Below are 45,688 nucleotides of genomic sequence, written 5' to 3'. Positions count from 1 at the left end.
AGCCTGCGGGGGCTGGTTCACCGTAGGACCATCCCTGGACCCAGGGATGGTGGCGGGCTTGCCAGGTGACCGCACGTCAGCAAGTGTATCAGTTGTTGCCTGTCGGGGAACCTTGCCGGATGTGCGGTGTGGATCCTGGCCCCCGGGGAATTAACCGGGGCGACAGAATTCCCTGCCATGGTCTCCGGATGAGATGTTTCATAATTCGACTGTCGGGAATTCTTGCCGTTTTCCCTGTGCGGGTTGGACGGGGTGCGGTCCCGGGTGGCCTTGCAGCGGCCCGGGACCGGGGCATCAGAGGTCGATCATGAGCCGCAGGTAGGTGCGGATCTCGTCGGCTTCCTTGTCGGTGACGGTTCCGAGCGGCCTGGCGCCGAGGAGTCGTTGCTCGGAGATGGTGCGCACGTCGTCGGTGCGGGCCCAGCTGGGGCGGTCGAGGCCGGAGCGGCGGGAGGTGACGGGGACGTGGTGGGGCAGGCCGCGGTCGGCGGTGGTGAGGGGGACCACGATGGCCATGGCGGTGGGGAAGGCGGCGAACAGGGGGCTGGAGACGACCACGACGGGGCGTCGGCCTGCCTGCTCGGAGCCGATGACCGGGGACAGGTCGGCCATCCAGACCTGCCAGGGGGCGGACTTGCGGCTCACGCCTCACCGCCCAGGCCGTCGCCGGCCGCGCCGTCCCACTGGTCCAGCTCGTTCTGGTAGTCGGCCCAGGCGGTCTCGTCGGCCTCCAGGCGGGCGTAGGCGGCGAGGATCTGGTTCTTGCGGTGCTCGGTCAGCAGGTGTTCCAGGGCGGCGTTCAGCGTGACTCCGCCGAGGTCGTCGGCCGCCAGGCGCGCGAGCTCGTCGCGCACCCCGGCCTGCACCTTTATGGTCGTCATCGTCATACCGTCGAGGATACCCAGAGGTATACCGTCTGGCATCCCAGCAGAGGCGCCTCTGGGGGCCCGGGCAGGCCGCCGGGAGGCCGGCCCTCCCGGGTATGCGCAGAGAATGGGTCTTCCTGGGCGCTTCTGTTTCCCTGCTGGAGACGGGTAATTCCGCCACAGAAAGCGCTTCGGCCGCCATATCTGGAATCGACATAGCGGCCAAAGAATGAACATTTCTTCAATGCGCCTTTCCTGAAGCCCTACGGAATGGACCGTCCATACGGAATCTGAGTCATGCTGTAGGGGGTTTCTCCGTTGCTTCTGGCCTGCTTCGGCCAGCGTTTTGCGTGGAGGAGACGCACCTGCCACCAGGGGTCGTCCCCGGGCGGGCTGTTCTTCTCGGCGCGGCGGAGGGCGCGGGGGGTGGGCAGCTCCAGGATGATCGGCCGTCCCTTGGTGGTGCGGCGCTGGCGGTCGCAGGACGGGCACTCCAGGCGGTCCGGGTCGGCGTTCCCGTCCAGCTCGCCTGGGGAGTCGTGGGCGCCGCCGAGCGGGCCCTTGCAGGTGTGGCACGGGTGCAGGGCGTCGTTGTGGGCGCGGGCGGCGAGCAGCCGGGCGCGGTGCCTGGCGTCTGCGGCGTCCTGCTCGGCCTTGGCGGCCCGCTGTTCCTCGGCTTTCTCCTGGTCCTCGCGTTCTTGGCGGCGCTGGTCGATCAGGTCCCAGTCGGGTTCGTCGTTGAGGGCGTCGGTGAGGGAGTGCCAGCCGGGCCGGCCGAAGCGCCACCAGGTGGGTCCTTGCCAGCCGTGTTCGCGCAGGCGCTCGACGGTGGTGCCGAGCACGGGGATCTTGCCGTGGAAGGTGGCGTACGTGACGCCTTCCTGCTCGCCCGCCCAGCCCTGCCAGTGCTCGCTGGTGGCGTTGCGCAGGTCTTTCAGGCGCTGTTCCAGGGCCTCGGGGCTGTAGCGGGGGCGGCTGCCCCTGGTGCCCTGGTCCAGGACGAACAGGACAGGCGGGCGGACGGTGCGGCGGTGGCTGTAGCCGTACTCGGGCTCGGGTGCGTTGTAGCGGACCTCGACCTCCAGGCGCTCCTGGCCGCCGTCCTGGACGGTGCGGTCGAAGTAGCGCTTGTAGTTGTCGAGCTTGCCGGCGACCTTGCGCACGTCGGTCATGGTGCCCCGGTCGAGCTCCAGGAAGGCCACCGGGATGCCGATCTCGGGCAGGCGGACGACGGCGTCGGGGATGACGTTGAACTTGCCGGTGATGGTGTGGGGTGTCTCGGTGGCCCAGGCTTCGATGCCGCCGGGCAGTGGGCCGGTGGGCAGGGGGCGGCGCGGGGGTGCCTGGCGGTTGTCGGTGCGGGGTGGGGCGCCGTGGGTGGTGGTGCCGGTGACGGCGGTGATGATGAGCTCGTTGACGAGCATGGCGTGCGGGGCGCCGGTGAGGCCGGCGCCGCGGGCGTGGCCGCCCATGTCGCGGTCGTCGCCGAGTGCTTCGGCGGCGGCGGCCAGGCCGAGCGGGGTGAGGCCGACGATCTTCTCCGCACCCGGCCCGCCCGGCTTCGGCTTGGCGCCCGTTCCCTCGGCCGGGGTGGTCTTGGGTGCGGGTCGGCGGCCCGGCGGCGAGGTGGCGCCGCGTACGTCGACCAGCTTGTGCTTCTCCAGGTCCCGGACCGCTTCGGCCACGTGCTCGACGCGGTGGTGGGCGCGGTACTCGTCGGCGGCGATCAGGGCGTGCAGCTGCTTGTAGGTGGCGATCTTCAGCACGCCCAGCGCCGCGAGGACGTCGGCGCGCAGCGGGGCGGTCGAGCCGTTGGGGTTGCGGGCGGAGCGGCGGAAGTGCACCCGACCGGGGCGGCTCGGGCCACCGGGCTGCTGCTCGTCCTGGTCGTCGTGGTCGTCCATGCTGCTCCCCGTGGTGATGATCGTCCTGCCTCTCTACCTCACACCACCGACATCGCCCGGCCGCCGCCCGTCCCCGCCAACGCCGCCCGCTCCCGCTACGCGCCGACCACCGGGAGGCGCCCGGCCGCCCCGGCCGGGAAGGGGGAGAGCCACAGCGGCTCTGGAGCGGGGTAGGGCAGCACTGGACCCGGCGGTGAACCCGAGCCCGCCCTACCCAACTGCACCACCAACCACCAACAGCTCAAAGAAGGGAAGGGAAGGGGTTGTCGGCAGCACCGGGTAGGCCAGAATCTTGGGGATGACCTGGGCTGATGTCGAAACCTTGGTGAGGGGAGCCCCCCGGGGCAACACCCGGGGACGGCCCCGGGGAGACACCCGGGGATCTGTGGCCGGCTCTTTCGCCTCGCTGGCCCGTGCGCGCGCCGTGACGGCGCTTCGGGTAGCACGCCGGACGTTACCCGGGGCGGGCTGTGGGCGGTACCTCGTACGGCTGGCTCGACGCGGGCCGCGGTCGGCCGGTCTTGCGCTGCGGGTTTGGCGGCCGGGGTGACGAAGGCGGGTCCGGCGGCGTTGGAGCGGGGGTGAGCAGTACTTCTTCGTCCCGTGTGCGGCGCGGTCTTGGGCTGGGGCCGGGTGCCGGCCGGGCTTTGGCCGCTGTGGGTGTCCAGTCGTCGCGGTCGCCGTTGCCGTGGGCCCGGGAGTCGGTCGAGGCGGATCTGCAGCGTGTGCTGGCGGAGCATCGGCGGCTGGTGGCCGAGCGGTGGGCGGAGGTGTTCGAGGACTTGGACGAGGACGTCCTCGGCGAGGCCGGCCAGGAGGCCCGGCAGGACGGGCGGGACCCGGGCCGGGCCGTCGATGTCCTGGTGCGGGGTCTGGTCCGGCAGCTGGAGGAGTGGAAGAAGGCCGGCACCGGGCTGGAGGAGTCGCTGGGGGCGGCGGCGCTGGGGCGGCCGTTGCCGGTGTGGGCGGCCGATGCCCTGGCCGCCGAGCAGGGCCGGCTGTGGGGGGCGCGGCAGGCGCTGCTGGAGGCGATCGCCCGGCACCACCACGGCGGCCCCGCGCCCTGGTGAGGGCCGGTCAGCGGGCGGGAGTCGGCCCGGTGGGCCGGTGGGCGCGCAGGATGGCGTCGAGTGCAAGGTCGGAGCTGGGGTGGGTCTTGGGGCGGGAGAAGTGGTCGACGAGGAGCCTGGCGGTGCCGCGCGGCTGGTGGAGGAGGGCGATCCAGCCGGCCTGGCCCCACGGTCCGTCGGGCAGGGGCGCGGTCCATCCGACCGGCCTGCTGTGGTGGCGCAGCTGGAGGACGCCCTTGGCGTCGGGGGTAAGCCAGGAGCCGAGTTCCCAGCCGGGGCCGAAGGTGGGCTCCAGGTCGTCCAGGAGGTCGGGGAAGTCGAAGCGGGTCTCGGGGTCGGTGCAGGCGGTACGCCGGGCCTGCTCGGCGATGTCGGCCGCCGATTGCCAGGCCGGTGCCTCCTTGGGGGCCGGCTCGGTTGTGGGGGTCGGCTCGGTCGCGGGGGCGGTCGCAGCGGGGGCCGGAGTTTCGCCCCGCGGGGCGTTTGTCTCCTCCGGGGCGGCGCCGTCGTCGTCCGGGCCGTCGAGGCCCCAGTGGTCGATCCGCTCGCGGGAGCGGGCGACGACGCGCTCGTGCGCGCTCAGGTGAGGCCAGCGGGCCTTGTCCCGGATGTCCTGTGCGGCCATGTAGGCGCGGGTGCCGTAGGCGGGCAGCACCTTCGCCAGGTCCGCGAACGCGTCGGCCGGATCACCGGCGGCGGTCTCCTCCAGGAAGCGGGTCAGGCGGCGGCGCAGCGCGTCGGCGATGCCGAGGAGGTGCTGGCCGTCCCGGCCCAAGTGGGCGAGGTCGTCGTCGGCCTCGGCCTCGGTTGCTGTTGCGGGGGTGGCGGGTGCGGCGCTGTGTGGTGCTGCGGTGGGGCTGGGTGGGGTGTCCTCGGCTGCCGCTGCGCGGGTCTTGGCCTTGAGGCGGTCGATCTTGCTTCGGCACGAGCGCGAGCAGTACTGCTTCGGGCGTCCGGTGGGGCCCTTCGGCGCCGGGTTGGGGCAGTCGGGGCGGGCGCACCGCGGGGCTTGGCCCGCGTCGTCGGCCGGCTGGTCGGTGGCGGCGGTCGGCGGGGCGCTGTCCATTCCGGGATCGTAGCCGCCGAGGTCGGCGTGCCGGGCGGGTTTCGCCTCGCATCCGGTGGCGGGGCGATAGTCCGGGCCCGGTGGGCGGGGACAAGGGGGTCTGCGGCACGGCCCCGCCGGGTTGTCCCGGGGCCGTGCCGTACTTCGGTGGCGGCGGCGAAGCGGGTGCGGCACGGTCGTGGGGCGGGGGTGTACCGGTGCGCTGACCTGCGGTGGGGAGTTCGGCGGGGCGAAACTCCCCGGGTGTGCGGGGCGGAACTCACCGGGCCGTTCGGTGCTCTGTTGGCCGGTCACTGTGACTTCGACGGATACCTTGCGAATCCGAACCGCATCTTGCGAGTCGCAGGTGACCGCTCGCCCGCTCCGCGCTGACCTGCGACTTCGCCGGAGCGGCCGGGTCGACCACGTCCTAGCCTCGCAAACTATCGGTCGGAACGACTCGCAGACTTCGCCTCGGAACTTGGCCGTGGCCTGCGGCGACTCGGGGGAGCCTCGCAAACTATCGGTCGCAGTCACAGTCACCGGGTGCGGTGGTGTCCGGCGTCGGCGGAGGGTGGGGTGGTGGGCGTTCTCGTGGTGATCGAGCAGCCGCAGCAGCCGGACCTCCTGGTCGTGCACGCCGCCGGCTCCGACCCGGACGTGCCCGGTGACCCGCTGCCGGTGACGGCCTGCGGGATCGAGACCGCGAGCATGGTCGTCGACCCGTGGCGGCCGTCCGGTCCGGGCTCGCGCTGGTACCCGCCCCGGTACGCCGGGCACGTCTGCCCGCGCTGCGAGCGGGCCGTCCGATCGATGTGAGCGCCGGCTCCTGGGCGGTCGGCCTGATGCGGGTCGGCCTCGGTCAGGCCGGGGCCTGGGCGGCGAGGCCGCCGGGGCCAAGGCGTCGCCGGCTGCTTTGCGGGAGGGCCTGGCCGGACTCGGCCTCGGAGGCGGTCGGGGCGGAGAACGGCGAGCTGAGACGCTCGGCCGGGAGCAGCCGTTCGGCGAGCGGTTCGTCGGCAGCGTCGCCCGCGTGCGAGAACGGCTGGGCCAACGGGCGCCGGGGCGGATGGCCGTTTTGATCACTCATGGCTGACAGTCTGTCACCCCGGGCTCGGCTACGGACGGGATGGGTACGAGGCCGAGCCCGCCCTGGCCCACCGACCCGAGCGAGGAAAGGCGGGTCGGGTTCGCCGGGGTCGGTGCCGAGCTGTACGCCCACCCGTTCTGGGCGACGGACCCGGCGGGCCTGGGCGAGGCGGCCTCGGCCGGCGGGCCGCCGCTCAGGCAGTCGCCGCTTCGGCCTCGCTGATGCGCTTGTGCACTGCGGTCAGGAGCTTCGGGTACTGGCCGTCGGCCCTGGCCTGGACGAAGGCCGGATGCTCGCCCGCCTTCGTCCAGGCGGTGCCGGCTGCCTCTCGCAGCTGCCGGAGCCGCTCGGTGAGATCCGGCGGCCAGAACGAGGCGGCCGGCCCGTCCTGCAAGGCGCCCGCCGGCGGATCGGCCGGCCAGCACAGGCGCTCCAGCCACTGCTCCGGAGCGGGGAATCTTGTACGGGCCTCCGCCGCGATCTCGGCGGTGAACTCCTCGACCGCGCGCTGCGCGGCCCGGGCCGCCAGCTGCAGAGCGATCAGGTCGTCGGGAACAGAGATGTCATCAGGCACAGGAGAGGAGCCTACGGGGCAGGAAGCCCCGCCGGAGTGGACTGCGGCAGTGCCGTGGTCCACACCCACCCGATCGCCCAGCACCGGATCGGCGCGCTCCCCCTGGCCGCCTGCGCCGCCCTCCACCAGGTCGAGGAGATCGGCAGCACCGCCGAGCAGCTGCTCGCTTGCCGCCGCTACGCGCTGACCGACGACGCGCGGGCCGTCGAGCGGTTCTGAGACCGCAGGTCAGGCCTGGGGAGGCTTCCGACAGATCCCTCGACCGGATGTCGGGAAGGCGGCACCCGCCGGTGATGGCCCGTGAGTGCGCGTCTCGGGTCCGGCGGGCGCCGTTGGCAGCGTAGCCGGGCGCGATGGCCGGACCGCGGCCGCCGAGCCGATGGGCCGGCGGAAAAGCTCAAGAACCGCTTGCCGCGCCGCATGCTCTCCCATCGGGCTCCGCCCGATCCTGCAGGCTGTGGTGCCCGGGCCTGGGCAGCAGCTCTACCGTCGAGCCTCCGGCGGGTTTGCCGCCCGTGCCACTGCCGCTGCCCGGGCCCGGCGTCGTAGCCGACCTGCTGACCGTTGCAGCTGGGCTGTACGGCGCCGATCACGGAAGTCCGGCTGCCGCCGGACCCGGGCCTTGACGGCCCTTTCCGCGCTCATCCAACCGATAGCCGGCTTCCGTGCCCTACCGGTACGCGATGGCGGCGCAGGATCATGGGCGCGGGTCGCGACGGGCGGCCCTGCCGCCGCTGCGGTCGTCGTGGATGGTGGTGCGGCTCGTTCTCGTCCAGGTGGGTTGTGGCGGTTGGGCTTCAGGGCCGGCGCGCAGGCTGGTGGGTGGGCAGGCCGGTGCGGCAGGGGCCTTGGCCCCGTACAGGTACCCGCCAACCCGTCGACGGCAACTACCCAGGGAGCGCCGTCCTCGGCGCGAGCGGTGCGGCGACGGGCCGACGGCTGGGCCGGCCACGGCCCGGACGGCGGATCCGGCGGCGCAGGGTAGGCGGCAGCGAAGGATGGTCCAGCGCATCCGGGCGCTGGCCAGGGTGCGGTAGCGGAGCGCGCCGCGGCCGACCGTCCCGGTCGGGATCGACCGCAACGGCGTCGTGGTTGTTGCCCGGGCCCGGTCCGGGCAACAGGGCAAACGGGCTACGTTCCGCAATGGGGAGAGTGAGGGGAGGCCCCTGGCGCCATGCCGCTGATCGGCTCTCCGCACGCGCCCGCCCTCCGACCGGGCGAGAGTGAAGGAAACCGGAGGCACTACGGGAGGCAACGGTGGGCGAAGCCAGAACCGACAAGCCGGACGAGGCACACCGTCGGCCGGCGGGGGTGAACGACGCGACCGTCGAAGCCCTGGGGGTGCTGTCGAAGGCGCTGGAGTACACGGTGCGGGCACGCGGTCACCTGGTGGCCTTCCACCAGATGACCGGCGGCGCGGACAAGATGCTCGCCGAAGCAGCCCGCCTGCTGCGCGAGGCCGGCCACCAGGAGCAGGCCGACCTCGTCGAACACCGGCTGGTGGGCCGCGACGTCCTGCCGGGCATGTGGACCTACCAGGTCGTCGAGGCCTACGACGACACCTACTACCGCATCCTGGAACAGGCCGAGGACCAGGTCCGCCGCGAGCTCGCCGCCGGACGCCGGCACCTGTGGGAGGCCGAGATGCAGCAGGCCGCCCGCTCCCGACGACCGTCCTGACCGACGGACCCGGCGGGGCGCAGCGTGGCCGGGTCCCGGGGAGACAGGGGGGTGGTCCGCGGGACCCGGCCGGTGGGAGGCCAGCAGCGCCGGGTGGCATGGCGCGGCTGCTCTGCTCGGCGGCCCGGTGGTGCTGTGGTGGGGCCGCCGTGGCGGGAATGCTAGACCCGCTGGTCGGCGGGTGGCCAGGGCTTTGACCTCGGTTTTTTCGGCCGCGAACATGCCATCGGCGGCGGCTACGGAGTCCCCGGCGTGCCCTGACCGGTCGGAGGGGCGTTGACCCGGTCATGAATGATCACACGCCGTACCCCACCCTGCCGTCGCCCGCTGCGTCCTGGTGGCACGCCGGTGCCCCGGCCGGTCCGGCCCCGACCGCGTATGCGAGGAAGTGCGCCATCCCGGGACTGGCGTCCTGGGCGCAGCGGGCGACGGCGGCGGGTGTGGAGGTGGGGATCGCGGGCGGGTTGATGACGGCGTATCTGGCCGGGTTGTCGGTGTTGTCGCCGGCGTTCGCGGCGTTGCAGGTGGTTGCGTTGTTCGCGGGCGAGGACATCCGGGGTGTGTTGGCGGGCGGGTACTGGGTGGTCGGCGGCGGGTGGCTGCTTGTGCAGTGGGCCGAGCGCGGGCGTACCGGTCAGGGGCTTGGTGGGCGGCTGGTGGGGATCGTGCTGGTGGACGAGGACACCGGTGCGCCGATCGGGGCGGCGCGGGCTCTGGTGCGCGGTGTTCTGCACGTTCTGGACGCTCTGCCGGGGTTCGCGGGGTTCGTCCGTCCGGTGACCCAGGTGCGGCGTCAGACCTGGGCCGACAGCATCAGCCGCAGTGTCGTCGTGCGCCAGGACGTGATCGATCGGATCGCCCTGCCCCGCCAGGGGCAGTAGTCGGCGACGGCTCGCCCGTGCCGCGGCGCGGGCGCCGGGGCGGGCGGCGCACGGGCGTGGCGGTGTCAGCGGTGGGGGCCGATGAGCAGCACGGTGAGCACCGCGTCGTCCTGGCCGTCGCGCTCGGGGCGGCCGGTCTCGTCCTGGCCCCAGGTCCAGTAGATCCGCCAGGCGCCGGCGCCGTTCTCCACGTAGGAGTCGAAGACGCGGCGGCCGGTGTGGCCGGGCAGGGCGTGGTAGCGGTGGGTGCGGAGGCCGGGGTGGCGGGGGTCGGCGGCGAGCTGGTCGAGCGCGCGGCGCACCCGGCGCAGCTTCGCCGCACCGGTGCGGCGGCGTTCCAGGCAGCGCAGGGTGCGGGCGGCGGCGGGGGCGTAGTGGAGCGTCGGCATCGGCATCTCCTTCGTCGGGGCATGCAAAAGGGCCCGCCTCCCCGGTGGTGGGGAGACGGGCCCGTGGTGCGGTGAGTGGGCGGACGCGTTGTTCGTCGGACCGGACGGCGTCCGGGCGCGGGTGTGGTCAGCCGGCCGGGTGGGCGTGGCCTGCGGTGGCGATGCACTCGACGTCCAGCTGGTCGGCGAGATCGGCCAGCACCGCGCTGAGCCCGGTGGTGGTCACCGGGTCCATGCCGGGCACGTCCTGGTGCGCCCACTCCTGCCAGGTGGCGGCGATGCCGCGCAGCAGGCCGGTGACGAAGTCGGCCGGGACCACCAGCGCCCCGTCCTGGTCGCGGTGCACCGGCAGCCGGAACTGCTGCTCATGGAATTCCATGGATTTCCTCCGGATGTATTTCGCTCGGTCGGTCAAAGAAAAAACCCCGGCCGATTTTTCGGCGGCCGGGGCTGGCCTATTTCGGCGACACGATGGCCACTGAAGGGGTACTACAGCTCGACGTCCATCCAGGCGATGTCGTTGAGTTCGACGTCGAGGCTGCGGGCGCGGTGGCCGCCGTCCTTGAAGTACTCGTCGCGCAGGGTCTCGGCGAGGGTCTGCTCCTGCTGGGCCTGGCTGGCTCCGGCGTCGCGGGCCCCTTCGACGGGATCCTCGTCCGTTCAAAGGGTGGTGATCCTCAGGAGGTGGCCGGTGGGAAGGATGCCGTCGCCTCGGGATCCGAAGCGGCGGTGCTCAAGCCGGGCGGGCAGACCGGCAGCGACGGCCTCGGCGGCGGTGCGTCGGACGTGATTGGCGCCGGTCCCACCGATCGTGATCTCCACGCTGTGGTCGGTGCCGTGGTCGGCGAGCCGCAGGGTGCAGATCTCGCTGGTCGGCAACCCACTCGCCCATGGCGCCAGGGCGCGCAACAGGGCGGCGGTCCGGGCGGTCGTGGTGGTGCGCGGCGCCGGGGGCGCCGTTGGGAGGTCGGGGTGCGGAGTGAGGACGAGCAGGCCGACGGTGGAACCGCTGGGCAGTGCGGTGTAGGCCTGGTAGCAGTACGTACCGTCGGCAACCGGCTTGAGCTCGCCCTTCGCTCCAAGGATGTCACCGAGGTGGTCGAAGGCAGAGCGCACTTTGGCGATCGGGGCGCCGAACGGCCCGGTGACCTGGATGTCGGGCATCGCGGCCAGCTGCAGGTTGATGGCGACGTTAAGGGGCTGGTCCAGGTTGCCGGCTCGCTCCAGGAGGTCGGCGGCTTCGGCCATCAGGCGAACCAGGTTGGTGCTGGTGCTGGTCACGGCTGGATTCCTCTCAATCAGGTGAATGAGCAGCGCCCACTCGGGCTGGAGAGACGGCCAGGGTGTGGGTGTGTGGGCAGGACGGTCTGTTCGGCGTTACAGCCCCTCCAGGTCCATCCAGGCGACGTCGTTGAGCTCGACGTCGAGGCCGGAGGCGCGGCGGCCGCCGTCCTTGAAGTACTGCTCGCGCAGGGCCTCGGCAATGATCTGCTCCTGCTGGGCCTGGGTGGCTCCGGCGTCGCGGGCCTCGTAGAGCCGGCGGGCGACGTCGCCGGGCATCTTCTGCGTGATCATGCGCTCGCGCGGGTCGTCGGTCGAGCCGCCGGCCGCCGAGTAGCCGAAGGTCGCCTGGATGTGCAGCATGAAGCCGTTCTTCTCGGCGTCACGGCGCACCCGCTTCTTCACCCGCGGCTGCCAGCCGGCGCGGACCTTGGTCTCGATGGCCTTGGCGGCGGCGGGCTTCGGGGTGCCCTGGCCCTTGAGCCAGCGCTGCACGGTGCGCTGGCTGACGCCGAGGTCCTGGGCGAGCTTCCTGGTGGAGCCCTTGGCGCCCTTGAGCAGGAACCGCATCCGGGCGGCGGTGGACTGCGGGATCGGGCGGGTGCGCTCCGCGCGCTCCAGGCCCTCGTCGATCTCCCCCATCGGGCTGTCCTTCCTCGGGGTCGTGATGGTGGTGAGGACCGCCCGGTGCCGGGCGGTCGGGTTCAGCGGGTCCAGCCGATGAGGGTGAGGCGGTGGCCGCGGTCTTCGAGGTCGCGGCGGGAGACGACTTCCTCGCGGGCGGTCACCAGCGGCAGCGCCAGGTCGTCGTCGCCGTCGCTGGTCGGGACGTCGTTCCACACGCCGCCCTGGTCGTCCAGCCACAGGGCGGTGTGGTCCTCGCTCGGCGCGGCGGGCGGCGCGATGATGCCCGCGGCCTGTGCGGCGCGCAGCCAGGTGTCGGCCTGCTCGGTCAGCTCGGCCCGGATCTCCGGCTTGAGGCGGATCCAGGCGGCCGAACCCGTCCGGGTGTGGTTCCAGTAGGCGGCGGCGAGCTGTTCGGCGCGCGGGTCGTGCTGCATGGGTCCCTCCCTGTTCCGGGCCGCCGGTCCTGGCGGCCCGCTGCTGATGGGTCGTGCGGTGCGGGCGCCGGCCGGGCCCGGGTGGTGCGCGCCCGGCCGGGGCGCCGGCTACTCGTCGGCGGAGACGACGCCGGTCTTGATGTGTCGGGCGGGGTTCGCGTCGTCGGCGAGCAGCTCGGCGATCTCCGGCATCGGCCTGCTGCCCTCGAACTTGACCATCCCGGGGCTGACGCCGAGGCGCAGCGAGGTGGTGAGGGTGCCGTCCGGCTTGGTGAGGATGTCGAGGGCGCCGGGGCCGGGTGAGGCGAACACCGCGCAGTCGGAGAGCACCGCGAAGCAGCGCAGGCCGGTGTCGCCGGCCATCTTGCGGAGTTTGCGGTGGAGGTTGACGGTGGCGGTGTCGATGACCAGGGCGCGCATCAGCGGGTCCCAGGTCGACCGCTCCAGGGCGGCCCAGCGCTCGCCGGGCTTGTAGCCGTGGCCGCGGGGGCGTTCGCGCATCTTGCCGATGGTGCCCTTGGCGGTCTGCTTGATGGCGGTGAGGATGGCGCTGAGGATGGCGAGCTCGGCCGGGTCGCCCTGCTTGACGGCGGCCATGGCGTTCAGGAACGCCACCGGGTCGTCGGCGGTGAGCGGGACGCCGAGGGCGGCCATCGTGTCCAGGTACGCCTGCCGCAGCCGCTTGTGCCACGGGTCGAGGTAGGGGCCGTGCTCGTAGCGCAGGTACGCCTCGGTGGGCTGTACCTGGGCGCCGAGTTCCATGGCGTAGGCGACCTTCACCGTGGAGTACCAGGCCGGCCCGGTCGGGCGGGAGCCGTCCGCGGTGAACGGGCTGGGGAGCAGCGGGTTGGTGTCGACGGCGGACAGGTCGACCAGCCAGCTGCCGGGGGTCTTGGGGTCGAAGGCGGGGTTGAGCTCGTGCACCGGGCCGGACAGCGGCAGCGTCAGGCGGCCGGCGGCGGCGAGGAAGGCCATGTTCACATCGAGGCCGACCGCGAACGGCGCCGCCTGCTCGGCGTCGGTGAGGGGGCGGTGCCAGTCCCACGCCTCGGTCACCAGCTCGCCGCCCGCCTCGCGGTCCTGGGCGAGCGGGTGGACGTCCGGGACCTCCGGCGGCGCCGGGTCGAACGCGTCCTTCGGGCGGGAGCCCTCCACCGGCCCGGACATCCAGCCCGTTTCGGTGCGCACCGCCCGGGTGGGCGGGCGCAGCGCGGTGACGAGTTCGAGGCCGGAGACGGCGGTGGAGCCGCGCGGGGTGAGGACGCGCTTCGCGTAGGTGCCGAGCAGGCGGGCCAGGTCGGCCGGGCCGAGGCCGTCGGGGATCTGCCAGCCACCGGACGCGAGCGCGCCCCAGGCGGGGATGCACAGCTGCACGCAGACCCGCTTGCCGTCCTCCGGAGTGCGGTAGATGCGGGCCCAGGGGCCCAGGCCGCGCTGGGTCAGCAGCCAGCCCGCCTTCTCCACCTGCTTAACGGCCTTGTGCGTCTTCGGCAGCTGACCCAGGCGCTGCACGAACTCGCGCTTCTCATCCCGGCCCATCGGCGGCAGGCCGATCTCCGCGAGCGCGGCGTCGGTGAGGACGACCAGGGCGTCGCCGTCCTTGCCGTGCCGATGCAACCGCGGCGAACCGAGCTTCACCTCCAGCGCCCACTCCACGACGTCGGCGAGCGTGCGCCCGGTCGGCGCGGTCGGCGCCTGGGTGCCGTCGGCGAGGTAGGCGACCAGCGCCCGGCCGGACGGGGCGACGTCCAGCACCGCGAGCGGACCGGCCGGGAAGCGGGCCGATGCGGCCTGCTCCCAGTCGGCCGGGCCCTCGGCCGCGGCCGGCTTCTTCGCCGGGGCCTTGCGCGCCCGCGACGACGCCGCTGGACGCGACGACCCGGGACGGCGCGGCGCAGCCGCAGGGGCGGCCCCGGGCGCGGCCTGGCGGGGCGCAGCGACCGGAGCGACCGAGGCAGCCGGCTCCGGCGCCACTGCGGCGGCCGGGGCGACGGGGGTGGGCTGCTGCTGGACGACCGGAGCGGCGGCGGGGCGGCAGAACCCGCCCAGGTGCATCGGGTGGCCCTGGGCGCGGTAGACCGACGGCTGCCCGCACTGCACACACGGCGCGGGCTCCGCCATCAGCAGCGAGCCGTCCGGGTTCTGGTCCAGCATCACCAGCTGCGCCGCCGGGGCCGGCTGCTCGGCCACCGGGGCGGCAGCGAACGCCTCCGGCACCACGGCCGCCACCGGCGACTGGGGCGCGGGGAAGCGGGCGGCCAGGCCGCGCAGCAGCCGGGCGTAGTCACCGCGCTGCGGCGGCCGCGGGTCGCTGCGCCCGGTCTCCCAGGCCCAGATCGTCTCCTCCCTCACCCCGACCCGCTCGGCCACCCGGCCCCGGGTCAGCTTCGCCGCCAGGCGCAGCCGCTTGCGCTCAGCCGGCGGCGGGAGCTCCTCTTCGTCGATCTCCGCGAGCAGCGCGTCGATCGGGTCGATCCCCTCGGTCATGACGTACCTCCTGCCGTCCATCGTAGTGCAGTTTCTAATGCTGGATCTAATGCTTTGCTAACCCGTGAGGGTGATTCCGGACAGTGCCGAATGTGACGGAGCAGGACAGTCTGCGAGTGGAGCACCGTAGGTTGCGATGCGAGCCCGGCGCGGCCAGCGCCCGTAAGGCGTTGACCTGGGATTCTTGAGCTGGCTGCCCCGGCTGCTGCTGCCCGGCTCGCAAGATAGGGCGCTCCGCCCTCGCAAACTGCGGTGCACCGCTACGCCGCCGACCAGCAGGTCCTAAACGATCACTCGCGAACTACGGTGCTCCGTCACACCGAAGAGGGCGTGGTCATCGGGCCGGGGCACCCTGGCGAGGAGCCCTACCGGTGGCGACGCCACCGGCATCGCCCCCGCTTCCTGACCGGCCGCCGCCCCGACTTCCCGCCTCCGCGCCCGGTCCGACGGCCCCGATCCCGCGCACGGCGACGCCGCCGGGTATCACCCCCTGGGAGGCCGTTCGCGTCCGGCCGGTTTCCGGGAACAGGCCCCGGACGGGCGGCGGCTCTGGCATGCTCACCCGAATGGCGGCAGGCACCGCGTAGCCGGGGCCTCACGCGGAGTCAAACTGAAGGCCGGGGTGGGCAGTGCAGATCAGCGCGACGGTGTTCCTCGCGATCGTCATCGTCGTCCGCCTGCGGCGCATCACCCACGCCCGCAGCCGCGTCGACGAGGCGTTCACCGTCTTCACCGCCGTCGTCTTCGGCGTCCTGATCGCCGCCACGTCCTGGGGCCGCGCCATCCTCCAGCTCGTCGGCGTCGCCGTCAATGCCACCCACTGACACCACCCGGGCACCGGGGATCACCCGCGGGTGATCCCCGCACGACGTGGGACGGGGCGATCGAGCGCGCCAGCTGCGCGCCAGCTACACCGTGATCACTGTCTGGGTGCCGCCGACGAGGGCGCGGCGCTTGTCCGGCAGCAGCTTCAGCGCGTGGGTCGGGCCGACCACGAGGTCGACCACGGCGATGCCGTAGTGCGCCGAGAGCCGGTCGAGGTCGGCCACCGCCCAGCCGTGCCGGCCGCCCAGTTTCCGGCTGACCTGCGCCTGGCTGAGCCCGAGCCCGAGCGCCAGGTCGGCCTGCGACCCGCCCGTGGCACGGAGCAGCGCCGCAATCGTGTCCCGCAGCAGGCCCTCTGACGTGCCCATATACGCCTCCTCCCGCATGGGTCATGCGTTGCACGTATAAGTGCCTGTTTCTGAACCCCCGGCCGGGGCTGGCTCGCTAGCCTGATACCAGGTGGACCGGAGACCAAGGTCGCCATGGCGACCTTGAGAACGATCAAGGAGCGCGATGCCTGGAACGCAGCGGCCGCGGCCTGCTCGGTGAGGGCGTAGGCGCGCCGGTCGCCGGTCGCCGGTGCGGGAGGCCGGGACGGCGGCCAGGTGGATCAGCAGCACTCCGGCCGGGATGGTCCGGGGCGCGGGTCCGGCCCAGGTCCTCCGGCCGCCGCGCCCGCCGCTCTTCTCCGGCGGCGCCGACGACGACGGCCGGGCCCGCGGAGTCCGGCAGACGGTCGAACATCTCCGCCTCGGTCTCATTGGACTGCGGTCAGGAGTCCGGGATCTGACGTGTGGCATCGAGCTCCAGCAACCCGAGAAGGATTGAGTCCCGCGACGCACGCTCAGCACGTTCCTTGGTAAGAGCGACAAAGCGTGCGACGACCGCGGCCTCGGACTCGCTGAACAGGCTCCGGGTCTCTTCCGCAGCTGTGGCGACTGCCTGTGCCCGCTCGTACGCCCGCCGGGCCTCCACGAACTCGGGGTTCAAAACCTCGATGTACCCAGCATCCGCGAGACGTCGCAGCCCTGCCTGTGTCTCATCGGCCGGCAGATCGAATTCGTTGATGAACCACTCGACATCACCGATGTCACCGCAGACCTCGTTCAGCCACCGGCATCGCATGTAGAGCCCCAAGTCCGCGAGTGCCAGGCTCCTGTCGGTAACGGGTTTGTGCGCAACGACGAGGTAGTAGTCCTGACCTCCAAAGTCAGAGTTGATGGCGGTGATCGGCGGAACCTTTTCCATGCTGATCCAATCGGTGGGTGGCGTCGGCACCACGTGGATTGTCCTCTCGCTTGTAGGCCCGCCCGACTGGATCGCTAGATCGTCTTCTGCGGGGCGATCATGGCCCCGCCCGATCCTGCGGACGCGGGCGGGGCCGCAGGCGCACTGAGGGGCGCTCAGGGACCTTCTCGCGCCACCTACAGTCCGAGGTCCGACGCCATGTTCGGGCTGGGGGTCCATCCGGCGCCGGCGTAGGCGTCGGCGGCCGGGCTGGCTTCCATGTCGCGGGTCATGTCGACGATGCGGCTGTAGTGGCCCTGGAACGCGGCTGTGATCACGGCCTGCGGGCCTCCGCGGTGTTTGGCGACGTTGAGCTCGACCTCACCGGCGCGCGGGGAGTCCTTCTCGTGCAGGTCCTCGCGGTGGAGCAGGATCACGATGTCGGCGTCCTGTTCGATCGAGCCGGACTCGCGCAGGTCGGAGACCATCGGCCGCTTGTCCTGGCGCTGCTCGGGGCCGCGGTTGAGCTGGGACAGCGCCACGACCGGGCACCCCAGCTCCTTGGCCATCAGCTTGAGGCTGCGGGAGATGTCGCTGATCTCCTGCTGCCGGTTCTCGAACCGCCTGCTGCCGCCGGACTGCATCAGCTGGAGGTAGTCGACGACGACCAGGTCGAGGCCGCCGTGCTGCTGGGCGATACGCCGGGCCCGGGAGCGGATCTCCATCAGCGTGAGGTCCTGGGAGTCGTCGATCACCAACGGCGCGTCCATGATGGCCTGCGTCCGGCGGGCCATCCGCTGGACGTCGTCGTCGACGAACGTGCCGGCCTTGATGTGGTGCAGCGCCACCTTCGCCTCGGCGGAGAACAACCGCTGGACGATCTCCTTGCGACCCATCTCCAGGGAGAAGAACACGCAGGTCCTCAGCTGGTGAACGGCGCAGGCGCGGGCGAAGTCCAGGGCGAGGGTGGACTTGCCGACGCCCGGCCGGGCGCCGATCACGATGAGCTGGCCGGGCAGCAGGCCGCTGGTGAGCCGGTCCAGGTCGGCGAACCCGGTGGACAGCCCGGCCAACTCCTTGCGGGTCTTGGCCGCGTCCAGGTCGTCGAAGAACTGCTCGACGTCGTCGCGCACCGGCGCGTACGGCGTGCTGACGGTGCGGGCGGTGACCGCCTGGTAGAGCTCGGCCTGCGCGGCCTGGACGATCTCGTCGACCTCGCCCTCGGCCGCGTAGCTCATCGCGGCGATCTTCGTGCCCGCCTTCGCCAGGCGCTTGAGCACCGCGCGCTCGTGCACGATCTTGGCGTAGTAGTCGGCGTTCGCGGCGGTGGGGACCGTGTTCACCAGGGTGTGCAGGTAGCCACGGCCGCCGACGCGCTGGAGCTCGCCGCGCTTGGCCAGCTCGTCGGCGACGGTGATCGGGTCGGCCGGCTCGCCCCGCCCGTACAGATCCAGGATCGCCAGATGGATCAGCTCGTGCGCGGGCCGGTAGTAGTCCGCCGGCTGCATGACCTCGACGACCTCGCCGATCGCCTCCTTGGACAGCAGCATGCCGCCCAGCACCGACTGCTCGGCGGGGATGTCCTGCGGCGGAACCCGCTCCAGGCCGCCCCCGGTGGGCTTGTTCCCACCCTTGGCCGGCCCGCCCCACCGGGGCGCGGGCAGCTGCTCGACGTACGGGTCCTCGGCCGGAACGTAGTCGTCCTCCGGCACGTCCTCCGGCACGTCGTCGGGCTCCAAGCCAGGGTCGCCGGGCAGTACGCTCATGGGGAATCTCCTGTTCGAGGGATGGTTCGATCCGGCGGCCGGGGGTGCAGACCCCGGCCGCCGCTTGCTGTCCGAGACGGGTTTCGAGACGGGTCAGGCGTGGGCCTTCGGCAGCCACGGCAGGCCCTCGGCCGCCAGAATCTCCGCGACCGACCGCCCCTCCGCCCTGCCCTCCCGCCGCTGCTCCGCCTCGATCACGCAGGCCGGACAGTCCAGCGGGAGCGCCGGGTGCCGCGAGCACTTGCCCGGATCCAGTCGGCGGGGCGCAGCCGGCTTGGCGGGGGCACCGGCGTACTGGGCCGTGGTGGCCTCCGCCAAACCGACCCAGGTCGGCTGGGTGGTGCCCATCCAGGCCGCCACCGAGATCAACCACTCCACCGAGGCGCCCGCTGCGACGAGGGCCCGGGCCGAATCGGTGAACTCGGCCACCGCGGTGCGGCGCCGGTGCGGTCCGAAGCCGGCGCTGTTCCTGGCGTCGGACCAGGCCGCCACGATCCGCAGCACCTGCGGGTCGTCGGCAGCCGGTGTCGTATCCGACCGCTGGCCGGGCACCGACGGCGCAGCCCTCTCGCTGTTTTCCTTCTCGATCTTCTCACTCTCCGTTACCTCGGAGGCTCCTGGGACGGTCGCGTTCGACGCGACGTCCGGGAGAGAGAAGGGGACAGAGTTAAAGGACAGATTTGGGGTGCTTGAAGCACCCCCTCCCGGTGCTTCAAGCACCCGGGTGCTTGAAGCACCCGGGGCAAAATCGGGCGAATCAGCTGAAATTTCAAGGGGGGTGCTTGAAGCACCCGGGGTGCTTGAAGCACCCCCCTCCTCACTCGCAGTGCCCTTCGGGGCGTCCTTCGCGTCCTTCTTCGGGCGCTTCGTCCCCTTGTCCGCGCGGGCCTTCTTCTCCGGCGCGGGACCCAGGTTCGGGCGGTCCTCCGGGCGCAGCGGGGCCAAGCCGCGGTCGACACGCTCCTGGTTGACCTTCTCCATCTGGTCAGTGCTGTAGAAGGAGTACGGGATCAGCACGTCGTAGACCTTCGGGCGGACGTGCTCCGGGATCCGGAACGCCGCCCGCTGGTCGCCCTCGCGGATCAGGCCGCGCCGCTCGAGCTCGTTCAGCCGCCGGGTGACCGTCGACTTGTCGCACAGGCCGGACTTGGCGAGCGTGTTGCGCGACGGGTAGGAGTCGGTCCCGTCGCTGTTCGCGCGGCGCGCCAGCGCGATCAGAAGCAGGCGCTCATAGGGGTCCGACACGGGCGAGTGCTCGGCGGCCCACTCAACAGGCAGAAAGCTCATCGGGTCACCTCCGATCCGGTGGCGAGCACCAGGAGTGGCCCGACCTGGACGGCCGGACGGTGGGAGGGGCGGATCTGGACATGGGTGTGGTTCTGCATGCCCATAGAGGCCGGAAAACCGGGCACGGTGTGACCCGGGCTGACATGACGTGCGTCACGAATGAGCGGCGCGGCCGGGACGACACGGCAACGCTGAGTGACGGGGCGGTGCAAGGGGGCGCTACCTCTCTAAGGGGCGCCGCCACCGGCCGGGCTCCAGGGGTAGCCCGAGCGGGCGAGAGACGGGTGTCTCTCGCCGAAGCCGGGGTACCCCTGGTACCGTCGGGGCGACGAATGTAGACAGCGGAGCAGCCCCACAGACGCCAATCTTGGGCTGCTTTTGCTGTTTCTGGACTTGGTGGCACCCGCAAGCGTGGGCACCGGGCAGAGCCTAGTCCTGCTGAGTCGAGGTCCCCCTCTGTCAAGCACCGCTGGCGTGTCCGGCAGCAGGGGGCGGTCTCAGCTGCGCGTGATCCAGGCGTGAAGCGCTTCCGCGCGCTCCCTCATGACGTTCATCCGGGCTTCCCACTCCTCGCCGGTCGAGTGGTGAGGGTGACGGGTGATCTGGTGCTCGTGCAAGCGGTACATCATGCCGACCTCCGGGATGAACCACCCGTTGCTCAGAGCGTCCAAGCCGAGCAGGAGGCCGGTGTCGCCGGAGGCCGGCAGAGCGAGCCAGCCGCCGAGCAGCGCCACCAGTTCGCGGCGGGCGCAGAGGCTAGCGGGGTGGACCTGGGCGCGACGGTGCTGCTTCCAGTGCTCCAAGACGGAGCCGCTGGTAAGTACGCCCTCGGGCGGGTCCATGTCGAAGCCACGGGTGCTGCCATCCTCCAGGAGATCGAGGACTCGGGAGGTGGTCCAGCCGACTTCCGGGTGCTCCGTCAGGACCGTGATGTCGCGGTGCAGAGTGCCCGCCGGGAGCAGGTCGTCAGCGTCGGCAACCTTGATCAGAGAGCCGCGTGAGCGACCGAAGGCCATGGTGCGAGCAACCTGCGGTCCGCCCCTCCGCGAGGTCGAGACCCGAATTCGCGGGTCGTCGGCCGGCAGGTAGCCAGATGCTCCGACGTTGTCGCCGTCTTCTTGGACGAGCCACTCCCAGGTCCAGCCGTCGGGCAGGTCCTGGTCGAGCAGCGACTTGTACGCCTCCGGAAGGAACCTGGCGCTCGGTCCGTAGACGGGGGTGACGATGGAGATCAGACGCTCGGTCACAGGCATACCTTCGGTTCGGTGGTGGGGGTCCAGCGCCAGCCGGAGCGGCGCAGGACATCGAGTCGGGTGAGTAGGACGGCCGCGAGCGCGTCGCGCTCGGCCTTCTGCCAGTGCGCGGCCTGGGCGGTTACCTGGCCGTTGTGCTTGCGGTAGATCTCACCCGGTTCGGCGATCATCCAGCCGGGGGCAACAGCCTCCAGCAGCACGAGCAAGGCCGCGTCCTCAGAGGCCGGGACGGCGGGCCAGCCGCCGACGGCGTGCAGCAGATCGGTGTGGACGGTCAACGTCGTGCCCATCACGGCGAACTGGCCGGCCCGGTAGCTATCAGCGAGCAGCCCGGGGGGCAAAGGGCCAGCCGGTGGGTCGATGGTTGACCCGCGCAGGGAGCCGTCGGGCAGCAGATCAAGCGCCGACGAGACGACCCAGCCGATTTCAGGGTGCTCGGTTAGGGATTCGATGCTCCGGCGCAGCGCACCAGCGGGAAGCATGTCGTCGGCGTCGAGCGCACGCACCAGCGAGCCCGTCACCCGAGCCAGCGCCATGGTGCGCGCCATTGCCGCGCCGCCGCGACGGCCCGTGCCGTACGAGATCCGCGGGTCACCAGGCAGGGCAGCGCCCGGCAGCCCGGTCTCCCCGTCCTCCTGGACGACCCACTGCCAGGTCCACCCTTCGGGCAGATCCTGTGCGGTCAGCGAGTCGTACGCTTCGCTGAGGAAGCGGTGGCCGCCGTCGTAGACGGGGGTGATCACGCTGATGACCGTCACTGCGACCACCTCGGCAGGGCGGTGCGGAACACCATCTCGACGCGGTCGCCGGGCAGTGGGATGAAGGCTGCCTCCACCGGTCGGCCGGTCGTGTCGTACGTGACCTTCTTGATGTGGATCAAGGGCACACCCGGCGGGATGTCGTAGTCGCGGGCCTCTTCAGCCGTTGGCATGGCGACGGTGACGTGGTCCACGATCTCTCCGACCTCGATCCCGACGGTCCAGAGCTCGTTCATCAGGCCGCCGGGCCAGCGGGCTAGCAAGGCAGGGTTGAGCAGGTCAGGGTTGTCCTTGATCAGCTCGTATGGCACGTAGGCGGTCGACCGGCTCAGGCCGGCCTTCTCCTGGTGGCGGCGCTCGTAGATAACCCGCCGCACCTTTTCGCCCGGGACGAGATCCAGGGCAGAGGCGATGTCCTCGGGAGGCATCACTACGTCGACCTTGACACCGTTGTGGTGCAGTGCGTCGACCGTGATGCCGGTGTCGTACTCGCTCACACCCAGCGCGCCGCGCTCGCCTGCGTCTGCCAGTTTCGCGCGTCCTTTCTCGTCCAGGTAGCGCTTGGTGTCGCGCTTCGACATGACGGGCGGGACACGGACCCACGTCTTGCCGCCAGCGGCTCCGGAGAGGAGTCCGCCGGCCTTCAATGCCTGGATCACCTTGCTGGCGGTCTGAGGGCTGACACCGTGCTGGGCAGCAAAAGTGCTGGTCGTAGGGAACTGGTCGCCCGGCCGCAGGCCCGGTTGGTCGCCGCGGGAGATTGCCTCCGTCAGCTCGGCGATCAACCCCTGCGTAGGCCGGGGGTCTCGTGTGCTCATGGTTGAACCTTTTCACCTCGGAGCAACGAAGGCAAGACCTTTCATGAAAGGTGCTTGCGCGTCGGTCGACGGTGTGTCAGTCTTCTTCCCGCAGCAACCTTTCGAGAAAGGTCGGAGGCAACTCTGATCCTTCAAGAAAGGAAGCAGCCCTGACGAGCTTGCGGCGGTCAGGGCTGCTCCTCGGACCGACTCGTCAAGGGAGTGATCCGTATGACCAGCATTGCGCACCAGGGCCCGATTGGGAGCACCGGGGCCACCCTGATGCTCCACCCTCAGGCGCTCAGCGCCTACAGCATCGTGGACGCCATCGCCGCCCACCGCAGCGCCCCGCTGCAGATCCAGTACGAGGGCCGGGTCCGGTCCCTCATCGCCCGTGACCTCGCGGCCGTCGCCCCGACCGCCGACGAGACCACGGTGTCGGCGCTCGTCGCCGACGTCTGGCGGCAGGCCGAGGAGCACCTCGCCAAGGCCGGCCGTACCGGCTGGGCCCACCTCAGCTGGTTCGTCCAGAACGCCATCGCCCGGCTCGTCAGCGGCGCGCGGCCGCAGATGGCGGGGTGCTGACGATGTCGCAGCCCGACGCGGCGCAGGCTGCCGCCCTGGACGCGCTGAACGCGGAGCGCCTGCGCGCCGCGCAGGAGGCCATGGCGGCCGCGGAGCGGGCCCGCCAGGAGGCGGACCGGCTGCGCGAGCAGACGCCGCAGCCGCCGGCGGAGCCGAAGGCGGGGGGCCGGTCCTGATGGCCCTGTTCTCCCGCCGCTCCTCCGAGTCCCGGCCCGCCACCCGTACGGACACGCCCGACCACGTCGCCGCCGACGGCCGCGTGTGGGCCGGTTCGGACTACGACGAGGCCCGCGCCAATGGCCGACCGGTCCTCGCTCCCCGAACCGTGACCAGCGCCGACGGGTTCGGCCGGTCCTGCGACCTGCACGACGACGGGGGTGCGCGGTGACGATCGTCCCCCTCTGCCGCAGCTACGCCGGCGGCGGTACCCCCACCCCGCCGAAGACCCCGCCCGCCGCCCCGAAGGGAGGGATCCGGTGATCACCGTCCTCTCCAACCAGGCCGACGAGGCCCTGCGCCGGATGCGCGAGGACCAGGCCCGCCGCGACGCGGCGAAGGCCGGCGGTTCCGGCTCCGGCAAGTAGCCGCCCCCTCCTCTCTCCCCTCTCTATGCAGCACGGCATCCCGCCGCCTGCCTCTCGGAACCGTCCTGGCATGCCCATGCCGGAACGGCGCCGGGAGTGGTGCGGCGGGCCCCCAGGGCCCACCACCAACCCCGTCCCCCCGCCCCACCCGATCCAGGAGGCACCCGCATGTCCCGCACGCTGACCGGCCGCCGCCAGGCCGAGCACATCGCCCGCACCACCACCGTGTCGTCCTGGGCCTGGGTCGCCGAAGCCCAGGGCCCCGAGCGCGTCCGCCGGGCGGCCGCCCGCCGCCTGGCCCGCCTGACCGGCACCACCCTGGTCCGCTGGGACGGCGTCCTCTCGGACTCGGACTGGGACACCCTGCTGTCGGCCGGCGCCGACGCGCTGCTCGCCCAGGCCGCCACCGCCGACAACGAGGACCGGCCGTACAGCCTGGGCCTGGTCGACGCCGCCGCCGACCTCGCGGCCGAGGCCGCCGCCGCGACGGACACCGTGCTGGAACGCACCACCGTCCTGCCCGACCTGCCCGCGCCCGGCCGGTTCGTCGACGCCGCCGCCGCCGAACCCGAGCGCCTGCCCGACGAGCAGCAGGCGGTCGAGCGCTGGTCGCCGTTCGAGGGCGGCCCCCGCCACATCGTGCGCTGCGCCGACGGCACCCGCCGCTACGGCACCGGCCAGCTCGCCGACTAGACCGCCGGCCTCCACCAGCTCCACCCCGTCGCCCCGCCCGGGCCCTCGCCCCCGCCGGCTCCGCCCGGAGCTGCCCTGACCGGTTCGGCCGCCCGATCGGCGCCCGCACCGGTGAGGGGAGCCCCGGGACCACCCAGGTCCCCTCCACCACCAGGAGGACACCCATGTTCGAGCGCCTGCGCAAGGCCGCCACCGGCACCGTGACCGAGATCGCGGGCCACCGCGAGCTCACCCGCGACATCAAGGCCGCCGTCGCCGCCGGAGACCAGGAGGCCGCCGAGGCCTTCCGCACCGGCACCCTCGCCGCCGCGCTGACCACCCGGGGCCGCGACGCCCGAGGCGAGGAGATCAGCGACTACGTCGGCAAGGTCGTCGACGCCGACGGCAACGCCGACCGCGTCCGCTGGCTCCACCGCCGCCGCTGACCACCCCCAGACCCCTTGCCTGTCCGGGAGCCGCCCGCCACGGCGGTGCGGCTTCCGGGCAGGCCACCACCCCTCGCATCACCACCCCGTCCCGCATGGAGCCGGAGGCCCACGATGAAGTACCACGCCCGTGTCTCTTCGCCCGCCCGCCGCGCGTACTACGCGGCGGACAGCACCCGCCGCTGGATCGCCCGCGCGATCGGCCCGCGCCGCGTCGGCGGCATCTACCGCGGCGCCTACGCCGGCGACACCCCCTACGAGGTCCTGGCGATCGACCCGGGCCCGCGCGAGGGCTGGCCGATCTGGCAGATCACCGTGCGCACCGTCGGCGAGGACCAGGTCCGCCCGCACTGCACCGCATGGGACCACGAGCGCGACGTCGTCGTCGCGCAGCCCGAGGACGAGGACTTCGCCCAGGCCTGGGCGGCCTGGCAGCTGACCCACGACCCCAACCCGTGGACCCGGCGCGAGTCGGACAGCCCGGCCTGGCAGCACGTCCTGGACGAGATCGCCCACCCGGTGAGCACCGCCGCGTTCCAGCACCTCGCCCACACCGCCCGGATCAGCTGACCGCCGGAGGTCGTCATGGACACCATCTTTTTCACCTTCTTCGCCGCCGCCACGGCCGCCCCGGCCCTGGTGCTGCTGCTCTGGGCCCTCAAGCAGTGCCGCGAGAAGACCGCCCCGGCCCCGGCCGAGGAGGCCGACGCCACGCTCGGCCGCTGGAGCGCGGCCGCGACGGACCCGGCCGCGTTCATGGCCGAGCGGATCCGCAGGGCGGCGGGCAGCGATGTCTGACACCACCACCGAAACGTCCTTCAACCTGTTCGCCGCCGCCGGGCCGTCCGGCGTGGGCGGTATGGAGATCGTCGACGCCGAGATCGTCGAGGACGACACGCCGCCCGCCGGAGGGGCCGGGCAGCCGCCGCACGGGGGACAGCGCATCCACACCCCGCCCCCGCCGCCCGGCCCGCCCGCCCCGGCCGCCGAGCCGGACTGGGCGCAGTACGCGGCCGCCGCAGCAGCCGCGGCGGCCGCCCACTACCAGGCCCCGCCCCCGCACGTGCCGATCCCGCCGCAGTACAGCTATCCCGACCCGGGCTCGGTGGTGCCGGTCGAGGTCGTGGCCCCGCAACCGGTCCCGGTCATGGTGGTCGCCCCGCCCGCCGAGCCCGAGCCGTTCTGGGATTTCTCCTGGCTGCAGCTGGGCGCCAACGCCACCGCCGCCGCCCTGGCCGCCGTCCCCGCCTGGCTCCTGCACCACCAGCTGCCGATCATCACCGGCTCCTACGGCGCCGACGCCGCCGCCGCCATCGCGATCCTGTGGGGCGGCAAGCGGGCCCTGCGGTCCCTGGCCCTGGCCGGCGCCGCCTACTACGGCTGCGCCGCTTTCCACGCGAACACCGCCACCACCGCGGCTGTCGAGCTGGCCGCGATCGCCCTGCCGCTCGTCGGCGCGAAGCGGGCCGAGGTCTCGCTGCTGCGCCGCACGGCGGTGTGGATTCCCATCCTGTCCGGCTGCCTGTCGCTGCCGGCTGTCACCGATGCCATCACCTGGCTCACCACCGCGTTCACCGGAGGACACTGATCATGGACGTCACCCTCGGCACCTACGCCGCTTTTTTCGGCCTGACGGGCTGGCAGCTGGCCCGTACCTACGGCATCCCGCTGCCGAAGGTCGGCGGCAAGGGCGGCGGCAACTTCGGGCGCGCCGCCGGCGCCGGCGCGGACCACGCCAGCCTCTTCCCCTACGCCATCGGCACGGGGTTCGGCGTCCTGTGCGGGCTGTGCGCCGGCGGCATCCTCGGCGGCCTGGGCTGGCTCGGCTACAAGGCCTCCGCCTGGGGCGGCCAGCTGTCCCTGTGGGGCTCCACCGGCGCCGCCTCCACCGCCCAGTTCCAGGGCGCGACCCCGGTGCCGGTCGGCGGCGGCGGCGCGCTGCTCCTGTTCGTCGTCGCCGTCGTGCTGGCCGGCGCCCGCAAGTCCGCCAAGGGCGCGGCGGGCGCGCGGACCCCGGGCACCACCGCCAGCGGTCTGGACAAGTGGAAGGTCCGGTTGGGCTTCGTCAACGGCGCCTCGCTGGCTGCGATCCCGCTGGTCACCTACTACGCCAACGAGGCCCTCTCCAAGGGCGGCCAGGTCGTCCTGGACGCCCTGAACCACGTCGCCTCCAGCCGCTGAGACCCGAACCGGAAAGACACAGAAGGGGGACCCCGCCCGTGAGTATCGATCTGCGCCTGGAGCCGGTCGAGGAGGAGATCCTCGAAGGCGAGCTGCTGGACGACGACGACCCGGGCCCGCGCCCGGCCGAGCCGGACCCGGCCGGGCCGCGCCTGTGGTGGCGCCGCCAGCTCGGGCACCTCCCGGCCGGCCTGCGCGTCCTGGCCGCCGAGCGCTCCGACTGGCTGTTCGTCACCGAGGGGCACCTGAGCGACCGGGCGGTGGCGCTGCACATCCTCAACGCCCGCCACCAGGTGTGGGAGGCGTCCCGCGGCGCGGAGCACGCCATGCTGGCGGGCCGCGCCAAGCAGGAGCTGGACGCCGCCAAAGCCTCGGGCGCGGCGGCCCAGGCCCAGGGCGTCACCGCGGCCGGCCACACCGCGGCCAAAAAGGCTGAGCTCGCCGCCCGCACCGCCGCCGCCCAGTGGGAGCAGAAGGCGGCGGCCGTGCTGGCCCTCACCTACACCGGGCACGCTCCCATCACCCCGGGCGAGATCGGCGACCACCGGCGGCGCATGTCCCACCGGCGCCGCGTCCGCCTGGCCCTCACCGTGCTGGGCGTCTACGGGCTGCCCGGCCTGGCCAGCGGCCTGCACACCCTCGTGGTGGAGTGCGCGGTCACCGGCGCGGCCGTGGCCCTGGCCGCCCTGGGGAAGAGCGTCGTCCCCCGGTGGCGCTCCGGCCGCCGTGCCGACCCCGACCTCGCCTACGAGCTGCCCGCCGGCGCCGAGGTGATCGCCCCCACCGACCAGAAGGCCACCGGGAACCAGGCGACCAGCACCGGCATCGGCGCCGACGGCACCGCCCCGGCGGCCCCGCCGGCGCCGCCGAGCGGTGACCCGTACCCGATCCGCCGAGTCCAGAACGCGCAGCAGGCCGGCGAGTGCATCCACCTCGCGCTGCTGGCCGAGGGCCTGGCGGTCGGCGAGGTCACCGACGTGACCCAGGAGCACTGGGGCTGGCGTGCCGTCGCGCACCTGACCAAGGGCCGGCCCTCCGGCCTGGTCGCCAAACTCGCCGACCTCGAAGTGCTGCTCGGCGTCCGCGAGGGCGGGGTCATGGCCCAGCCGCAGAAGGCCGCCGCCGGCTCTGTCGTGCTGCGCGTCCTCACCGGCGACCCGTTCGACCCCATGCCCCCGCACCCGCACTACCCGCCGTGCTCCAACAGCATCCTGGAGCCGATGGTGCTGGGGCCGTCGATGGACGGCGAGGCCACCAGGATCACCCTGGCCGGGCAGAACATCCTGGTGATCGCCGATTCCGGCGGCGGCAAGTCCGCGATCGTGCGCGACCTGGTCGACTACATCACCAGCTGCACCGACGCGGTGGCGTGGGACATCGACCCCACCGGGCGCGGCTTCGGTCCGCTGCGGCGCCTGGCCGACCGCAGGGCCTACACCGAGGAGGAGATCGACCAGGCCCTGGACGACGCGCTCGCCCGTGCCCGCTCCCGCGCCCGCGAGATGGGCGACGACGTCGACAACTGGAAGGTCACCGACGCGTCACCGGCCGGGTTCGTGATCATCGACGAGCACCCGCAGCTGACGAACAAGCAGAAGCAGAAGGTGGTCAAGCTGGGGCGGATCGGCCGCAAGGCCCGCTGGACCGTCGTGCTGATCTCGCAGGACGCCACCAGCGAGGTCCTGGGCGACGCCATCGCCGACGCCTTCGGCATTCGGATCATGCTGCCCTGCCGCAAGGCCGATGTCCCCCTGGTCGTCGGCTCGGACACTGCGGTCAACGAGGGCTGGATGCCGCACCGCCTCGTCCCCTCCCCCGGTGACTGGGACCCCGCCGACGCCGGCACCTTCTACATCATCGCCCCCGGCCTGCGCGACCCGATCCTGCGCAAGGCCACCCACCTCGATGCCGCCGCCGCCCTGCTGCGGGTCGACGAGCGCCTGGCCGCCGCCGCCCAGGCCCGCTCCGAGGATCCCGAGGACGACGCGGTCGACCTCACCAAGCCGGCCGCCGAGGAGGTGACCGAGGAGGACTGGGAGATCCTCACCGCCACGGTGGACGGGTTCGGCGGGCAGCTCAACGTGCTGTGCCGCCAGGTCGCCGAGGCCCTGCAGGCCCAGGACGGGGAGCGCTGGGCCGACGCCAGCGCCGCTACGGTCGGTGAGGTTTTCCGGCGTGCCGGGGTGTTCCGCAAGACCGTCCGCGTAGCCGGCCAACCGTCCTCGACGGGCGCCGCCCTGGAGGACATCCGCGCCCTCCTCAAGGACCGGGCGCTCTGACCGGGACCGGCTGCATCCCCGACTGCCCCACCGACTACGGGGCGACTACCGGAAAGTGCAGTTGCTGGTAGTCACTCCGTAGTTCGCCCCGTAGTCAGCCCTGTAGCTGGTGCCTGACCTGCGATGTCGTCGTGTAGTCGGCGAAACGCCCCACCCCCCGCCCCCAGCCCGGAAACCGGCTCCCGGCGGCGCGGGGGCCCAAGGGCGACTTCGCCGACTACACCCGACCGCATCGCGGCACCGCGCCCCGCCCAGGCCCCGCCGTGAGCGCGCCCCCGGGCCCGGCACCCGGCCCCGCATCCGCCCGACAGCCCGCCACCGAGCGGCTCGGCCCGCCCCGTCCCTTCCCTCCCCCACGTGACGCACAGTCACGCTCCCGTAAGGAGACCAGCCCCCGATGAGCCCGACCAGGACCGCCCGGACCCAGACCTCGGCGGCCTCCCGCAAGCCCGCCGCGACCCGCAAGAAGGCCGCCGGCAAGCCCCCCGCCGCTCCCCCGAAGACCGCCCCGCCCACCCTTCAGCACCCCGCCGCCACCCCGGTCCGGTTGGCCGCCGACCCGATCCTGGCCGACGCCGCCGACCGCGCCGCCGACGTCCTGGCCCTCGCCGAGGACCAGGCCCTCGCCGTCCTGGCCCGCGCCGCGGCCACCGCCGACCGCGACCTGGCGACCGCCGCACAGTGGGCGAGCGAGGCCGAGCAGCTGCGCGCCGACGCCGCCGACCAGGCCGAGACGGTCACGCAGCATGCCGAACTGGCGGTCCGGCAGATCCTCGACCTGGCCACCGACCAGGCCGACCTGATCCGCCAGGACGCCGTCCAGCACGCCCGGGAGCGGCGCGAGGAAGCCGACACCGACGCCCACGCGGCCGCCGACCGGCTGCTGGAGGACGCCACCCAGCGGGCCGGGACGCTGCTGGCCGACGCCGAGGAGCGCGCCGCCGCCGTCCGCGACCGCGCCGGACAGGACGCGGAGCGGATCGTCGCCGACGCCGAGCAGCGGGCCCAGGCCGTGGCGGCTGGCATCACCGCCACCGCCGAGGACCAGGCCGCCAAGCTCCTCGGCGAGGCCGAGCGCGCCAGCGCCTCGACACTGCGCCGCGCCGCCTCCGACCTCGCCGACGTCCAGGAGCAGACGGCCGACGCCCGCCACCAGCTGGCGCGTACCCGGGAACTCGCCGCCACCGACCGCGCCCGGGCCGAGCAGGACCTGACCGGCGTTCGGGAACTCGCCGCCGCCGTGCAGTGCGACGCCACCGCGGCCGCCGACCGGACCCTCGCCTCGGCCGCCACCGAGGCCGAGGCGATCCGTACCCGCGCCGCCGCCACCGCCCGACAGATCCTCACAACGGCCGAGGAACAGGCCGAGGAGGCCCGCAGGGAGTCCGAGGCGACGGCCGACCGCGTCACCGAGGCCGCCCGCGCCGAGGCCGACACCGTCCGCGAGGACGCCGCCGCCGAGGCCCACCGGCTGCGGGAAGAGGCCGAGGCCGACGCGCGGGAACTCCGCGAGGAAGGCGCTCGGCAGGCCGCCGACCTGCGCGAGCGCGGCGAACAGGCCGTGCAGCGACTGCGCCGGGACGCCCAGGCCGCCATCGACGAGGCCACGGCGGCCACCGGCGAGGAACTGCGCCAGGCCGGCTCGAAGCGGGGCAAGGCCGAGGCCGACGCCCAGCGAATCCTCAACACCGCCCGCAAGGAGGCCGAGCAGGTCACCACCGACGCCCTGGCCGAGCTCGCCGAGACCCAGCAGCACGTCGCCGAGCTGCGCGCCGAGCAGCAGCAGCTGGAGCAGAAGCGGGCGGACCGGCAGAAGGGCCGGATCCGCCGGGCCTGGCGCTGGTGGGAGGCCAACATCGCGAAGCTGCTGCCGAAGTTCGCGCTGTGGGCGGGCGTCGCCTACACCGCCGCCGGTGAGCACCACCTCGCGGTGATGGCCGGTATCGACAGCACGCTGGCCTGGCTGTTCCCGGTCGCGGTGGACGTGTGGGTGGTCGCCGCCACCCGCGCCCACGCCAAGGCCCGCACCGAGGAGGAGCGCAAGCGGATCACCTGGGAGGTGATCACCGCCCTGGCGGTGATGATGGCCTGCCAGGTGGCCGCACTGCTCGCCGAACTGCACATCGCCGGCGTCGAGCCCCGTGACGGACAGTGGCGGGTGAAGTGGGGCCTCGCCGTCCCGCTCGCCATGGTGGTGCCGGTGGTCATCTGGCGGGTGCACGCGCTCATGGGCCACGGCCCCTCCGCTCACGCCGCCCCCGCCGCGCACGCGGACGAGCGCACCGCGCCCGCCGAGAACGGTGACGGCGCCCACAACGGTCCCGACCCGCGCCCACCGCACGGCGGCCAGCCGCTGCCCACCGCCCACGGCCTCTTGCTCCCCGCACAGGGCACACATGCCGAGCGCTCACATGAGCGCGAGATCACCGCAGGTCACGGGACGAATACCGCTCACCGCGCACTGCCGAGCGCACACCCGCAGAACGCCGACGCTCACCCGTCCCCGGCGCTGACCGGCGCCGCGCTCCTGTACGCACGCAAGGCGCTCGTCCGCCCGCTCTACGACGCTCTCGGCCGCCGCCCCCGCGTCACGGAGATCCACGCCGCGCTCACCGCCAAGAGGCTGCTGACCGGCGACGAGAAGACCACGCGCAGCACCTGCCAGCGCGTGCGCGACGCGGTCGAGGACGCCGAGCCCACACTCCGGCCCGCCGTTCGCTCTGCGTAACCAAGCGCACAGACACGAGCGGCCTCCGGGATGAAGAAGACACCCCGGAGGCCCATGGCACCCGAGGGTGCCGGCGGGCCGGTCTCGCCACCGGCCCGCCCCCATCCTCCCGCACCCGAACCGCACACCACCCCCGTCCCCGGAAAGGACCGCCGCACTCTTGATCACCATCGAGCGTGACACCCGGATCGCCGCCCAGCGCCGGCTGCTCCACGAGCGCAGCCTGACCCTCGCCAACATCCCGCCCGGCAACCGTGCCCACCACCGCCTCGCGGCCGAGTGCGAGGCCATCAGCGACGAGATCGACCGCCTCCAGCACTGCATCAACATCCCGCGCTCCGTCGCCCTGGCCGTACCCGCCCTGCTCGCCGTCCTGCTCCTCGCCCTCATCAGCCGCTGACCGAAGGAACCCTCATGCGCTTCGTCTACCTGCTCGGCATGTTCGCACCCCTCGTCCTCCTGGTCGTGCTGCTCGCGCGCTGACCGGCCGTCCGGCCTCGCCCCCGACCCGCGCCGCCCGCCCGGCACCCAGCCCGGCGGGCGGCGCGCGCTCCGGGGACAGGGGCCGGCCGCCCGGCCGGCACCACCCGCAGAAGGGATCCGCGATGCAGCCCACCGTCCAGCCCCACACCACCCAGACCCCGCCCCGACCCGCCGTCGGCGCGTTCGTGCTCTACCGCGACGCCAACCGGTTCCTCACCGGCCGACCGGACCACACCCGGGTCTGCCAGGTCCTGCGCCACAGCGACCTCCCGGACCGGGTCGGCCTGCGGGTCCTGGAGACCGATGAGGTCATCCACCACGCTCCCGTCGCCTTCACGCGCCCGCTCGACCCGGCCGAGCTGATGCACGACATCGACACCGCCCCGCTCGACGCCCTCGGCGACGGCCGGCTGATGACCGCGGCCGGCGCCTGGCTCGCCCTCCAGCACCGCCAGACCACCACCGCGCCGTCCGCCAAGGTGCTCCCGCCCGGCCGCAGCTGACATCCCACCCGGCTTGGCCGTCCGCACCCCCACTCGCGCCGCCGGCCGGCGCCCGGCCACCGACGCTGCCCACCAGCGCGCCTGCTCCCGGCGAGGCCGGTGCCGGCGCGCGGCGCGGCGTGGCCGCCCGACATCACCACCCACGGAAGGACCCCGTCATGCAGCCCCACCCCACTCACCACCAGGCCACGAGCGTTATCGACACCCGCACCCACGCCGTCCGTGAGGCCCTGACCGCCCTGCTCACCGGCCTCACCCCCGACCCGTTCGACGACCTGCTGTGCCGCGACGACGCCTACACCGTCGTGCTGGGCCTCCTCGCCCACCTGGAGACGAACGGCCACCGCCGTACCACCGTCGGCGAACTGCACACCTGGTCCCGCGTCACCCCCGGCGGCCAGGCGCTCGGCGGACACGACCGCCTGCTGGCCCTGCTCCAGCAGGCCGCCGACCACGGCCACATTCGCCTCGACCACGGCCTGGCCCACATCGGCGACGCCCCCCGGGGCCCGGGCCTGGGAGCCGGGCGCGGGCACCTGTGGGCCCGCTACACCAACCGGTCCGGCGCGGTGGTCGAGCTCGCCGGTGCCACCCCGTGGCCCTGCGACCAGGCCTGGCCCACCGGCACTCCGACCGGCGACGACCCGCTGGCCTGGTGGTGGTGCACCGGCTGCCGCGACGGGCACCGCTGGGACGGGCAGCCGCTCGGCGTTGCCCGCGAGCGGGCCACCGGCCACGCCGCGACCTGCACCGCCCTGCCCGCGCTGCCCGACAGCCGCTGACCGCAACCGCGCCCCGGCCCCGGGTCGGGGCGCGCGGCATCCCCGACACCACACACCCACTCAGAAGGGAACGAGATGATCGAGTCCATCCGCTACACCGCCGACGTGGTCGCCCTCACGCCGAACGGCCGTGTCCTGCTGATCGAGCGCGACTGGCCGCCCTTCGCGGGCTCCTGGGCGCTGCCCGGCGGCCACGTGGACCCCGGCGAGACGAGCCGCGTCGCGGCGGCCCGGGAACTGGCCGAGGAGACCGGCCTGCGAGTGGAGCCCGCCGACCTGCTCCAGCTCGGCGCCTGGGACACCCCGCACCGCGACCCCCGCGGCCGGTACGTCACCGTCGCCTACCTCGCCGTCGTCCCGGACGACGCCCGGATCACCGCCGGAGATGACGCCCGCACCGCCCGCTGGTGGCCGGTCGACGGCCTCCCGGAGCAGCTGGCGTTCGACCACGCCGAGATCCTCACCGCGGCCGTGAGCGCCGTGGCGACCACCACCGGCCCCGCCGGTACCACGGCCTGACGACGCCTCGGCGCCGCCCACCACCGAGCCCCGCCCCCACACCGGCCAGGCCGGGACGGCAGCGCGCGGTGGTGAGCGGCGCGCCCACCCCGGCCCACTTGTCCCCGATCCGAAAGGCACCACCCGTGAACACCACCTTCGTCCCCGTCCCCGGTTCGCTGACCGTCCTGGTCGGCGGATCCGGCGCCGGGAAGACCACGTTCGCCAGCCGCTGGCCGGCCACCTGGCGCCTGAGCCTGGACGCCTACCGGGCCATGGCCACCGACTCCGCCGCCGACCAGTCCGCGACCCCGGTCGCCGACCAGGTCCAGTCCCTGCTGCTCGACGCCAGGCTCTCCCGCAACCTCACGACCGTGGCAGACAGCACCGCGCTGCTGCCCCACGTCCGCGCCGGCCTGCTCGCCCGCGCCCGCTACTGGCAGCGCCCGGCCTGTGCGGTGCTCTTCGAAGTGCCTCTGGCAACCCGCCGCCTGCTGAACGCCGGCCGCGAGCGCGTCATCCCGGACCACGTCCTCGTCGACCAGGAGCAGCAGATGCCCACCCAGGCGCAGCTGCTCGCCGAGGGCTTCGTCCGCGTCGACCGCGTCACCGTCGACCCGGCTGTGCACGTGACCGACCCCGGCCCCACTTGCGAGCCCCGCGACGGCCTCGACCTCGCGGCCCGGGTCTGACCGGCCGCGACCTCGCCGCCCGGACCACCACAGTGCGCACCGACCCGCTCCCTGGCCCGGCCGACGGCCGACGGCGGGCGGCTCGGTGCGTGCCGCGGCCGCCCGGCCGACACCACGACACCACGACGCCACGGAGGCTTCGTTGACCACCGAGAGCACCCCGAGCACGAAGACCGCCACGAACGACACCAAGAGCACCGAGGCGGCGGCCGTGCTCGGCCTGGCCGCCGCCGACCTGGCCCGGATCCTGGAGCAGACCGCACCGCACCGCGGCGACCACGAGTACTGGCCGCGCCTGGCCGTCACCCGCCTCGACGCCGACGACCGCCACCTGCACGCGATGGCGACCGACCGGTTCACCATCGCCGTCGCCCGCGCCACCACGACCACCGTCACCAAGGGCCGGCCGTGGGCGGCGTCGGTGAACGCGGACGACGCCGGGCTGCTGGCCGTCTGGGCCCGCGGCCGCGGCTACGACGAGCCCGTGCGCCTAGTCCTGGACGGCCAAAGCCTGCAGGCCTCCACCCTGACCAGCCGGCTCACGGTGCCCGTCAGCACCGGCGACTACGTCGTCCAGTGGCGGCCGTTCCTGCGCCAGCACCTGGAGCAGCCGCTCGCGCCGATGGACCTGACGGGCCTGGACACCCAGTACCTGCGCCGCTGGGAGCAGGCCGACACCCGCCTGGCGTACAGCCAGGCCGGGCCCGAGCAGCCGCTGATCGTGTCCGGCGAGAACTTCATCGGCATGCAGATGCCCGTGCGCCGCGGCGACGGCCAGACCCGCGCCACGCTGGCCGCCGACTGGACCGCCGGCCCCGGGGACGAGACGGAATCCGGCGCGGCGGCCACGCTGCCGCTGCCCGACCCGGACAAGACCGTCACCCAGATGACCAGGGACCTGCTCAAGCGGGTCCTGCTCTCCACCCAGGACCTCATCGCCGCGCCGCCCGGCGACCACCGGGCCACGGCCGTCCACGCCAGCGCCGCCGCCTACGCCTGGATCGGCCACCGGGCACTCCAGACCCTGGCCGAGACCGATCCGCGCCTGGCCGACCGGCTCGTGGTGGACCTGCACCAGGAACTGGACGCCGGCGACTACTCCGAGACCGCCTTCGACGAGGCCAGCCAGGCCGGCCACGACCCGATGGCGTGGATCGACGCGCACCACGCCCGCCGCGCCCAGGCCGAGCAGCCCGCGGGCGAGCCCGCCGCGCAGACGAAGTGAGCGCCCGACCGCTCTGACCCGTCCGCCACCGGCCCCGGCACGCACGCCGAGGCCCGGATCCGTACGACCGGTACCCCGCCCGGCGGGCGGCCCGTCCACCCGCGCCCGGCACACCGAGCGGATTCCCCGCCAGCCCTGAACCACCCCAGCACCAGCCGCCGCCCAGGCCCGGCCCGCCCAACTCGACGGGCCGGGCCTCCCGCTTCCCGGAGGCCCGATGACACGCGCAGCACCCGGCCCGCACCCGCACCCGCTCACCCCGGACGACCTGCCGCCCGGCACCCCCTGGTGGAGCTCCTGCCCCGACTGCCGCTCCCCGATCCAGGGCGGCCCGCTCGGACTGCGCGCCCACCGCCGCACCGCCCACCACCCCGACCCGCACGACCGCCGCATCCCGATCACCATCCGCCCCTACACCTAGGAGAGCCCTTGACCGTCGTCCCGCTCAACCCCGACTCCCCCGCCAGCCACGCCGTCGGCGTCGACTTCGACCTCACGCTCATCGACCACAATCGCGGCTGGCAGGACGGCCGGATCTACGGGCGCCCGATCCCCGGCGCCCTCCAGGCCCTGCGCACCCTCCAGGCCCACCGTTCCGTTTTCGTCTACACAGCGCGCGGCCGAGAGCACCACCCCGCCATCGCGGCCTGGCTGCGCCGCCACGGCTTCGACGCCATCGTCAACGACGACCCCGACCGCGCCTACTGGCGAGGCAGCGAGATCATCGTCACCAACCTGAAGCTCGGCGCCGCGCTGTACATCTGCGACCGCGCGCTCACCTTCGCCGGCAACTGGGACGCCGCCCTGGCCGAAGCGCTGTACCGCATCGGCGAGGGCGGTGCCCCGACGGCGCAGCCCGCCGCCGACATCCCCGCCCTGACGATCCGCCAGCCCTGGCTCGCCGCGATCCTCACCGGCGACAAGACGACCGAGAACCGGTCCTGGCCGACGAAACACCGCGGCCCGGTCGTCCTCCACGCCGCCCGCGCCCTCGCCCGCGACGGCCAGGCCGACCCCCTCGTCCGCGCCGTCCTCGCCCGCCCCGGCGCCCCCGCGCTGACGACCGGCGCCCTCGTCGCCACCGCCAACGTCACCGACTGCCATCGCGACACCGGCTGCTGCCGACCCTGGGGCCTGCCGGGCCTGTGGCACTGGGGGTTGGCCGACGTCCAGGCCCTCGCCGACCCCATCTCCGCCGCCGGCCGCCTCGGCCTCTGGCGCCTCGACCCCGGCCAGCACGCACTGCTCCATCGCCACCGGGCCGATGCCCGGCCCGCCCACGCGCACCGCTGAGCTGCCCCGCTGCTGACGCCTAGGCACTGACGCTGCCTGCCATCGCGTCCCGCCGCCGCGCCCACCAGGCCCGGACGGCGGTGCGCGGTGGTGCGCGGCGCGGCCGCCCGGCCGACACCCGACCTCGTACCAGGGAGAACACTTCATGGCCACCACCCGCACCCTCACCGCTGCCACCACCGGCGCGACCACCGTCGACCTGTCCCTGCTCGGCGCCTCCGGCCGGGTCGACATCCAGGCCGTCCCCGGCCTCGCCACCGCCGAGATCACCATCAGCACCACCGACGACACCGGCGAGGCGGCCGACGCCGTCACCGGCGCCGACCTGTACTGGGACCCGCGCGGCGCTCTCGTCGCCCGCGTTCAGGGACAGGGCGCCGGCGGTGGCACGACCACCATCGTCACCCGCTCCGGACGCACCATCACGATGCAGGGCGCCGGCACCGTATACGGCTCGGTGACCGGCATGGTCATCGACGGCGACCTGACCATCGTGGGCGGCCGGGTCGTCGGCGGCCGCGGCGCCACCCTGGTCCAGGGCTCCGCCCCCGTCGTCGTCACCGCCCGGGTCCCGGAGGGCAGCTCCGTCATCGGCCGCACCCAGTCCGCCGACCTGACCACCACCGGCCGCCTGACCGTCGTCGTCGCGACCACCCAGTCCGGGGACCTTCGGGTCGCCACGGCGCACACCTTCGTCGACCAGGTGACCGCGACCACCCAGTCCGGCGACGTGTCCGTCGGCACGGCCAGTACCGTCAGCGTCCGCACCCAGTCCGGCGACGTCGTCCTTGAGCGCGCCGTCACCGCCGAGGTGCACACGATGTCCGGCGACATCCGCGCGAGCTGGCTGGGCGCGAGCGCCGACCTGCAGACCATGTCGGGCGACATCCGGGCGCGCGCGGCGAACCCCGGCGCCGTGACCGCCGGCTCCATGTCCGGCGACGTCACCGTCACCGCTTCCCCCGACGCCCCGGCCGGCGCACCGGGCACCCACGCCACGCCCATGACCGGCCGGGTCTCCATCCCGCGCTGAACGCCGTACCAAGCGCCCGCTCTTCCCGCCGCCCCGCGCCCACCCGGCCGCGGGGCGGCGGCACACCGCGACCGCCACCCGGACCCGATCCGCCCCGCCCGAAGAAGAGGACCATGAAGCTGACCATCGTCGTCCAGAACCTGCAACGCGGAGGCCTGCGCGACAGCGACGGCGGCCGCGAAGACCGCTGGCCGCAGCTCGCCGAGCGGATCAGCAGCGTCGAGCCCGACCTGGTACTGCTCCAGGAAGCCGAGGGATGGGCCGACGCCGGCCACCGCCAGCTCGTCCGCGCCGAGCACGACCTCGGCATGGACGGACTCCTCGCCCCCTCCCGCTCCGGCCGCGGAACCGCCCTGCTCTACCGGCGCGAGACCCTCGGCCGCCGGGCAAGCTGGAACACCGACTACGCCGACGAAACGCACCACGGGCTCGGCGTCGCCGCGTTCGCAATCCCCGGCCTGCCCGTGCCGCTTGCCGTCACCAGTGTGCACCTCACCCCGTACAGCGCCGACAAGGCCATCGCCGAGGCCGACTTCGCGGCCAGCCGCGCCTACCGACACGGCCCCTACTGCATCCTCGGCGGCGACATCAACTACCCACCTGCCGTCGGCCCCGACCCGGCCTGGGACCGCATGCGCCCCTACAACCGCGGCTCCCGTACCACCCTCACCGACCCCGCACTCCAGCAGCAGACCGCCCCGGTGCCGGACCGCCGGGTCGCCTGGAAGCTCGCCGCCAATGGACTGGTCGACACCGCCTGGCACCTGCACGAGCAGACCGGCGACGAGGCCCTGCTGCGGCGCACCGGCAACGACGACCGGATCGACCAGCTCTGGGTCTCCGCCCCGCTCGCCCCGGCCATCGTCTCCTACACCCTGCTCGACGCCCCGGCCGATGCGAGCGACCACCACGGCCTGGCCGTCGCCCTCGACACGGACCGGATCGACACCAGCGAGCCGTGGACCTACCGCTGACCATCCCGGTCACCGACTACGCATCCCGAACTGACCCACCCCGGCCCGGCCGCCCACCCGCGCGGCCGGGCCGGGGTGGGTCAGCAGGACGAAGGAGAACAGTGGAAACCGAACAGATCGCGGCCGCCCTCACCACCGTCACCAGCGAGATCGGCAAGGCGGACAACAAGGCGAACATGTTCCTCGCGGTCGACGGCATCCTGGTCGCCGCCGTCGCGAACCTCGACAACCTCCACACCCCCGGCCGGATCCTCGCCGCCGTCGGCGTCCTCACGCTCGTGGCCGCCATCGTCGTCGCGATCCTGGTCGTCCGCCCCCGACTCGCCTCCACCCCCGGCACCACCTCGTTCGTGCACTGGGCCAAGAACGACCCCGCCACCCTCCAGGTCCGCCTCGCCCAGGAAGACCAACTCGTCCGCCTCCAGCACCTCTCCCGAATCTGCACCGCCAAGATGCGATTGTTGACCGCTGCCGCCGACCTCACCCTCGCCGCCGGCGCCGCCCTCGCCCTGGCGGCGCTGCTCTCGGCAATCTGACCGCCCCGAACGCGAGAAGGCCCACACCCTGACGGGTGTGGGCCTTCTCGCGTTCGGCTCGCTACCGGTTAGGCCGCCGCCGACTCCGGAGAGGCGGCCTTGATCTCCACCTCAATCCCTACCGACGACGACAGCGCCTCGATCAGGTCGCGGACCATCGCGCGTGTGCCGTCGGGATCGCGCTTCAACGCGGCCTGGACGGTGTCGGCGTCCAGCTTCTTGGTGACCCGGCGCAGTGCCGCGAACGGGTCGGCCGCCGGGGAGTTGGTGATCTCCTTCTTGCCCTCCAGGCTCGCCAGGTAGGAGACCACGGCTTCTTCGGTGGCCTTCTTCTTGCCGACCGCTTCCGGGGGCAGGGCCTTGGCTGCGCCGGCCACCATCGCAGCGGTGACGGCCATGCCCTTGAGCTGAATCAGGGCGATGTAGAGCAGTGCGGCGGCATCGACGTTGTGTTCCTCGGACAGGGCGACCAGCTCCCACGCCTGCCCGTAGCCCAGTCGCTTAGAAACAATTGTTTCCAGGCCGTTCGATTTCTGCCCCAGGGAATCGAACACCTTCTCCGCGACCCGCCACGACCGGATCAACTTCCCCGCGTACTGCGGGGTGATGTCCCACTGCTCCAGGCAGTACGCCTCGAACGTGCCGTGGCTCACCCGGTACAGCCGGCCTCCCCGGATCGCCTCCAAGGCCTTGCCCGCCGCCCAGTACGCGACCCGCAGGTTCTCCAGCGCGGCCTCGCACTTCACCAGCAGCTCCCGCTCCTGGGCGATCAGGACCGGGGTCTCGGCGAGCTGCTTGGTCGGCAGGCTGTTGATCGCGCGGGCCAGCGCGACCGCCGTCCCGGGCTTGCCCGGCCCCTGAGAGCCGATCTGCTGTCCCATCAGAGCATCTGCTCCATCGTCAGGGCAACGCGCATGAAGTCCTCGCGGGCGTTCAGCGCGGTGCCGCTCATCTTGTACTCGGTGACGACCGCGCCGTTCTCGTAGGCGTGCTCGTGGATGGTGTACCGGCGGATCGGATCCGAGACGCGCGGGTAATTCCGCTCGTCGACCCATGCCTTCACCTTGTTGAGCTGCGTCTCGAACTTGTCCTTACCCGGGTCGTGCATGTTGATCACGACCAGGAAGGGGATCGACCTGGGCTTCAGTACACGCTCGATCGTGAACTCCGCCTCGTCCCACGTGATCATGCTCGGAGTGATCGGCACGATGGCAAGGTCGGCCAGCTCCAGGACCTCGCGCAGGGCATCGGCCACCGGGCTCTGCCCGAGCGGATCCTCGCCCCACTCAGTATCCGGGTCGACGTCCATGAAGCCGGGGGTGTCGACGATAAACCTGCGCCGCGACGGATCCTTCACGAGCTCCGACAGGATGCCGACCTTGCCGCGGGTGACCACGTAGTCGAAGGGCAGAGCATCCTCGCGGACAGCCGAGCACCACTTCTCCAGGCTGCCCTGGACGTCAGTGCCGGCCGCGACGACGGGCGACGCACCGTCCGACTGGACCGCGCTGCGCCCGCTGCACGCTGCGGTGTTGATGGCGATCGTGGTCTTGCCCGATCCGCCCTTCTGCTGGATGACGACGATGACCCTCGTCGTCTCGGGGCGCGCCGTGGCGACGTCGACCGCGGCCTGCGCTGCTGCGGATGTTGTCATCCCAGAACCTCTCGTCGTCCGTTGATTTCACCGCACGTGCGGCTACTCGGACGCCCCTACCATGCCAGATGGCCTCACCCCACTGTGGAAGCGGGGCCGAATATGACAAATCGTCATTCCTGCTGGACGTCAGGCCCTACCGTGGAAGGCCGACCGTCGGTGCCCGTCCAGGCATGTCGGCCTGCCTGGACGGGCACCCTTCCCGCAGGCCCAGCAGCACGAGGAGGACCCGGTGGGGGTACGAGAAGCAGCCCAGTCGGTCCTGCGGGTCCTGATCGACCGGGACGCCCACCCCGACCCGTACCTGGAGCTGGTGCGCCTGGGCGCCGAGCACGAGGACATCGAGGCCAAGACCAAGGTCACCCTGATCGTGCCCGGAGGCATCGTCACCGGCACGGTCATCTCGCCGGCGGCCTGGGAGCAGCAGTTCGTCCGCCAGCTCCAGGACGAAGACCACGACCTGCGCCGGGCCGTCCGGACGGCCCTCGACCGCGTCGAGGACAACGCCGACAACGGCAAGCGCCGGGTGCTCGACCGCTGGCACATCCACCTGCGCGACGTCACCATCCGGGACGGCCGGACTACCCACACCCTGCCGACCTGGCGCGGCCCGATCGCAGCGGTCAGCGGCTGGACCCTCGGCCACCCCGAGAAAGGCTGACGCCCCTACATGTCTACAGGTGTCTCTCCTGAACAGGTGCGCTTCGCCGAACGAGTCACTGCCGCATTCGGACTGGAAGCGCGGTTGCTGCGACTGCTTACCGCGGTTCACGAGGCCGGGCACGCCATCGTGGGGCACACGGTGGGGCTGCACGTCACCGGCGCCACGGTGACCAACGCGGAGGCGATCGGCCTCGGTGGCGACCACATCGCCGTCGACTACGCCGCCTATCCCGCCCCGATCATCCCGCTGCCCCACACGCTCGCCATGGGGGTCGCTGGCTTCCAGGCCAGCTGTACCTGGCTGGAGGGACGCGGCCTGGACGGGGACAGCGAGCCGTACAGCACGCTGTTGAACCTGCTGGCCAACACCGACCTCCATGGGTGCGCCGAACTCTGCCGCCTGGCCGGCCTGCCCGCCAGCCGCACACACGACGCGGTCGAAGCGGCCGGGCGAATCCTTCACCACCGCTGGCGTGCCACCCTCCGCCTCGCCTACGTGCTCACGGCCGCCGAAACCATGGACCGCACCGCCCTGCTGCCGTACCTGGAGGACGATCCGGCACAGCTCCAGGCGGCGAAGGAGGACTACCGCGTTTGGCGCCGGGACACCGCTCACCTCTGGTGCGCCGGACAGTGAAGTTCCGCCACCCGCAGCACGAGCCCTAGCCACCCAGGTATGCAGGAAGGCCGCCACCCCGCAGGGTGGCGGCCTTCCTGTGCCTTCTCGGGGCCACGGCGGCGTACCGCCGGGCAAGGCCCCGGCCCCGGCCCGATGGAGGCCTACCAGCCGACCCCGAGTGCCTCCAGCTGCCCGAGCTGCTCCGCGGTGAGCTTGTCCCGCCGGGCCTTCTGGTTGTTCAGCCAGGACCCGAGCGAGACCCCGTTCTCCTTGTGGGTGCGCGGCACCCGGACGTGCCCCTCGCGCTCGACGAAGGCCGCCAGCGCCGCCAGGCCGGCACCGAACCGGTCGGCGCGGGATACCTTCGGCTTCGCCGCGGCTGCGGCCCGTGCGGCGGCGAGCGCCTGGTCCTCCTCGATGCCGAGCGCCGTCAGCAGGTCCTGCTGCTCCTGGTCGAGCTCGGCCCACCCGGCCCGCTGCGCCCGCACCCACCGGCCGAGCGCCTCGCCCTCGAACGCGGTCTCCACCGGCAGCCGCGCCCAGTCGACCCGGCCGTCCGACTCCAGCCACCACTGCCGGGCCACCGCGTAGGAGCGCTGCCAGGTGATCGGCCACCGCGGGCACCACCACGGGTCGATCTCCTCCAGCGCCGCCCGCCGCTCAGGGGCGAGCGCCCCCGGCTCGCCCTCGGGCACCTCGGCCGCCGCCCGAAGGCCGGCGAGCCAGGCCCCGATCGCGTACCCGCCCACGGCCGCCCGCGCCGGCGCCGCCAACGACCCGCCGTGCTCCGCCGCCCAGACCCGCGCCCAGTCGAGGCCGGCCTCGAACCGCGCGTCCGACACGGACCAGATCATGCCCAGCGCGTCGAGCATGTCGACCCGGTGGCGCGCCAATTCACCATTCGCGAATTCTACCCGGCGCTGTGCCAGCCATTCTCCGAGCCGAAAATTCTCCTGCTCACCAACCCGCTTCGACCACGGAACATCCAGTCCGCCGGTCTCCTCGAACCAATTCCGGCAGTGCCCGATCCCCTCACGCCAGAGCTGATTCTCACCCGTCAGCACGCGAGTCGAGATGAACAGCGCCAGCACGTCCGAGCCGACCGGCGACTGGAACCGCACCGGCAGCGAGAACGACGGCGAACCCTCACTCACACCCGGCGCCACCTGCGCCTCGGCGCTGCGCCCGGTGGTCCGCTTGCCCGACTTCTGGGGCACGGCCAGAGACTCGACCACCCGCGCGTCGTGCGACCGGATCGCACTGAGAATCTTGACCAGCGGCCCGTACGAGTCCGACTCCAAAATATCCCCGGGTTCCTCTCCGGGCTTGAGGAAAACCGGCACGATCAGACTCGCGGTCTTTCCCTCGCCCGGCTTCATCCGCAGGGCCCGGCCGATGGCCTGGACGATATCCACCATGCTGCCCCGGCCCTGGAGAAGAACCGCATCCGCATTCGGAATATCGACACCCTCGCCAAGAACTCGGCAGTTCGAGAGCACGGCGTGCGCCAGGCCCTCATCCTCCTCGGCCGTTCCGAAGTCCCGGATGGTCTCCTTGCGGAAATCCACCTCGTGCTCACCGGAAAGCCACTGCGCCCAGAACTCCTCCGGATATTTCGCGGGATTCTCGGCGTGCAGCCGGTCAACGGCCTGGTTCAGCGTCTCCGAGAAATACCTGGCCTCGATCGTCCGGTTGTGGAACGTGATGACCCGCCTCAGCCTCCGCTCCACGATCGTCTTGGCCAGCCCGGCCTGGATGGCCGCGATCCGCTCGGCCGGCACCTGGTCGTCCTCGCCGTCCTCGGCCTCACCCACCCCCGGCCCCCACGGCACCGGCTGCCGCTCCGCCGCCGTCCGGTCCGCGCCCGGGTCCCGCAGCTCCAACACCACCACCTCGAACGGCGCCAACAGCTTGCGGTCGATCGCCTCCGCCAGACCCAGGGACACCACCTGACGCCCGTAGACCTGCTGATCGTCCATCGACACCGCCAGTTCCTCTGGCAGCGGCTGGTGCGCCCCCTCACGCTGCCGCGCGCGGGCCTTCGGCGGCGCCCAGATCCGCGGCGTCGCCGTCATGTAGAGCCGCCGCAACGCCGGGATCCGGTCGTTGTTGTGGACGACCGTCCAGGTCTTCTCTGCGTGGCCGGAGGATCGGTGCGCCTCGTCGCAGACCATCAGCTCCAGCGGCGGCAGCGCCTGGCCGCGCTCGGCGTAGTAGTCGTAGGCGTCCTCGACGGCCCCCACCGAGGCGTAGGTGGCGAACAGGGTCAGCGGCCGGCGCTTGCGGGCGGCCTGCTCGATCCACCACCCGATCTGCCGCCCGCCGGTGCTCGCCCGGACGCCGAACGGCAGCTCGCCCACGGCCAGCGAGCACACCGCGTGCATCTCCCCGGCCCGCCCGCCCCGGCGCCACTCCCGGATCATCTGCACCAGCAGGTCCAGCGTGGGCACCACCACCAGGACCACGCCACGCGTGGCGAGCTTCTGGCCGGCCGCCGCCCCCACGAACGACTTGCCCGACCCCGTGGCCATCTGCGCGGTCACCCGCAACCCCGCCGGCGCACTGTGCCCCGGACGCAGCGTCAGGCCCCGCACGATCGCCTCCAGCGCCTCCACCTGGTGCGGGCGCAGCGTGATCTCCTCGGGCCCCTGAACCTCCGCCAGGAAAGTCTCCACGCTCACAGAAATGTTCTCCCCTCGAATGCCCCAGGCCGGACCCGGGATCTGACAAGAACTGCTGACAGTGCGTTTCTGATACATTCACCGGCCGGTCCGAGAGGCCAGAAAGGACGGGAATCAAAGCCAATATGCGGGCGGCTTTCGGTAGCCTATCAGTCGGCCCGGAGAAAAACCGGGAAACTTCGGAAGTTCCGGAGGCGGACCCCACATCCGGCAAGGTTTCCTGACAGATGCCAACTGATACACTGGTCACCGTTGCTCACCCTCCGAGGGTAGCGCACCCCAACCTCACCCGGGGTCGAAATGCTGGTCTGGACCCCGGTCTAGACCTCTCTGAGA

The 45,688-nt window shown here is 72.8% G+C and carries 52 protein-coding genes; 30 read left to right on the top strand and 22 right to left on the bottom strand.

What is annotated here, in order from left to right; all coding sequences use genetic code 11:
• Positions 1-294: 294 nt before the first annotated feature.
• From ACGFSC_RS42285 to ACGFSC_RS42275, 3 genes are all read right to left on the bottom strand, one after another.
• A complete protein-coding gene (locus ACGFSC_RS42285) occupies positions 295-645 on the bottom strand; it encodes a type II toxin-antitoxin system PemK/MazF family toxin (RefSeq protein WP_359909762.1) in 351 nt (116 codons plus the stop codon).
• Entirely contained in the window at positions 642-887 is a 246-nt protein-coding gene (locus ACGFSC_RS42280) for a hypothetical protein (protein WP_359909765.1), read from the bottom strand. Before ACGFSC_RS42280 ends, ACGFSC_RS42285 begins: the two co-directional genes overlap by 4 nt.
• 242 nt (positions 888-1,129) lie before the next feature.
• Positions 1,130-2,770, bottom strand: a complete 1,641-nt coding sequence (locus tag ACGFSC_RS42275; protein ID WP_359909768.1) for a hypothetical protein — start codon at positions 2,768-2,770, stop codon at positions 1,130-1,132.
• Positions 2,771-3,495: 725 nt separating this feature from the next.
• On the opposite strand from ACGFSC_RS42275, the gene ACGFSC_RS42270 reads away from it, so the two are divergent.
• Entirely contained in the window at positions 3,496-3,840 is a 345-nt protein-coding gene (locus ACGFSC_RS42270; RefSeq protein WP_359909771.1) for a hypothetical protein, read from the top strand.
• Positions 3,841-3,847: 7 nt separating this feature from the next.
• Here the strand turns inward: ACGFSC_RS42270 and ACGFSC_RS42265 are convergent, their stop codons facing one another.
• The gene (locus tag ACGFSC_RS42265; protein ID WP_359909774.1) at positions 3,848-4,906 is read right to left on the bottom strand and encodes a hypothetical protein; all 1,059 of its coding nucleotides are present in this window, start codon (positions 4,904-4,906) and stop codon (positions 3,848-3,850) included.
• Positions 4,907-5,464: 558 nt separating this feature from the next.
• Here ACGFSC_RS42265 and ACGFSC_RS42260 point away from each other — a divergent pair.
• The gene (locus tag ACGFSC_RS42260) at positions 5,465-5,704 is read left to right on the top strand and encodes a hypothetical protein (RefSeq protein ID WP_359909777.1); all 240 of its coding nucleotides are present in this window, start codon (positions 5,465-5,467) and stop codon (positions 5,702-5,704) included.
• Between the two features lie 43 nt (positions 5,705-5,747).
• Here ACGFSC_RS42260 and ACGFSC_RS42255 read toward each other — a convergent pair whose 3' ends face one another.
• Positions 5,748-5,975: a hypothetical protein gene (locus ACGFSC_RS42255; protein ID WP_359909780.1), complete on the bottom strand. Its 228-nt coding sequence runs from the start codon at positions 5,973-5,975 to the stop codon at positions 5,748-5,750.
• Between the two features lie 193 nt (positions 5,976-6,168).
• Positions 6,169-6,549 carry a hypothetical protein gene (locus ACGFSC_RS42250; protein WP_359909783.1) on the bottom strand — a complete coding sequence of 127 codons (381 nt, stop codon included), beginning with the start codon at positions 6,547-6,549 and terminating at the stop codon, positions 6,169-6,171.
• A gap of 36 nt (positions 6,550-6,585) precedes the next feature.
• Between ACGFSC_RS42250 and ACGFSC_RS42245 the strand changes: the two genes are divergently transcribed.
• The 3 genes from ACGFSC_RS42245 (at position 6,586) to ACGFSC_RS42235 (ending at position 9,110) form a co-directional block, all read left to right on the top strand.
• Positions 6,586-6,768, top strand: a complete 183-nt coding sequence (locus ACGFSC_RS42245; protein WP_359909786.1) for a hypothetical protein — start codon at positions 6,586-6,588, stop codon at positions 6,766-6,768.
• A gap of 1,038 nt (positions 6,769-7,806) precedes the next feature.
• On the top strand, positions 7,807-8,229 hold the full coding sequence (locus ACGFSC_RS42240) for a hypothetical protein (RefSeq protein WP_359909789.1): 423 nt from the start codon (positions 7,807-7,809) through the stop codon (positions 8,227-8,229).
• Positions 8,230-8,516: 287 nt separating this feature from the next.
• Positions 8,517-9,110 carry an RDD family protein gene (locus tag ACGFSC_RS42235; RefSeq protein WP_359909792.1) on the top strand — a complete coding sequence of 198 codons (594 nt, stop codon included), beginning with the start codon at positions 8,517-8,519 and terminating at the stop codon, positions 9,108-9,110.
• Between the two features lie 65 nt (positions 9,111-9,175).
• Here ACGFSC_RS42235 and ACGFSC_RS42230 read toward each other — a convergent pair whose 3' ends face one another.
• The 6 genes from ACGFSC_RS42230 to tap form a co-directional block, all read right to left on the bottom strand.
• Positions 9,176-9,499: a hypothetical protein gene (locus ACGFSC_RS42230; protein WP_359909795.1), complete on the bottom strand. Its 324-nt coding sequence runs from the start codon at positions 9,497-9,499 to the stop codon at positions 9,176-9,178.
• Positions 9,500-9,626: 127 nt separating this feature from the next.
• Positions 9,627-9,878 (bottom strand): DUF6213 family protein, encoded by a 252-nt coding sequence (locus tag ACGFSC_RS42225; protein ID WP_359909798.1) that lies wholly within the window; start codon positions 9,876-9,878, stop codon positions 9,627-9,629.
• A 281-nt stretch (positions 9,879-10,159) separates the two neighbouring features.
• A complete protein-coding gene (locus tag ACGFSC_RS42220; protein WP_359909801.1) occupies positions 10,160-10,780 on the bottom strand; it encodes a hypothetical protein in 621 nt (206 codons plus the stop codon).
• Between the two features lie 96 nt (positions 10,781-10,876).
• Positions 10,877-11,422: a telomere-protecting terminal protein Tpg gene (gene tpg / locus ACGFSC_RS42215; RefSeq protein ID WP_359909803.1), complete on the bottom strand. Its 546-nt coding sequence runs from the start codon at positions 11,420-11,422 to the stop codon at positions 10,877-10,879.
• Between the two features lie 62 nt (positions 11,423-11,484).
• Positions 11,485-11,841 (bottom strand): hypothetical protein, encoded by a 357-nt coding sequence (locus tag ACGFSC_RS42210; protein ID WP_359909806.1) that lies wholly within the window; start codon positions 11,839-11,841, stop codon positions 11,485-11,487.
• Positions 11,842-11,949: 108 nt separating this feature from the next.
• Positions 11,950-14,328: a telomere-associated protein Tap gene (gene tap / locus ACGFSC_RS42205; RefSeq protein WP_359909809.1), complete on the bottom strand. Its 2,379-nt coding sequence runs from the start codon at positions 14,326-14,328 to the stop codon at positions 11,950-11,952.
• A 629-nt stretch (positions 14,329-14,957) separates the two neighbouring features.
• On the opposite strand from tap, the gene ACGFSC_RS42200 reads away from it, so the two are divergent.
• Positions 14,958-15,152, top strand: coding sequence for a hypothetical protein (locus ACGFSC_RS42200; protein WP_359909812.1), 195 nt, complete (start codon positions 14,958-14,960; stop codon positions 15,150-15,152).
• A gap of 84 nt (positions 15,153-15,236) precedes the next feature.
• On the opposite strand, the gene ACGFSC_RS42195 is transcribed toward ACGFSC_RS42200, so the two are convergent.
• The 7 genes from ACGFSC_RS42195 to ACGFSC_RS42165 all read right to left on the bottom strand — a co-directional run bounded on the left by ACGFSC_RS42195 (position 15,237) and on the right by ACGFSC_RS42165 (position 22,262).
• Positions 15,237-15,521, bottom strand: coding sequence for a helix-turn-helix transcriptional regulator (locus tag ACGFSC_RS42195; protein ID WP_359909815.1), 285 nt, complete (start codon positions 15,519-15,521; stop codon positions 15,237-15,239).
• A 403-nt stretch (positions 15,522-15,924) separates the two neighbouring features.
• Positions 15,925-16,431, bottom strand: a complete 507-nt coding sequence (locus ACGFSC_RS42190; protein ID WP_359909818.1) for a hypothetical protein — start codon at positions 16,429-16,431, stop codon at positions 15,925-15,927.
• A gap of 146 nt (positions 16,432-16,577) precedes the next feature.
• Entirely contained in the window at positions 16,578-18,146 is a 1,569-nt protein-coding gene (gene dnaB / locus ACGFSC_RS42185) for a replicative DNA helicase (RefSeq protein WP_359909821.1), read from the bottom strand.
• A 93-nt stretch (positions 18,147-18,239) separates the two neighbouring features.
• Positions 18,240-19,433, bottom strand: a complete 1,194-nt coding sequence (locus tag ACGFSC_RS42180) for a helix-turn-helix domain-containing protein (protein WP_359909824.1) — start codon at positions 19,431-19,433, stop codon at positions 18,240-18,242.
• A gap of 497 nt (positions 19,434-19,930) precedes the next feature.
• A complete protein-coding gene (locus ACGFSC_RS42175) occupies positions 19,931-20,686 on the bottom strand; it encodes a glycosyltransferase family A protein (RefSeq protein ID WP_359909827.1) in 756 nt (251 codons plus the stop codon).
• On the bottom strand, positions 20,677-21,444 hold the full coding sequence (locus tag ACGFSC_RS42170; RefSeq protein WP_359909830.1) for a glycosyltransferase family A protein: 768 nt from the start codon (positions 21,442-21,444) through the stop codon (positions 20,677-20,679). Before ACGFSC_RS42170 ends, ACGFSC_RS42175 begins: the two co-directional genes overlap by 10 nt.
• Positions 21,441-22,262: a GntR family transcriptional regulator gene (locus ACGFSC_RS42165; RefSeq protein ID WP_359909832.1), complete on the bottom strand. Its 822-nt coding sequence runs from the start codon at positions 22,260-22,262 to the stop codon at positions 21,441-21,443. The genes ACGFSC_RS42170 and ACGFSC_RS42165 overlap by 4 nt, the downstream gene beginning before the upstream one ends.
• A gap of 210 nt (positions 22,263-22,472) precedes the next feature.
• Between ACGFSC_RS42165 and ACGFSC_RS42160 the strand changes: the two genes are divergently transcribed.
• From ACGFSC_RS42160 to ACGFSC_RS42055, 22 genes are all read left to right on the top strand, one after another.
• Positions 22,473-22,826: a hypothetical protein gene (locus tag ACGFSC_RS42160; protein WP_359909835.1), complete on the top strand. Its 354-nt coding sequence runs from the start codon at positions 22,473-22,475 to the stop codon at positions 22,824-22,826.
• 2 nt (positions 22,827-22,828) lie between these two features.
• Positions 22,829-23,002 carry a hypothetical protein gene (locus tag ACGFSC_RS42155; protein ID WP_359909837.1) on the top strand — a complete coding sequence of 58 codons (174 nt, stop codon included), beginning with the start codon at positions 22,829-22,831 and terminating at the stop codon, positions 23,000-23,002.
• The gene (locus ACGFSC_RS42150; protein ID WP_359909840.1) at positions 23,002-23,214 is read left to right on the top strand and encodes a hypothetical protein; all 213 of its coding nucleotides are present in this window, start codon (positions 23,002-23,004) and stop codon (positions 23,212-23,214) included. Before ACGFSC_RS42155 ends, ACGFSC_RS42150 begins: the two co-directional genes overlap by 1 nt.
• A gap of 364 nt (positions 23,215-23,578) precedes the next feature.
• Entirely contained in the window at positions 23,579-24,103 is a 525-nt protein-coding gene (locus tag ACGFSC_RS42145; protein WP_359909843.1) for a hypothetical protein, read from the top strand.
• A 164-nt stretch (positions 24,104-24,267) separates the two neighbouring features.
• Complete coding sequence (locus ACGFSC_RS42140; protein WP_359909846.1) at positions 24,268-24,528, top strand: hypothetical protein; 261 nt, start codon at positions 24,268-24,270, stop codon at positions 24,526-24,528.
• Between the two features lie 114 nt (positions 24,529-24,642).
• Positions 24,643-25,098 carry a hypothetical protein gene (locus tag ACGFSC_RS42135; RefSeq protein WP_359909848.1) on the top strand — a complete coding sequence of 152 codons (456 nt, stop codon included), beginning with the start codon at positions 24,643-24,645 and terminating at the stop codon, positions 25,096-25,098.
• A 15-nt stretch (positions 25,099-25,113) separates the two neighbouring features.
• The gene (locus ACGFSC_RS42130; RefSeq protein WP_359909851.1) at positions 25,114-25,326 is read left to right on the top strand and encodes a hypothetical protein; all 213 of its coding nucleotides are present in this window, start codon (positions 25,114-25,116) and stop codon (positions 25,324-25,326) included.
• A complete protein-coding gene (locus ACGFSC_RS42125) occupies positions 25,319-26,116 on the top strand; it encodes a hypothetical protein (protein ID WP_359909853.1) in 798 nt (265 codons plus the stop codon). Before ACGFSC_RS42130 ends, ACGFSC_RS42125 begins: the two co-directional genes overlap by 8 nt.
• Positions 26,117-26,118: 2 nt before the next feature.
• On the top strand, positions 26,119-26,709 hold the full coding sequence (locus tag ACGFSC_RS42120) for a hypothetical protein (protein ID WP_359909856.1): 591 nt from the start codon (positions 26,119-26,121) through the stop codon (positions 26,707-26,709).
• A gap of 38 nt (positions 26,710-26,747) precedes the next feature.
• Complete coding sequence (locus tag ACGFSC_RS42115) at positions 26,748-28,988, top strand: hypothetical protein (RefSeq protein ID WP_359909859.1); 2,241 nt, start codon at positions 26,748-26,750, stop codon at positions 28,986-28,988.
• Between the two features lie 397 nt (positions 28,989-29,385).
• Entirely contained in the window at positions 29,386-31,716 is a 2,331-nt protein-coding gene (locus ACGFSC_RS42110; RefSeq protein ID WP_359909862.1) for a hypothetical protein, read from the top strand.
• A gap of 160 nt (positions 31,717-31,876) precedes the next feature.
• Positions 31,877-32,116: a hypothetical protein gene (locus tag ACGFSC_RS42105; protein WP_359909865.1), complete on the top strand. Its 240-nt coding sequence runs from the start codon at positions 31,877-31,879 to the stop codon at positions 32,114-32,116.
• Positions 32,117-32,321: 205 nt separating this feature from the next.
• Positions 32,322-32,702 carry a hypothetical protein gene (locus ACGFSC_RS42100; RefSeq protein ID WP_359909868.1) on the top strand — a complete coding sequence of 127 codons (381 nt, stop codon included), beginning with the start codon at positions 32,322-32,324 and terminating at the stop codon, positions 32,700-32,702.
• Positions 32,703-32,860: 158 nt separating this feature from the next.
• Complete coding sequence (locus ACGFSC_RS42095) at positions 32,861-33,484, top strand: hypothetical protein (RefSeq protein WP_359909871.1); 624 nt, start codon at positions 32,861-32,863, stop codon at positions 33,482-33,484.
• Positions 33,485-33,559: 75 nt separating this feature from the next.
• Entirely contained in the window at positions 33,560-34,003 is a 444-nt protein-coding gene (locus tag ACGFSC_RS42090) for an NUDIX hydrolase (RefSeq protein WP_359909873.1), read from the top strand.
• 125 nt (positions 34,004-34,128) lie between these two features.
• The gene (locus ACGFSC_RS42085; protein WP_359909876.1) at positions 34,129-34,674 is read left to right on the top strand and encodes an ATP-binding protein; all 546 of its coding nucleotides are present in this window, start codon (positions 34,129-34,131) and stop codon (positions 34,672-34,674) included.
• 142 nt (positions 34,675-34,816) lie between these two features.
• Positions 34,817-35,899 (top strand): hypothetical protein, encoded by a 1,083-nt coding sequence (locus ACGFSC_RS42080; protein ID WP_359909879.1) that lies wholly within the window; start codon positions 34,817-34,819, stop codon positions 35,897-35,899.
• A gap of 217 nt (positions 35,900-36,116) precedes the next feature.
• Positions 36,117-36,320, top strand: coding sequence for a hypothetical protein (locus tag ACGFSC_RS42075; RefSeq protein ID WP_359909882.1), 204 nt, complete (start codon positions 36,117-36,119; stop codon positions 36,318-36,320).
• 8 nt (positions 36,321-36,328) lie between these two features.
• On the top strand, positions 36,329-37,192 hold the full coding sequence (locus ACGFSC_RS42070) for an ASCH domain-containing protein (protein ID WP_359909884.1): 864 nt from the start codon (positions 36,329-36,331) through the stop codon (positions 37,190-37,192).
• 145 nt (positions 37,193-37,337) lie between these two features.
• Positions 37,338-38,225 carry a DUF4097 family beta strand repeat-containing protein gene (locus ACGFSC_RS42065; RefSeq protein WP_359909887.1) on the top strand — a complete coding sequence of 296 codons (888 nt, stop codon included), beginning with the start codon at positions 37,338-37,340 and terminating at the stop codon, positions 38,223-38,225.
• A 113-nt stretch (positions 38,226-38,338) separates the two neighbouring features.
• A complete protein-coding gene (locus tag ACGFSC_RS42060) occupies positions 38,339-39,199 on the top strand; it encodes an endonuclease/exonuclease/phosphatase family protein (protein WP_359909889.1) in 861 nt (286 codons plus the stop codon).
• A gap of 101 nt (positions 39,200-39,300) precedes the next feature.
• Positions 39,301-39,735, top strand: coding sequence for a Pycsar system effector family protein (locus ACGFSC_RS42055; RefSeq protein ID WP_359909892.1), 435 nt, complete (start codon positions 39,301-39,303; stop codon positions 39,733-39,735).
• A gap of 68 nt (positions 39,736-39,803) precedes the next feature.
• Here ACGFSC_RS42055 and ACGFSC_RS42050 read toward each other — a convergent pair whose 3' ends face one another.
• Positions 39,804-40,616: a hypothetical protein gene (locus ACGFSC_RS42050; RefSeq protein ID WP_359915616.1), complete on the bottom strand. Its 813-nt coding sequence runs from the start codon at positions 40,614-40,616 to the stop codon at positions 39,804-39,806.
• Positions 40,616-41,389, bottom strand: a complete 774-nt coding sequence (locus ACGFSC_RS42045; protein ID WP_359915618.1) for a ParA family protein — start codon at positions 41,387-41,389, stop codon at positions 40,616-40,618. The genes ACGFSC_RS42050 and ACGFSC_RS42045 overlap by 1 nt, the downstream gene beginning before the upstream one ends.
• A gap of 232 nt (positions 41,390-41,621) precedes the next feature.
• Between ACGFSC_RS42045 and ACGFSC_RS42040 the strand changes: the two genes are divergently transcribed.
• Both ACGFSC_RS42040 and ACGFSC_RS42035 read left to right on the top strand, forming a co-directional pair.
• Complete coding sequence (locus ACGFSC_RS42040; protein WP_359915620.1) at positions 41,622-42,050, top strand: hypothetical protein; 429 nt, start codon at positions 41,622-41,624, stop codon at positions 42,048-42,050.
• An 84-nt stretch (positions 42,051-42,134) separates the two neighbouring features.
• Entirely contained in the window at positions 42,135-42,689 is a 555-nt protein-coding gene (locus ACGFSC_RS42035; RefSeq protein WP_359915622.1) for a hypothetical protein, read from the top strand.
• A 143-nt stretch (positions 42,690-42,832) separates the two neighbouring features.
• Here the strand turns inward: ACGFSC_RS42035 and ACGFSC_RS42030 are convergent, their stop codons facing one another.
• Positions 42,833-45,352, bottom strand: a complete 2,520-nt coding sequence (locus tag ACGFSC_RS42030) for a Helicase associated domain protein (protein WP_359915614.1) — start codon at positions 45,350-45,352, stop codon at positions 42,833-42,835.
• Positions 45,353-45,688: the final 336 nt, after the last annotated feature.

Origin of the sequence: Kitasatospora sp. NPDC048715, from assembly GCF_043198905.1 — a bacterium.
Lineage (GTDB): Bacteria > Actinomycetota > Actinomycetes > Streptomycetales > Streptomycetaceae > Kitasatospora > Kitasatospora lactacystinica.
Note: the sequence above shows the minus strand (reverse complement) of the source record. Positions and strands in the feature narration are given on the sequence as shown.

Bases quoted from the DNA above. Each gene is read 5' to 3' on its own strand.
- ACGFSC_RS42280 (WP_359909765.1), bottom strand. From the start codon at position 887: ATGACGATGACGACCATAAAGGTGCAGGCCGGGGTGCGCGACGAGCTC.
- ACGFSC_RS42275 (WP_359909768.1), bottom strand. From the start codon at position 2,770: ATGGACGACCACGACGACCAGGACGAGCAGCAGCCCGGTGGCCCGAGC.
- ACGFSC_RS42265 (WP_359909774.1), bottom strand. From the start codon at position 4,906: ATGGACAGCGCCCCGCCGACCGCCGCCACCGACCAGCCGGCCGACGAC.
- ACGFSC_RS42255 (WP_359909780.1), bottom strand. From the start codon at position 5,975: ATGAGTGATCAAAACGGCCATCCGCCCCGGCGCCCGTTGGCCCAGCCG.
- ACGFSC_RS42235 (WP_359909792.1), top strand. From the start codon at position 8,517: ATGAATGATCACACGCCGTACCCCACCCTGCCGTCGCCCGCTGCGTCC.
- ACGFSC_RS42230 (WP_359909795.1), bottom strand. From the start codon at position 9,499: ATGCCGACGCTCCACTACGCCCCCGCCGCCGCCCGCACCCTGCGCTGC.
- ACGFSC_RS42225 (WP_359909798.1), bottom strand. From the start codon at position 9,878: ATGGAATTCCATGAGCAGCAGTTCCGGCTGCCGGTGCACCGCGACCAG.
- tpg (WP_359909803.1), bottom strand. From the start codon at position 11,422: ATGGGGGAGATCGACGAGGGCCTGGAGCGCGCGGAGCGCACCCGCCCG.
- ACGFSC_RS42210 (WP_359909806.1), bottom strand. From the start codon at position 11,841: ATGCAGCACGACCCGCGCGCCGAACAGCTCGCCGCCGCCTACTGGAAC.
- tap (WP_359909809.1), bottom strand. From the start codon at position 14,328: ATGACCGAGGGGATCGACCCGATCGACGCGCTGCTCGCGGAGATCGAC.
- ACGFSC_RS42195 (WP_359909815.1), bottom strand. From the start codon at position 15,521: ATGGGCACGTCAGAGGGCCTGCTGCGGGACACGATTGCGGCGCTGCTC.
- dnaB (WP_359909821.1), bottom strand. From the start codon at position 18,146: ATGAGCGTACTGCCCGGCGACCCTGGCTTGGAGCCCGACGACGTGCCG.
- ACGFSC_RS42180 (WP_359909824.1), bottom strand. From the start codon at position 19,433: ATGAGCTTTCTGCCTGTTGAGTGGGCCGCCGAGCACTCGCCCGTGTCG.
- ACGFSC_RS42175 (WP_359909827.1), bottom strand. From the start codon at position 20,686: ATGCCTGTGACCGAGCGTCTGATCTCCATCGTCACCCCCGTCTACGGA.
- ACGFSC_RS42165 (WP_359909832.1), bottom strand. From the start codon at position 22,262: ATGAGCACACGAGACCCCCGGCCTACGCAGGGGTTGATCGCCGAGCTG.
- ACGFSC_RS42160 (WP_359909835.1), top strand. From the start codon at position 22,473: ATGACCAGCATTGCGCACCAGGGCCCGATTGGGAGCACCGGGGCCACC.
- ACGFSC_RS42155 (WP_359909837.1), top strand. From the start codon at position 22,829: ATGTCGCAGCCCGACGCGGCGCAGGCTGCCGCCCTGGACGCGCTGAAC.
- ACGFSC_RS42150 (WP_359909840.1), top strand. From the start codon at position 23,002: ATGGCCCTGTTCTCCCGCCGCTCCTCCGAGTCCCGGCCCGCCACCCGT.
- ACGFSC_RS42145 (WP_359909843.1), top strand. From the start codon at position 23,579: ATGTCCCGCACGCTGACCGGCCGCCGCCAGGCCGAGCACATCGCCCGC.
- ACGFSC_RS42140 (WP_359909846.1), top strand. From the start codon at position 24,268: ATGTTCGAGCGCCTGCGCAAGGCCGCCACCGGCACCGTGACCGAGATC.
- ACGFSC_RS42135 (WP_359909848.1), top strand. From the start codon at position 24,643: ATGAAGTACCACGCCCGTGTCTCTTCGCCCGCCCGCCGCGCGTACTAC.
- ACGFSC_RS42130 (WP_359909851.1), top strand. From the start codon at position 25,114: ATGGACACCATCTTTTTCACCTTCTTCGCCGCCGCCACGGCCGCCCCG.
- ACGFSC_RS42125 (WP_359909853.1), top strand. From the start codon at position 25,319: ATGTCTGACACCACCACCGAAACGTCCTTCAACCTGTTCGCCGCCGCC.
- ACGFSC_RS42120 (WP_359909856.1), top strand. From the start codon at position 26,119: ATGGACGTCACCCTCGGCACCTACGCCGCTTTTTTCGGCCTGACGGGC.
- ACGFSC_RS42110 (WP_359909862.1), top strand. From the start codon at position 29,386: ATGAGCCCGACCAGGACCGCCCGGACCCAGACCTCGGCGGCCTCCCGC.
- ACGFSC_RS42100 (WP_359909868.1), top strand. From the start codon at position 32,322: ATGCAGCCCACCGTCCAGCCCCACACCACCCAGACCCCGCCCCGACCC.
- ACGFSC_RS42095 (WP_359909871.1), top strand. From the start codon at position 32,861: ATGCAGCCCCACCCCACTCACCACCAGGCCACGAGCGTTATCGACACC.
- ACGFSC_RS42090 (WP_359909873.1), top strand. From the start codon at position 33,560: ATGATCGAGTCCATCCGCTACACCGCCGACGTGGTCGCCCTCACGCCG.
- ACGFSC_RS42075 (WP_359909882.1), top strand. From the start codon at position 36,117: ATGACACGCGCAGCACCCGGCCCGCACCCGCACCCGCTCACCCCGGAC.
- ACGFSC_RS42065 (WP_359909887.1), top strand. From the start codon at position 37,338: ATGGCCACCACCCGCACCCTCACCGCTGCCACCACCGGCGCGACCACC.
- ACGFSC_RS42060 (WP_359909889.1), top strand. From the start codon at position 38,339: ATGAAGCTGACCATCGTCGTCCAGAACCTGCAACGCGGAGGCCTGCGC.
- ACGFSC_RS42050 (WP_359915616.1), bottom strand. From the start codon at position 40,616: ATGGGACAGCAGATCGGCTCTCAGGGGCCGGGCAAGCCCGGGACGGCG.
- ACGFSC_RS42045 (WP_359915618.1), bottom strand. From the start codon at position 41,389: ATGACAACATCCGCAGCAGCGCAGGCCGCGGTCGACGTCGCCACGGCG.